The organism is Pseudomonas sp. RL_5y_Pfl2_69 (assembly GCF_963970465.1).
GTDB lineage: Bacteria > Pseudomonadota > Gammaproteobacteria > Pseudomonadales > Pseudomonadaceae > Aquipseudomonas.
Window position 1 is genome coordinate 288357 of the sequence record NZ_CAXAOU010000005.1, and the last position, 57671, is coordinate 346027.

Annotated in this window: 51 protein-coding genes and 1 pseudogene (2 of these 52 cut by a window edge); 26 read left to right on the forward strand and 26 right to left on the reverse strand. The window is 59.1% G+C overall.

Annotation, left to right across the window (positions count from 1 at the left end; all coding sequences use genetic code 11):
• The 15 genes from AACY07_RS11435 to AACY07_RS11505 form a co-directional block, all read left to right on the forward strand.
• Positions 1-127 carry the final stretch of an LpxL/LpxP family acyltransferase gene (locus AACY07_RS11435; protein WP_133076719.1) on the forward strand. Its footprint begins 812 nt before the window's first position, so only the last 127 of its 939 coding nucleotides appear in the window; the start codon falls outside the window, past its left edge; it ends in the stop codon at positions 125-127.
• The gene (locus AACY07_RS11440) at positions 108-1652 is read left to right on the forward strand and encodes an HAL/PAL/TAL family ammonia-lyase (protein ID WP_339474878.1); all 1545 of its coding nucleotides are present in this window, start codon (positions 108-110) and stop codon (positions 1650-1652) included. The genes AACY07_RS11435 and AACY07_RS11440 overlap by 20 nt, the downstream gene beginning before the upstream one ends.
• Positions 1645-2070: an acyl-CoA thioesterase gene (locus AACY07_RS11445; RefSeq protein ID WP_339474880.1), complete on the forward strand. Its 426-nt coding sequence runs from the start codon at positions 1645-1647 to the stop codon at positions 2068-2070. Before AACY07_RS11440 ends, AACY07_RS11445 begins: the two co-directional genes overlap by 8 nt.
• A complete protein-coding gene (locus AACY07_RS11450) occupies positions 2067-2750 on the forward strand; it encodes an outer membrane lipoprotein carrier protein LolA (RefSeq protein WP_339474882.1) in 684 nt (227 codons plus the stop codon). The genes AACY07_RS11445 and AACY07_RS11450 overlap by 4 nt, the downstream gene beginning before the upstream one ends.
• Positions 2740-5052, forward strand: coding sequence for an MMPL family transporter (locus tag AACY07_RS11455; protein WP_339474884.1), 2313 nt, complete (start codon positions 2740-2742; stop codon positions 5050-5052). Before AACY07_RS11450 ends, AACY07_RS11455 begins: the two co-directional genes overlap by 11 nt.
• Positions 5049-6212, forward strand: a complete 1164-nt coding sequence (locus tag AACY07_RS11460) for a sodium:proton antiporter (RefSeq protein ID WP_133076723.1) — start codon at positions 5049-5051, stop codon at positions 6210-6212. The genes AACY07_RS11455 and AACY07_RS11460 overlap by 4 nt, the downstream gene beginning before the upstream one ends.
• A gap of 2 nt (positions 6213-6214) precedes the next feature.
• Positions 6215-7447, forward strand: coding sequence for an NAD(P)/FAD-dependent oxidoreductase (locus AACY07_RS11465; RefSeq protein ID WP_445261373.1), 1233 nt, complete (start codon positions 6215-6217; stop codon positions 7445-7447).
• A complete protein-coding gene (locus tag AACY07_RS11470) occupies positions 7444-8199 on the forward strand; it encodes a class I SAM-dependent methyltransferase (protein ID WP_339474888.1) in 756 nt (251 codons plus the stop codon). The genes AACY07_RS11465 and AACY07_RS11470 overlap by 4 nt, the downstream gene beginning before the upstream one ends.
• A gap of 53 nt (positions 8200-8252) precedes the next feature.
• On the forward strand, positions 8253-8723 hold the full coding sequence (locus tag AACY07_RS11475; RefSeq protein ID WP_339474954.1) for a DUF3261 domain-containing protein: 471 nt from the start codon (positions 8253-8255) through the stop codon (positions 8721-8723).
• Positions 8720-9907, forward strand: a complete 1188-nt coding sequence (locus AACY07_RS11480; RefSeq protein WP_339474890.1) for a beta-ketoacyl-[acyl-carrier-protein] synthase family protein — start codon at positions 8720-8722, stop codon at positions 9905-9907. The genes AACY07_RS11475 and AACY07_RS11480 overlap by 4 nt, the downstream gene beginning before the upstream one ends.
• A complete protein-coding gene (locus tag AACY07_RS11485; protein WP_339474892.1) occupies positions 9904-10371 on the forward strand; it encodes a hotdog family protein in 468 nt (155 codons plus the stop codon). Before AACY07_RS11480 ends, AACY07_RS11485 begins: the two co-directional genes overlap by 4 nt.
• Positions 10364-11092 (forward strand): 3-oxoacyl-ACP reductase FabG, encoded by a 729-nt coding sequence (fabG, locus tag AACY07_RS11490; RefSeq protein WP_133076728.1) that lies wholly within the window; start codon positions 10364-10366, stop codon positions 11090-11092. Before AACY07_RS11485 ends, fabG begins: the two co-directional genes overlap by 8 nt.
• Positions 11092-12318 (forward strand): beta-ketoacyl-ACP synthase, encoded by a 1227-nt coding sequence (locus AACY07_RS11495; RefSeq protein ID WP_339474894.1) that lies wholly within the window; start codon positions 11092-11094, stop codon positions 12316-12318. The genes fabG and AACY07_RS11495 overlap by 1 nt, the downstream gene beginning before the upstream one ends.
• A 19-nt stretch (positions 12319-12337) precedes the next feature.
• Positions 12338-12778, forward strand: a complete 441-nt coding sequence (locus AACY07_RS11500; RefSeq protein ID WP_133076730.1) for a hypothetical protein — start codon at positions 12338-12340, stop codon at positions 12776-12778.
• Between the two features lie 385 nt (positions 12779-13163).
• Positions 13164-13346 (forward strand): DUF6124 family protein, encoded by a 183-nt coding sequence (locus tag AACY07_RS11505; RefSeq protein WP_339474896.1) that lies wholly within the window; start codon positions 13164-13166, stop codon positions 13344-13346.
• Between the two features lie 133 nt (positions 13347-13479).
• On the opposite strand, the gene AACY07_RS11510 is transcribed toward AACY07_RS11505, so the two are convergent.
• Positions 13480-14379: a LysR family transcriptional regulator gene (locus AACY07_RS11510; protein ID WP_339474898.1), complete on the reverse strand. Its 900-nt coding sequence runs from the start codon at positions 14377-14379 to the stop codon at positions 13480-13482.
• Between the two features lie 152 nt (positions 14380-14531).
• Between AACY07_RS11510 and AACY07_RS11515 the strand changes: the two genes are divergently transcribed.
• On the forward strand, positions 14532-15779 hold the full coding sequence (locus tag AACY07_RS11515; RefSeq protein ID WP_442800255.1) for an MFS transporter: 1248 nt from the start codon (positions 14532-14534) through the stop codon (positions 15777-15779).
• Positions 15780-15781: 2 nt separating this feature from the next.
• Here the strand turns inward: AACY07_RS11515 and gspM are convergent, their stop codons facing one another.
• From gspM to pilM, 18 genes and pseudogenes are all read right to left on the reverse strand, one after another.
• Positions 15782-16225, reverse strand: a complete 444-nt coding sequence (gene gspM, locus AACY07_RS11520) for a type II secretion system protein GspM (protein WP_339474900.1) — start codon at positions 16223-16225, stop codon at positions 15782-15784.
• A complete protein-coding gene (locus AACY07_RS11525) occupies positions 16222-16446 on the reverse strand; it encodes a hypothetical protein (RefSeq protein WP_339474901.1) in 225 nt (74 codons plus the stop codon). The genes gspM and AACY07_RS11525 overlap by 4 nt, the downstream gene beginning before the upstream one ends.
• The gene (locus tag AACY07_RS11530) at positions 16437-17669 is read right to left on the reverse strand and encodes a GspE/PulE family protein (protein ID WP_339474903.1); all 1233 of its coding nucleotides are present in this window, start codon (positions 17667-17669) and stop codon (positions 16437-16439) included. The genes AACY07_RS11525 and AACY07_RS11530 overlap by 10 nt, the downstream gene beginning before the upstream one ends.
• On the reverse strand, positions 17666-19591 hold the full coding sequence (gene gspD, locus AACY07_RS11535) for a type II secretion system secretin GspD (RefSeq protein WP_445261374.1): 1926 nt from the start codon (positions 19589-19591) through the stop codon (positions 17666-17668). The genes AACY07_RS11530 and gspD overlap by 4 nt, the downstream gene beginning before the upstream one ends.
• A 9-nt stretch (positions 19592-19600) precedes the next feature.
• Entirely contained in the window at positions 19601-20134 is a 534-nt protein-coding gene (locus AACY07_RS11540) for a type II secretion system protein N (RefSeq protein WP_339474905.1), read from the reverse strand.
• A gap of 56 nt (positions 20135-20190) precedes the next feature.
• The gene (locus tag AACY07_RS11545) at positions 20191-20703 is read right to left on the reverse strand and encodes a cytochrome b (protein ID WP_339474907.1); all 513 of its coding nucleotides are present in this window, start codon (positions 20701-20703) and stop codon (positions 20191-20193) included.
• A 73-nt stretch (positions 20704-20776) separates the two neighbouring features.
• Complete coding sequence (gene gbpA / locus AACY07_RS11550; protein WP_339474909.1) at positions 20777-22249, reverse strand: N-acetylglucosamine-binding protein GbpA; 1473 nt, start codon at positions 22247-22249, stop codon at positions 20777-20779.
• Positions 22250-22638: 389 nt separating this feature from the next.
• Positions 22639-23706, reverse strand: coding sequence for a uroporphyrinogen decarboxylase (gene hemE, locus AACY07_RS11555; protein WP_133076746.1), 1068 nt, complete (start codon positions 23704-23706; stop codon positions 22639-22641).
• 229 nt (positions 23707-23935) lie between these two features.
• A complete protein-coding gene (locus AACY07_RS11560; protein ID WP_133076747.1) occupies positions 23936-25354 on the reverse strand; it encodes an FAD-dependent oxidoreductase in 1419 nt (472 codons plus the stop codon).
• Positions 25355-25387: 33 nt separating this feature from the next.
• The gene (gltB, locus tag AACY07_RS11565; RefSeq protein WP_339474912.1) at positions 25388-29836 is read right to left on the reverse strand and encodes a glutamate synthase large subunit; all 4449 of its coding nucleotides are present in this window, start codon (positions 29834-29836) and stop codon (positions 25388-25390) included.
• 332 nt (positions 29837-30168) lie between these two features.
• The gene (locus tag AACY07_RS11570; RefSeq protein ID WP_339474914.1) at positions 30169-31734 is read right to left on the reverse strand and encodes an AAA family ATPase; all 1566 of its coding nucleotides are present in this window, start codon (positions 31732-31734) and stop codon (positions 30169-30171) included.
• A 10-nt stretch (positions 31735-31744) separates the two neighbouring features.
• On the reverse strand, positions 31745-32845 hold the full coding sequence (gene aroB / locus AACY07_RS11575; protein WP_339474916.1) for a 3-dehydroquinate synthase: 1101 nt from the start codon (positions 32843-32845) through the stop codon (positions 31745-31747).
• Between the two features lie 147 nt (positions 32846-32992).
• On the reverse strand, positions 32993-33511 hold the full coding sequence (aroK, locus tag AACY07_RS11580; protein WP_133076751.1) for a shikimate kinase AroK: 519 nt from the start codon (positions 33509-33511) through the stop codon (positions 32993-32995).
• 4 nt (positions 33512-33515) lie between these two features.
• Positions 33516-34760 (reverse strand): annotated as a pseudogene (locus AACY07_RS11585) (type IV pilus secretin PilQ); the annotation flags it as partial.
• Between the two features lie 118 nt (positions 34761-34878).
• Complete coding sequence (locus AACY07_RS11590; RefSeq protein ID WP_339474918.1) at positions 34879-35406, reverse strand: pilus assembly protein PilP; 528 nt, start codon at positions 35404-35406, stop codon at positions 34879-34881.
• On the reverse strand, positions 35403-36023 hold the full coding sequence (locus AACY07_RS11595) for a type 4a pilus biogenesis protein PilO (RefSeq protein WP_339474920.1): 621 nt from the start codon (positions 36021-36023) through the stop codon (positions 35403-35405). Before AACY07_RS11595 ends, AACY07_RS11590 begins: the two co-directional genes overlap by 4 nt.
• Entirely contained in the window at positions 36023-36589 is a 567-nt protein-coding gene (locus AACY07_RS11600; protein ID WP_339474922.1) for a PilN domain-containing protein, read from the reverse strand. The genes AACY07_RS11595 and AACY07_RS11600 overlap by 1 nt, the downstream gene beginning before the upstream one ends.
• Positions 36589-37551: a type IV pilus biogenesis protein PilM gene (gene pilM, locus AACY07_RS11605; RefSeq protein WP_339474923.1), complete on the reverse strand. Its 963-nt coding sequence runs from the start codon at positions 37549-37551 to the stop codon at positions 36589-36591. The genes AACY07_RS11600 and pilM overlap by 1 nt, the downstream gene beginning before the upstream one ends.
• A 206-nt stretch (positions 37552-37757) precedes the next feature.
• Between pilM and AACY07_RS11610 the strand changes: the two genes are divergently transcribed.
• Positions 37758-40181 carry a penicillin-binding protein 1A gene (locus AACY07_RS11610; protein ID WP_374105707.1) on the forward strand — a complete coding sequence of 808 codons (2424 nt, stop codon included), beginning with the start codon at positions 37758-37760 and terminating at the stop codon, positions 40179-40181.
• 73 nt (positions 40182-40254) lie between these two features.
• On the opposite strand, the gene AACY07_RS11615 is transcribed toward AACY07_RS11610, so the two are convergent.
• The 4 genes from AACY07_RS11615 to rpmE form a co-directional block, all read right to left on the reverse strand.
• Positions 40255-42285, reverse strand: coding sequence for a lipase family protein (locus tag AACY07_RS11615; protein WP_339474925.1), 2031 nt, complete (start codon positions 42283-42285; stop codon positions 40255-40257).
• A 224-nt stretch (positions 42286-42509) separates the two neighbouring features.
• The gene (locus AACY07_RS11620) at positions 42510-43778 is read right to left on the reverse strand and encodes a malic enzyme-like NAD(P)-binding protein (protein ID WP_019825268.1); all 1269 of its coding nucleotides are present in this window, start codon (positions 43776-43778) and stop codon (positions 42510-42512) included.
• 181 nt (positions 43779-43959) lie between these two features.
• A complete protein-coding gene (locus AACY07_RS11625; RefSeq protein WP_339474926.1) occupies positions 43960-44787 on the reverse strand; it encodes a thermonuclease family protein in 828 nt (275 codons plus the stop codon).
• 5 nt (positions 44788-44792) lie between these two features.
• Positions 44793-45044 (reverse strand): 50S ribosomal protein L31, encoded by a 252-nt coding sequence (gene rpmE, locus AACY07_RS11630; RefSeq protein WP_019825265.1) that lies wholly within the window; start codon positions 45042-45044, stop codon positions 44793-44795.
• A 219-nt stretch (positions 45045-45263) separates the two neighbouring features.
• Here rpmE and AACY07_RS11635 point away from each other — a divergent pair, with 219 nt between their 5' ends.
• From AACY07_RS11635 to AACY07_RS11660, 6 genes are all read left to right on the forward strand, one after another.
• Positions 45264-47483 carry a primosomal protein N' gene (locus AACY07_RS11635; protein WP_339474927.1) on the forward strand — a complete coding sequence of 740 codons (2220 nt, stop codon included), beginning with the start codon at positions 45264-45266 and terminating at the stop codon, positions 47481-47483.
• Between the two features lie 165 nt (positions 47484-47648).
• Positions 47649-49385, forward strand: a complete 1737-nt coding sequence (gene argS, locus AACY07_RS11640; RefSeq protein ID WP_326427549.1) for an arginine--tRNA ligase — start codon at positions 47649-47651, stop codon at positions 49383-49385.
• A gap of 1 nt (position 49386) precedes the next feature.
• Entirely contained in the window at positions 49387-50079 is a 693-nt protein-coding gene (locus AACY07_RS11645; protein WP_339474928.1) for an SPOR domain-containing protein, read from the forward strand.
• Positions 50080-50322: 243 nt separating this feature from the next.
• Positions 50323-50853 carry an ATP-dependent protease subunit HslV gene (gene hslV / locus AACY07_RS11650; RefSeq protein WP_003438754.1) on the forward strand — a complete coding sequence of 177 codons (531 nt, stop codon included), beginning with the start codon at positions 50323-50325 and terminating at the stop codon, positions 50851-50853.
• Positions 50854-50921: 68 nt separating this feature from the next.
• Entirely contained in the window at positions 50922-52256 is a 1335-nt protein-coding gene (gene hslU, locus AACY07_RS11655; RefSeq protein ID WP_133076762.1) for an ATP-dependent protease ATPase subunit HslU, read from the forward strand.
• A gap of 140 nt (positions 52257-52396) precedes the next feature.
• Positions 52397-52768 carry a gamma-butyrobetaine hydroxylase-like domain-containing protein gene (locus AACY07_RS11660; protein WP_219262202.1) on the forward strand — a complete coding sequence of 124 codons (372 nt, stop codon included), beginning with the start codon at positions 52397-52399 and terminating at the stop codon, positions 52766-52768.
• A 70-nt stretch (positions 52769-52838) separates the two neighbouring features.
• On the opposite strand, the gene AACY07_RS11665 is transcribed toward AACY07_RS11660, so the two are convergent.
• From AACY07_RS11665 to AACY07_RS11675, 3 genes are all read right to left on the reverse strand, one after another.
• Positions 52839-53576: a phasin family protein gene (locus AACY07_RS11665; RefSeq protein ID WP_339474929.1), complete on the reverse strand. Its 738-nt coding sequence runs from the start codon at positions 53574-53576 to the stop codon at positions 52839-52841.
• A gap of 139 nt (positions 53577-53715) precedes the next feature.
• Entirely contained in the window at positions 53716-54147 is a 432-nt protein-coding gene (locus AACY07_RS11670; protein ID WP_339474930.1) for a hypothetical protein, read from the reverse strand.
• A gap of 239 nt (positions 54148-54386) precedes the next feature.
• Positions 54387-54662, reverse strand: a complete 276-nt coding sequence (locus tag AACY07_RS11675; protein ID WP_339474931.1) for a polyhydroxyalkanoic acid system family protein — start codon at positions 54660-54662, stop codon at positions 54387-54389.
• Between the two features lie 106 nt (positions 54663-54768).
• Between AACY07_RS11675 and ubiE the strand changes: the two genes are divergently transcribed.
• The 3 genes in view from ubiE to ubiB are tightly spaced (each overlapping or abutting the next) and all read left to right on the forward strand, a layout consistent with a single transcriptional unit that may run on beyond the window.
• Entirely contained in the window at positions 54769-55539 is a 771-nt protein-coding gene (gene ubiE / locus AACY07_RS11680; RefSeq protein WP_016783172.1) for a bifunctional demethylmenaquinone methyltransferase/2-methoxy-6-polyprenyl-1,4-benzoquinol methylase UbiE, read from the forward strand.
• Positions 55539-56162 (forward strand): ubiquinone biosynthesis accessory factor UbiJ, encoded by a 624-nt coding sequence (locus tag AACY07_RS11685; protein WP_339474932.1) that lies wholly within the window; start codon positions 55539-55541, stop codon positions 56160-56162. Before ubiE ends, AACY07_RS11685 begins: the two co-directional genes overlap by 1 nt.
• On the forward strand, positions 56159-57671 hold the 5' portion of the coding sequence (ubiB, locus tag AACY07_RS11690; protein ID WP_339474933.1) for a ubiquinone biosynthesis regulatory protein kinase UbiB. The gene runs 92 nt beyond the window's last position; 1513 of the gene's 1605 nt are visible here — the first part of the coding sequence; it begins with the start codon at positions 56159-56161; its stop codon lies off the right edge, out of view. Before AACY07_RS11685 ends, ubiB begins: the two co-directional genes overlap by 4 nt.

Here is a 57671-nt window from a genome sequence, read left to right on the forward strand (position 1 = left end):
CGAGCAGGTGATCGCCCAGTGGGCCACACGCTACGCCGAACGCCTGGGGCACTACTGCCTCGAAGCGCCCCAACAATGGTTCAATTTTTACCCTTTCTGGAAGACCGATGACGACGCATCCGCATGAGCCAGTAACCTTCGGCCAAACCCCGTTGCGCATTGAAGACGTGCTGGCCCTGGCCAATCGTCAGGCGCCGACCCGTCTGCAAGACGACGCCGACTATCGCGAGCGCATTGCCAAGGGCGCACGCTTTCTCGACTCGCTGCTGGACAAGGAAGGCGTCATCTACGGCGTGACCACCGGCTACGGTGATTCGTGCGTGGTGGCGGTGCCGCTGGAGCATGTTGAAGCGCTGCCGCGCCACCTCTACACCTTTCACGGCTGCGGGCTGGGCAAACTGCTCGACGCCCAGGCCACCCGCGCCGTGCTCGCCGCACGCCTGCAGTCGCTGTGCCACGGCGTGTCCGGAGTGCGCATCGAGTTGCTGGAACGTTTGCAGGCTTTTATTGCCCACGACATCCTGCCGCTGATTCCCGAAGAGGGCTCGGTGGGCGCCAGCGGCGATCTAACGCCGTTGTCCTATGTGGCGGCCACGTTGTCGGGCGAACGCGAAGTATTGTTCAAGGGTGAGCGCCGCCTCGCAGCCGACGTGCATCAGGAACTGGGCTGGACACCGCTGGTACTGCGGCCCAAGGAAGCGCTGGCGCTGATGAACGGCACCGCCGTGATGACTGGCCTTGCGTGCCTGGCCTATGCCCGCGCCGACTACCTGCTCAAACTGGCCACGCGCATCACCGCCCTCAACGTGGTGGCGCTGCAAGGCAACCCCGAGCACTTCGACGAGCGCCTGTTCGCCGCCAAACCCCATCCGGGGCAAATGCAGGTGGCGGCCTGGATTCGCCAGGACCTGGCCATCGACGCCCCGACCGCGCCCTTGCATCGCCTGCAAGACCGCTACTCGCTGCGCTGTGCGCCCCACGTGCTGGGGGTGCTGGCTGACAGCCTGAACTGGCTGCGCGGGTTTATCGAAATTGAACTCAACAGCGCCAACGACAACCCGATCATCGACGCTGAAGAAGAGCGCGTGCTGCATGGCGGGCACTTCTACGGCGGTCATATCGCCTTTGCGATGGACAGCCTCAAGACCCTGGTCGCCAACGTCGCCGACCTGCTGGACCGCCAGCTCGCGCTGCTGGTGGACGTGCGTTACAACCACGGTCTGCCGAGCAACCTGTCGGGCGCAACCGCCGAGCGGGCGATGCTCAACCACGGTTTTAAAGCGGTACAGATCGGCACCAGCGCCTGGACCGCCGAAGCCTTGAAAAACACCATGCCGGCCAGCGTGTTCTCGCGCTCCACCGAGTGCCACAACCAGGACAAAGTGAGCATGGGCACCATCGCTGCCCGCGATGCGATCCGCGTGCTTGAACTGACCGAACAGGTCGCTGCTGCCACTTTGCTGGCGGCTAATCAGGGCGTGTGGTTGCGCAGCCGCGCCGAAGACGCCCGCCCGCTGCCACCCGCACTGGCCCAGATGCACGCCGAATTGGCGAAGGACTTCCCGCCGGTGGTCGAAGACCGCGCCCTGGAAGCCGAACTGCGCTTGTGCCTGAGCCGTATTGCACAACAACACTGGAGGCTGCATGCGTAGCAAAGGCGTTTTGCACGTTGATACCGAAGTGCTGGTGCCGTTTTTCGACATCGACACCCTGCACGTGGTGTGGCACGGCCACTACGTCAAATACCTCGAAGTGGCGCGTTGTGCGTTACTCGACCATATCGGCCACAACTACACGCACATGCTCGATGCGGGCTATGCGTGGCCGGTGATCGACATGCAATTGCGCTATGTCCGCGGGGCCACGTTTGGGCAGCGCATCAACGTGCGCGCCAACCTGGTGGAGTGGGAGAACCGCCTGAAGGTCAATTACCTGATTACCGACCTGGCCACAGGCGAGCGGCTGACCCGGGCCGTTACGGTGCAAGTGGCGGTCGAGATCGCCAGCAAGGAGATGCAACTGGTGTCACCCAAGTGCTTCACCGACGCGGTCGCGAGGGTGCTGCCATGAGCGCGATCATCTGTGGGAGCGGGCTTGCTCGCGATTGCATCACCGCGGTGTGGCAGACGCTGCGCAGCGCCTGCATCGCGAGCAAGCCCGCTCCCACATTGGTGTGCGCGCTGTTGCTCGGATTCACTCCTCTGGCCCACGCCTTCGACCTGCAACAACTCAGCGAACAACTGGCCAAACCCCAGGTGATCCACGGTGATTTCATCCAGGAAAAACACCTGCGCGCCCTGCCCAAGCCGCTGACCAGCACCGGTACCTTTGTGCTGGCCAAGGATCACGGCCTGCTTTGGCAATTGAAAACCCCGCTGCAACAGGATTACCGCATCACGTCCCAAGGCATCGCCCGGCGCGACGGCACGCGCTGGCAAATGCTGCCTGGCAAAAGCGCAGGCGCCGAGCAAAACCGCTTGTTCCTCGCCGTGCTGCAAGGCGACAGCAGTGGCCTGCAACGGGACTTCGACCTGCAACTGCAAGGCGAACCCGCCCACTGGACGCTGACCCTGACCCCACGCTCACTGCTGCTCAAGCAAGTGTTCAAGCAGATCAACATCGGCGGCGGCGAACTGGTGCAACGTATCGAACTGCAAGAAACCCAAGGCGACAGCACGCTGCTTAAAATGCACAACAGCGTCAGCAACCAACCCTTGAGTGACACGGAGCAGCACGATTTTGCGCAATGAACGCTGGTTGCCCCGTGGCTTCATGATCCTGCTGGTGGCGGTGCTTGCACTCGCCGGCTGGCAATGGCGCCACGGCGCACCGCTGTCGGCCAACCTGATGGAACTGGTGCCAGGGGATTCACCGGATGCGCTGGAGCTGAGCGCAGAACAACGCATGCAGGAACCCCTGAACCGCGAAATGCTGGTGCTGGTGGGCAGTAGCGATCGCCAGCAAGCCATCGCCTCGGCTGAGCAATTGGGCCAGCAGTGGCAAGCCAGCGACCTGTTTGAAAAGGTGCAATGGAGCCTGCAGGCCGACCTCCCGGCGCTGCGTGATCAACTGCTGCGCGGCCGATTGGCAATGCTGTCTGCAGCCGACCGCACGCAACTGATCGAACACCCCGACGCCTTTATCCAGCAACGGGTACAAGCCCTGTTCGATCCCTTCACCGGGTTCAGCCTGGTGCCGAGCCAGGACGACTGGCTGGGCCTCACCGGGCGTATCCAGAACAGCCAGCCGCAGCGCGGTGCAGTGCAACTCGATATAGGCAGCGCAGCGCTGGTCGCCGAGGCCGACGGCAAACACTGGGTGCTGCTGCGCGCCCGTACCCAAGGCAATGCGTTTGACATGAAACTGCCACTGCGGGTTGCCGAGCTGCTTGAGCACAGCCGTCAGCAGGTCGCACCCCACGATGTGCAACTGCTCGCTGCCAGTGGCCTGCTCTACGCGGCTAGCGGGCAACAGCAAGCCACCCGCGAAATCACCTGGGTCGGCGGTGGAGCCACCGTCGGAATTCTGCTGTTGTTACTGCTCGCGTTCCGGCGCTGGCGGGTGCTGCTGGCGTTTGTGCCCGTGCTGGTCGGCATGCTGTTTGGCGCCGTGGCCTGCGTCGCGTTCTTTGGCAGCATGCACGTGATGACGCTGGTACTGGGCTCCAGCCTGATCGGGGTGGCGGTGGATTACCCGCTGCATTACCTGTCCAAAAGCTGGAGCCTGAAACCCTGGCGCAGCTGGCCCGCCTTGCGCCTGACATTGCCCGGTTTAAGCCTGAGCCTGGCGACCAGTTGCATTGGTTATCTGGCACTGGCCTTCACCCCGTTCCCGGCGCTGACCCAAATCGCCATCTTCTCCGCCGCAGGCCTGGTCGGTGCATACTTGAGCGCCGTATGCCTGCTGCCCGCGCTGCTCAAAGGCGTGGAACTGCGCCCTGCGCAATGGCCCCTGCGTATTGCGCAATCGCTGCTCGACATGCGCGAAGCCTTGCTCAAACGCATCCCCACGCCAGCCTTGCTGGTTTTACTGCTGGGGTTTTGCGCGGCCGGTTTGTGGCAACTGACCACCAAGAACGACATTCGCCAATGGGTCGGCGCCCCCCCGCAATTGATGGCCGAGGCACAGGCCATTGCCCGGATTACCGGCTACCAGCCCACCAGCCAGTTTTTCCTGGTGCGGGCCGACAACGAGCAGCAATTGCTTGAGCGCCAAACCGCCCTTGGCGAGCGTCTCGATCAGTTGGTGCACATGGGCAAGTTGCAGGGCTACCTGGCGCTGAACCAATTGGTCAGCCTGCCCGACGAGCAACAGCAATTGCGCAGTGCGCTGTCTCAGCTGGCGCAACATTGGCAGCCGCTGCTGGAGCTGGGCGTAGCTGAAACCGCTCTGCAGGCCGAGGTTGCGCAATTGCAGGCCTTGCCCGAGCAACATATCGATGACGCGTTGAGCGGCCCGCTGGCCGAACCCTGGCGCGCACTCTGGCTAGGCAAGAATGCCGAAGGCGTTGCAGCCATGGTCAGCCTGCAAGGGTTGAGCAGTGCCAGTTTGCTGCGGGTGCAAGCGCAAGACCTGCCGGGCGTACAACTGGTCGACCGCCTGGGCGACTTGAATAACGTATTCGCCGCAACGCAAATCAGCGCCGCCGAATTGAAGCTGCTGTCCTGTGCCTTGATCGTATTGCTGCTGATCGCTCCGTTCGGTTTTGGCGGTGCACTGCGCATCGTCGCACTGCCGCTGCTGGCCGCGCTGTGCAGCCTGGCAAGCCTGGGCTGGCTGGGTCAGCCGTTGACGCTGTTCAGCCTCTTCGGCCTGCTGCTGGTGACAGCGATCAGCGTCGATTACGCGATTCTGATGCGCGAGCAAATCGGCGGCGCCGCCGTCAGCCTGCTCGGCACCTTGCTGGCGGCATTGACCACATGGCTGTCGTTCGGCCTGCTGGCCGTGTCGAGCACACCTGCCGTCAGCAACTTCGGCTTGTCGGTCAGCCTGGGGCTGGCGTTCAGTTTTATCCTGGCGCCCTGGGCGGGCAGACAGGAGCACAGCCAATGATGACAGCCCTGTTCTGGCTGCTGGCCCTGGCCCTGTTTGCCTTGGCCACCCGCGTGGGCCGTCATTTTGGCGTGATTCCGATTGTCAGCCAGTTATTGCTGGCGTCCATCGTCCTGCCGCTGTTGATGCTGTTCTGGATCGAACCGCACTGGCAGCTTGACGGCGCCCAACTGGTCGCACCGGTCTGGCTAAAAAGCCTGTACAGCCTGAGTTTTGCCCTGTTGCTGGGCACCATTTTGAGCGACGTGATTGATCTGCGCCTTGATCGCCAGAGTGTAAAGATCGCCCTGCCCAGCTTTGCCGTGCCCTTCGCCTGCGGGCTGGCCTGCGCCGTCTGGCTGCTGCCTGAACAACCCTGGTTGAGTTCACTGGCGGTGGGCCTGGTGTTTGCCATCACCGCGATCCCGGTGTTGTACCTGTACTTGCGCCACATCGATTACCCACCCGCCGCCACTCGGCGCCTGGTGCAAAGCGCGATCCTTATCGACCTCACATGCTGGACCCTGTTTGGCCTGGCCCAGGGCAGCCTGGACCTGAGCAGTTTGCTGCTGCCCCTGGCCGGTGCCCTGCTGCCGCTGCTGTTGCGCGCCCTGCGCATCCGTCAGCCGTTGTGTTACAGCCTGAGCTTTTTTGCCTTGCTGGTGGTGGCCGAACATTACCGCCTCAATGCCCTTATTTTCGGCGTCGGCTATTTGATCTGCATGGCGTGGCTCAAGGTGAAGCTGGTCATGCCGTTAAACGCTGTATGGCTGGAACGCTTGCAGACCACGTTGGCGATCCCGCTGATCCTCACGTTCGGCATTGTGCAAATCAATGTTCACAGCGCCCTGAGCGACATCAGCCTGCTGCAGCTGACCGCACTATTGCTGCTGCCGATGGTCAGTAAGCTGCTGGGTAACTGGCTCGGGGTGAGCTGGGCCACGCCGTCGTTTGCCGGGGCCAGCAAATGGCGTGAAAGCCTGTTACTGAACATTCGCGGATTGAGCGAAATCGTCTTCCTCAACCTGCTGCTGCAACAACAACTCATCAGCCCCGCGCTGTACTTTGCGCTGATGTTGATGAGCCTGATCGCTACGCTGTTACCGGCGTTGGCGGGCATGAGTAAACCCCCTTTGAAGTCTGCCGTAGTACCCGGCAAGGAGCGCCTGTGTCAGGAATAGAAATGGAACGTCGTCAGGTTGTCGTGATTGGCGCAGGGCCGTCCGGCGCCATCGCTTCAGCCTTGCTCAAACGCAAGGGCCACGATGTGTTGATCATCGAGCGCCAACACTTCCCGCGCTTTTCCATTGGTGAAAGTCTGCTGTCGCACTGCATCGACTTCATCGAAGAAGCGGGCATGCTGGAAGCGGTACAAGCGGCCGGTTTCCAGCTCAAAAACGGCGCCGCCTTCGCCTGGGGCGAGCACTACAGCGCCTTCGATTTTGGTGACACGTTCAGCAACGGCAAACCCACCACCTTTCAGGTGCAACGCGCCGATTTCGACAAGTTGCTGGCCGATCAGGCCGCCTTGCAGGGTGTTGAAATCCGCTACGGCCAGACCGTGATCGCCACCGATGTTGAACGGGCCAGACCGTTGCTGGACATTGAGCGCGAAGACGGCAGCCGCTATCAGGTCGAAACCGACTTTATCCTCGACGCCAGCGGCTATGGCCGCGTGCTCCCGCGCTTGCTCGATCTTGAAGCGCCGTCGAATTTCCCGGTGCGCCAGGCCGTATTTACCCACGTTGAAGACCGCATTGATTGCGACGGCTTTGATCGCAACAAAATCCTCGTGACCACCCATCCGACCCAGCGCGATATCTGGTTCTGGAGCATTCCGTTCAGCAATGGCCGCTGCTCGGTGGGCGTGGTCGCGGCAGCTGAACATTTTACTGGGCGCAGCGAAAACCTCGACGAGTGCCTGCGCAGCTTCATCGACGAGACCCCTAGCCTGCAACGCGTGCTGGCCAATGCTGTGTGGGACACTGCGGCGCGCACCATCGGCGGCTACTCGGCCAACGTCAAAACCCTGCACGGCCCGGGTTTTGCGCTACTGGGCAATGCCGCCGAGTTCCTCGATCCGGTGTTCTCTTCGGGCGTGACCATTGCCATGCGCTCGGCCAGCATGGCCGCTGGCGTACTGCACCGTCAGTTGCAAGGCGAGGCCGTGGATTGGCAAGCCGAGTTTGCCGAACCGCTCAAGCGCGGGGTCGACACCTTCCGCTGCTACGTCGAAGGCTGGTACGCCGGCACTTTCCAGGACGTGATCTTCCACCCTGACAGCTCGCCACAGATCCGCCGCATGATCAGCTCGATCCTGGCGGGCTATGCCTGGGATGAAAACAACCCGTTTGTCAGCGAACCCAAGCGCCGTTTGCGCATGCTGTCGGACATTTGCGCTACGGAGTCGCCATGAAACCTCTGAGCGATACCTACGTTGAAGAAACCCGTCTGGGCTTCTGGTTTTTGCGCAGCCACACCTGGCAGCACCATGTGCTGCGGGTGGCCATCAATGACCTGCGCAGCCTGTTCAGTGAAGAACTGCCAAGCGCGCCGGTGATTCTCGATGCCGGCTGCGGCCAGGGAAAATCGTTCCAGTATCTGCATAAAACCTTCACCCCCACGCGTCTGGTTGGCCTGGATGCCGATCCGCTGAGCCTGCAATTGAGCGCAGAAGAAGCCCGGCGTCAGGGTATCGACATCGAACTGATCGGCAGCGACTGCGCCGAACTTGACGTGCAGGATGCCAGTGTCGACATCCTGTTCTGCCACCAGACCTTCCACCATCTGGTGCAGCAGGACCGGGCACTGGCCGAGTTTTACCGGGTGCTCAAACCGGGGGGGTACTTGCTGTTTGCCGAGTCCACCGAAGCCTACATCGACACCTGGGTGATCCGCTGGTTGTTCCGCCACCCCATGCATGTGCAGAAAAGCGCGGAGCAATACCTGGACATGATCCGTGATCAGGGTTTTGAATTCGGTCCGCAAAACGTCTCATACCCCTACCTGTGGTGGAGCCGCTCCAAGGATTTCGGCCTGCTGGAGCGCTTGGGCGTGCTCAAGCCAAAACCGGTAGGGCAACGGGAGGAAACCCTGGTCAACGTGGTGGCGCGCAAGCCCCAATCCCCTGTGGGAGCGGATTTACTCGCGACAGGATCGCTGCGGTGAATCCGTTGAACCGAGATGCCTGCATCGCGAGCAAGCCCGCTCCCACACGGATAATGTTTGTGTGGCTGTTGATGTGCATGCTGCTCAGTAGCTGCACCAGCTTGCCGCTGCCCAGGCATACCCCAACCCTGGCCTTGCCCATGCAGTTGCATATCCAGCGTGAACACGCCGATGAGCGTCAGGACTGGTTACTGGTGATTCAGCAGGAAAATGCCGGGCTGCGCTGGTCGTTGATGGACCCGCTGGGCATTCCTCTGGCACGTCAATTGTTGCAGGACGGCACCTGGCACGCCGATGGTCTGTTGCCGCCCAATCCCGAAGCCCGCGAGCTGTTCGCGGCGTTATTGTTTGCACTGACACCTGCGGCTGAATTGTCGGTTAATTATCCACAGGCAACCGCTGAACCTGATCGGCGCTTCATGGAACAGCGCTGGCAAGTGCAGTACCAGCAACCCCGGTTATTTCGTATCGATATGAAGGGCGATCTGCACTACCGGATCAGCCCGCTGGAGGCCGCCCCATGACTGCTTACCTCAATGCCCTGGGCGTGGTCTGTTCGCTGGGTCGCGGCACCGATGAAGTCGCGCGCAAGCTGTTTGCCGGTGACTGCTCCGGCATGCAGCATCAAAGCGGCTGGGTGCCCGAGCGCTCAATCACCCTCGGCGCGGTCAGTGGCGAGCTGCCTGCAATTGCGGCTGAACTCAGCCCGCAACGCAGTCGCAACAATCAGTTGCTGCTCGACGCTGCGTTGCAGATCAAAGACGACATCGAACAGGCGATCCAGACGTTCGGCCGCGAGCGCATTGCCGTTGTGCTGGGCACCAGCACCTCGGGCATCGATGAAGCCAGCCGTGGCATTGCCCACTACCTGCAACATCAACAGTTCCCCGGCGATTACGACTATCAGCAGCAAGAGCTGAGCGCACCGGCCACGTTTCTGGCCGACTGGCTGAACATCAACGGGCCGACCTATGTGATTTCTACCGCCTGCACCTCCAGCGCCCGCGCCCTGATGAGTGCCCAGCGACTGCTGGACATGAACCTGTGCGACGTGGTGCTGTGCGGCGGTGTCGACACGCTGTGCAAACTCACGCTCAACGGCTTTTCATCGCTGGAAGCCGTGTCGGATGAACGCTGCAACCCCTTTTCGGTGAACCGCCACGGCATCAATATCGGGGAAGCGGCGGTGCTGTTTGTGATGAGCAAGCAACCCGCGGGCACTCACTCCATCGCCCTGCTCGGCGCGGGCGCCAGCAGTGATGCGCACCATATTTCCGCCCCTGAACCCTCCGGGCGCGGCGCAGCTCAAGCCATGCACAAGGCCCTGGGTCGTGCGGGTTTGCAGCCCGCGCACATCGGCTATCTGAACCTGCATGGCACCGCCACCCTGCACAACGACGCGATGGAAAGCCACGCCGTGACACAGGTCTTCCCCCAAGGCGTGCCGTGCTCTTCGACCAAACCCATGACCGGCCACACCCTGGGTGCGGCAGGGGCACTGGAGGCCGCCTTTTGCTGGCTGAGCCTGACCCACGGCGATGCCCTGCCCCCGCACGTCTGGGACGGTCAACCCGACCCGGTGCTGCCTGCGCTGAACTGGGTAACGCCCGGCCAGACCCTGGCCCCGGCGCCACAACGCTGCCTGATGAGCAACTCGTTTGCCTTCGGCGGCAATAACGTCAGCCTTATTATCGGAGACGCCCCATGATTGATTGGCCGCTCGCCGAACTGCTGCCCCACGCTGGCGACATGATCCTCATCGATCAGGTGCTGGCGTTTGATGAAGAGCAGATTCAAACCTGTCTCACCGTGAACGCAGGCGGTTTGTTCAACCGCGAAGACGGCAGCCTCCCCGCGTGGATGGGCGTTGAGCTGATGGCGCAAAGCGTCGCGGCCTACGCCGGTTGCCACGCCCGCCTGCAAGGCCGTCCCGTGGCGCTGGGCTTTTTGCTCGGCACCCGCAAATTTGAATGCAACGTCGAACACTTTCCCCTCGGTGCCCAACTGCACATCCACGCGCTGCGCTCGCTGGAAGACGACAACGGCATGGGCGTGTTCGAGTGTCACCTCACCGGCCCCGGCATCCGTGCCAGCGCCCGCCTGAACGTGTTCCGTCCGCCCCAGGCTGAAAACTACCTTGCTCAAGCATCCCAGGAGACCCGCCATGACTGAGTCTATTTTGGTCACAGGCTCCAGCCGTGGCATCGGCCGCGCCATTGCCCTGCGTCTGGCCCAAGCCGGTTTTGACCTGGTGCTGCATTGCCGCAGTGGCCGCAGTGAAGCCGACGCCGTCATGGCTGAAGTCCAGGCATTGGGCCGCAGCGCACGGGTGCTGCAATTCGACGTGTCGGATCGCGCCCAATGCAAAGCCATGCTCGAAGCCGATGTTGAAACCCACGGTGCCTATTACGGCGTCGTGCTCAACGCCGGGCTGACCCGCGACGGGGCGTTCCCGGCCCTGAGCGAAGACGATTGGGACGTCGTGATGCGCACCAACCTCGACGGTTTCTACAACGTGCTGCACCCGGTCATGATGCCCATGATCCGTCGCCGTGCTGCCGGACGCATCGTCTGCATCACTTCGGTATCGGGCCTGATCGGCAATCGCGGCCAGGTCAACTACAGCGCCTCCAAGGCGGGCTTGATCGGCGCCGCCAAGGCCCTGGCCATTGAACTGGGCAAACGCAAAATCACCGTCAACTGCGTTGCGCCGGGGTTGATCGACACCGCCATGCTCGACGAAAACGTACCGGTAGAAGACCTGATGAAAATGATCCCCGCCCAACGCATGGGCACCCCGGAAGAAGTCGCCGGGGCGGTTAACTTTTTGATGTCGGCCGAAGCGGGTTACATCACCCGTCAGGTGCTGGCCGTCAATGGAGGCTTGTGCTGATGAAGCGCGTTGTCGTCACCGGCATGGCCGGTATCACCTCCCTGGGCAGTGACTGGGCCAGCATCGAAGCCAACTGTGCGGCCGGGCGCAGTGGCATTCGGCGCATGGACGAGTGGGACCGCTTCACCGAACTCAACACGCGGCTGGCCGGGCCGATTGATGACTTTGCGGTGCCCGCGCACTGGACCCGCAAACAATTGCGCAGCATGGGCCGCGTCTCGCGCCTGGCCGTTGGCGCAGCGGAGATGGCCTTGCAGGATGCCGGCTTGCTGGGCAACCCGATCATTCGTGACGGGCGCATGGGCGTGGCCTGCGGCTCGTCCACCGGCAGCACCGATGAGATCAAGGCATTCGGCAATATGCTGCTCAACTCCGTGGCGGACGGCCTCAATGCCAACAGCTACGTGCGCATGATGCCGCATACCACGGCGGCCAATATCAGCATCTTCTTTGGCCTGACCGGGCGCCTGATCCCCACTTCCAGCGCGTGCACCAGCGGCAGCCAGGGCATCGGTTACGCCTACGAGGCCATCAAGTTCGGCCGTTTGCCCCTGATGCTCGCGGGCGGTGCAGAAGAACTGTGCCCCACCGAAGCCATGGTGTTTGACGCCCTCTACGCCACCAGCCTGAAAAACGACGCGCCGCACACCAGCCCGCGTCCTTATGACAAGGACCGTGACGGCCTGGTCATCGGCGAAGGCGGCGGCATGCTGGTGCTTGAAGAGCTGGAACACGCACTGGCCCGTGGCGCGCATATCCATGCTGAAATCGTCGGATTTGGCAGCAACGCCGACGGCCAGCACACCACCCGCCCGGAAGTCAGCACCATGCGCCGGGCGATGGAGCTGGCACTGGAAGATGCGGGCATTGGCGCGCAGGCCATCGGCTACGTAAACGGCCACGGCACCGCCACCGAGCAAGGCGATATTGCCGAGACCCTGGCCACCCGCGAGCTGTTCGGCACACACATGCCCATCAGCTCCCAGAAAAGCTATCTGGGCCACACCCTGGGCGCCTGTGGCGCGCTGGAATCGTGGTTCAGCATCGAAATGATGAACAGCGACCGCTACCTGCCCACGCTCAACCTGGATGAAGTCGATCCCCGTTGCGGCGAACTGGACTACCTGCGCGACGAATTGCGCGTCATGCACAACGATTACGTGATGAACAACAACTTTGCCTTTGGCGGGGTCAACACCTCGTTGATCTTCCGTCGCTGGGTTTAACACCTCTGGAGCCAATGGAATGCCTTACTTGCTGCGTATTACCCTGATAGCCCTTGCCCTGCTGGGCACCGTGTCCTGCACCAGCAAACCCATTCAGAACCCGGACCGCACCTTGCATGCCTCGATCCACAGCGACCGTGCGCAAATGCAGCAAGCCATCGTCAAAGCCTTGGTCGGGCGTGGCTGGACGGTGCAAAAAATCACCCCCCAGCAGGTGCAGGCGCAGATCACCGTGCGCGAGCAATACCACGCTGAAATCGACATTCCGTACAGCGCCGACCATTACCGTATCCAGTATCGCGACAGCAGCGGCCTGGACTACAAGGACGGCAAGATCCACAAGAACTACATCCGCTGGGTGCGCCTGCTGGACCGCGATATCGTGCGCGACCTCAAGGACAACCAGAATGAACGCACGGCCAAACAGCTGTCTGAAGCGGCGCTGGTAAAACCGTTGTAAGCATCAGAAATGACAAAGGCGCCTTTCGGCGCCTTGTTTACAAACAAACTGCTGTTATCGCCAGCGCACAATAAATGCTCCATTGATGACCCTGCGCGAGAGCGATCCCTTTCCTTCGCAGGACTATTCCTAGACAATTCCTGGGCCTTGCGCCTGTCTCTTTCGATGGCTAGCCTGCGGTTCGTCACTCCTCATGGGTGACCGGACGTGCAAGTCCGATTGATACGGCAATGCAACGCCAGCCCGGTTTATGGCGGCTGTGCGTGGGAGACTTTCGAGTCTGCCGAGTTCCGTATCCTCGGTCTTGCACACCCGCGCACAGCTGCCACCCTCTTTGTGTGCAAGCAAATGGTGAAAGCTCCCAATCTATACGGAAGACCTCACCATGACTCACACACACGATCACGAACAAACCCTCGAACACACTGAAGAGCTGCTGCGTTGCGCCATTGCCACGGCCTATGCGTCGGCCGATAACCTGCAAGGCCTCAACCGCGATGTGGCGCTGGCAGTGGCGCATCTGATTCATCAGGTCAAAGCGTCTGTGGATAAGTTGATGGCCCGCTAGGCACGACCTGAATATGGATTTGCTCGCGGACAAGCCCGGGCCTGAACACAGTTCTCTGTGGGAGCGGGCTTGCTCGCGATTGGATCGATACGGTTTGCCTGAAAAGCCGCAGTGCCTGAATCGAGGGCAAGCCCTAAACCCTGGCCACCGTTTTACGGGTCAGTAAATCCGCGAACGCTTTCGCCATCGGTGAGTTGCTGCCCTTGCGCTGCACCAGCCACACCGCCGTGTTGGCATCCGGATCAAGCAGCGGCCGATAGACCACGCCCTTGATGCGCATGTGCTGGAACGACGCCGGCAACACCGACACCCCCAGCCCCGCCGACACCAGCCCGATGATGGTCATGGCTTCACCCGCTTCCTGTGAAAAGTGCGGGCTGAAACCCGCCTGGCGCGCCAGGCTCAATAACTGCGCATACAAACCGCTGCCATAACTGCGCGGGAAGAACACAAAAGGCTCATCCGCCAACGCCGCCAACTGCAAGCCATGGTCACTGCCTTCAGCCAAGGGGTGATCGGCGCGGATCACCGCCACCAGCGGCTCACGAAACAACTCCACGGCACTTAACGAATCAGGCAACGCCAACGGGCGCATGATGCCGACTTCAATGGTCTCATCCACCAACCCCTCGGCCACCTCGCGGCTGCTCATTTCCTTGAGGTTCAGGTGCACCGCCGGGAATGCCTGGCGGAACGCAAAAATGGCCTGGGGAATGCTGGAATTGAACGGTGCCGAGGAGGTAAAACCAATCTTCAATTCGCCCAGTTCACCCAGCTGCGCGCGACGGGCCACATCGGCCGCCTTGTCGACCTGGGCCAGCACCAGTCGCGCCTCTTCCAGAAACAATCGCCCGGCTTCACTGAGCTCAACCCGACGGTTGGTGCGATCAAACAAACGCGCCCCCAGTTCCTGCTCCAGCGCCTGTATTTGCTGGCTCAGGGGCGGTTGCGAGATACCCAGCAACTGCGCCGCCCGGCCGAAGTGCAGCTCTTCGGCGACGGCGATGAAGTAGCGCAAATGGCGCAATTCCATACAAGCTCCATTGAGTCGTTAAACCTATCAAACAGGTCGAACAATATATTGGAAAGAATCGTTAGCTGCCTATATTCTTTCGTCATTGCCGCTCGGCTTTACCGCAATTTGAGGTCCCCGTGAAAACTGCTGCTGCACCGCTCGCCCACGAAATCCCGCCGTCCGTGCTGGATGATGTTGTCTCCCAACTCAATGATGTGTTTATCGAGAAAGGCACGCCGATGTTTATGCGCACGGTGCTGGCGCTGTTCTCGGGGGGCTTTGCGACTTTTGCGCTGCTGTATTGCGTGCAACCGATGATGCCGGTGCTGTCCCATGAGTACGGGATCAATGCGGCACAAAGCAGTCTGATCCTGTCGGTCGCCACGGCGATGCTGGCCATTGGTCTGCTGATTACCGGGCCCATTTCCGACGCCTTTGGGCGCAAACCGGTGATGGTATTTGCGCTGTTTTCTGCCGCAGCCTTTACCTTGCTCAGCGCCATGATGCCGACCTGGGAAGGCGTGCTGATCACCCGGGCGCTGGTGGGTTTGTCGCTCAGCGGTCTGGCAGCCGTGGCGATGACTTACTTGAGTGAAGAAATTCACCCGCAGCACATCGGTTTGGCCATGGGTTTGTACATTGGCGGTAACGCCATTGGCGGGATGAGCGGGCGGTTGATCAGTGGCGTGTTGATCGACTTTGTGAGCTGGCACACCGCGATGCTGGTCATCGGCGGCCTGGCCCTGGCCGCCGCGATGATCTTTGTGAAGATCCTGCCCGAGTCGCGCAACTTCCGCCCCCGTGCCATGAACCCGCGCAGCCTGCTGGACGGGTTCACCATGCATTTTCGCGATGCGGGCCTGCCGTGGCTGTTTCTCGAAGCCTTCTTGCTGATGGGCAGCTTTGTGACGTTGTTCAACTACATCGGCTATCGCCTGCTGGCTGACCCTTACAACATGAATCAGGCGCTGGTGGGTTTGCTGTCCATTGTCTATCTGTCGGGCATCTACAGCTCGGCGCAAATTGGCGCGCTGGCCGACAAGCTGGGCCGCCGCCGTGTGCTCTGGGCCGTGATTGTGCTGATGCTGGCCGGGATCGCACTGACCCTGCTCGAACCCATCGCGTTTGTGATTATCGGCATGCTGATGTTCACGTTCGGCTTTTTCGGTGCGCATTCGGTGGCCAGCAGCTGGATCGGCCGCCGGGCCATCAAAGCCAAGGGGCAGGCATCGTCGCTGTACCTGTTCAGCTACTACGCCGGGTCGAGCGTCGCCGGGACCCTGGGTGGCGTGTTCTGGCATCTCGCAGGCTGGAACGGTATTGGCGCGTTTATCGTCGGCATGTTGCTGATTGCGCTGCTGGTGTCGCTGCATCTGGCCCGATTGCCGGTGCTGCCGGGCAATACCCGCCTCCTGTAGCGTCAGTTGTTAATCTGCAGCCGGGCCTGGAGGCTGCTCTCGCGCTTCTCCAGGCTCAGACTTTCGAAGCGGGCGCCCTGTTGTTCGATGCGGTTGAGCCAGCCCAGCACCGCAACCGCATCCCCGCTCAGGGTGATGCGTACAACACCGGCGTCCAGTTCGAACTGCTCGACATTCAACCCCGAACTCGCAGCACTTTCGCTCAAGCGCGCGGCCAACGGCTGACCAGAATCCTGCGCGGCTGACGCTGGCCTGGCCCGCTGGACTTCATCCGCGAGTGCCACGTTTTTAAGGTGCAGCCCTTGAGCCGCCACCAACCTCTGCTGGGCCGGCAACCAAAGCCCATAGGCACAGAATACAACCAGCAAAAACACCGCCAGCCCGCCACACAGTTGACGATCTCGACGCGACAAGTGCTGCCAGCGCTCACGCAGATGGGGTTTCATATAACGTCCTTCAGGGTGAGTAATGCCTGCACCCGGCTGCCCTGCTGGCTGGCAGTGCCCAGGATGACGGGCAGTGCGTTCTGCACACCCCGCGTGCGCAGGTATTCAAGCTCGGCGAAGCTGGCGGCGGTGATAGTGAGTATCCAGCCGACATCCGTGCGCCATTCCATCTGTTGCACTTCAACACTGCTGGCACCTATCACCTGTTCAGTCAGTTGCACCAGCCGCGCCATATGACCACTGTGCGGGGCAGCCGCTTGTTGTTGCAGTGCCCTGAGTTGCGCGGACAGGTCAGGGTACGCAGCAGGCGCTGGGCCAATACCCCGACCAGGGACGAGGCCAGCAAGTAGGCGTCGACCCCCATGTCCACCAGCCGGGTCACTGCGCCAATGGCGCTGTTGGTGTGCAGGGTCGACAGCACAAGGTGCCCGGTCAACGACGCCTGGACGGCGATTTCTGCGGTTTCGCGGTCGCGGATTTCACCCACCATGACCACATCCGGGTCCTGGCGCAAAATCGCCCGCAAGCCACGGGCGAACGTCATGTCGGCCTTGGTGTTGACCGGCGTTTGGCCGATGCCCGGCAGGTGATATTCCACCGGGTCTTCGACCGTCAGAATATTGCGGTTGGGGTGGTTGAGATGGCTGAGTGCGGCATACAGGCTGGTGGTTTTGCCCGAGCCCGTGGGGCCGGTCACCAAAAAGATCCCGTGGGGACGCGACAGAATCTGCTCAAACCGGTTCAGGGTGGCGGCGGGCATACCCAGGCATTTGAGATCCAGGCGCCCGGCCTGCTTGTCGAGTAAACGCATCACCACGCGCTCGCCGTGGGCCGAGGGCAAGGTCGAAACCCGCACATCCACTTCATGCCCGGCCAGGCGCAGGCTAATGCGGCCATCCTGGGGCACGCGCTTTTCAGCAATATCCAGCCGGGCCATGACCTTGATCCGTGACACCAGCAAGTTGGCCAGTTCGCGCTTGGGCCTGAGGACTTCGCGCAGTTGACCGTCGATACGCATGCGCACCGACAGGTAATGCTCGAAGGTTTCAAGGTGTACGTCCGAGGCTTTCTCGCGCATGGCTTCGCGCAACAAGGCGTTGATCAGCCGAATGATCGGGGCATCATTTTCTTGCTCCAGCAGGTCGGCGGTCTGGGGCACTTGTTCGGCCAGGCTCATGAGGTCAAGGTCGTCGTCCAGCCCCTGGGCCACCTGCTCGGCGGCACTGTGGCCGGCGCTGTAGCTGTTGGCCAGGCGCTCGCCGAATTGCGCATCCGCGATCACCTGCACGGTCACTTCATGCCCTGCCCAGCGCCGCACTTCGGCCAGTGCGTTCAAGGGCGTGTCTGCTCGAACCAACAGGATCGGCGGCATTGAAGAGGCGTCCAGCAGCACCCCGAAACGTCGGGCGAAGCTGAATGGCAAACGGGCGGGTATCAGAGTCATGGGCGCTGGGATTTGGGCTGACGCAGATCCACCGCCGATGGATCTTGCAGCCTGGCGTCGAACATTTGATTCGCTTTGCTGGGCAACAACCGAGCGTTTTTGTCTTTGCCAGCGGGCTGGCTCAGGTTGCGCAAGGTGTTGTAGCGGGCTTCGCTGATCTCAAGCAGGTCCTGTTTGCTGCGCACAATGGTCGGGCGCAAAAACACCATCAGGTTGGTTTTGGTGTGGGTATCCTTGTTCCAGCGAAACAACGCACCCAGATACGGAATGCTGCGCAGCAATGGCACGCCACTCACTTGGGTGCGCACACTGTCTTTGATCAACCCGCCAATCACGATGATTTCGCCGTCTTCAGCCAGGATGGTGCTTTTTAAAGCGCGCTTGTTGGTGATCAAATCGGTCGAGTCGATGCCTTGCAACGAAGGCGCAATCTCGGAGTTTTCCTGGGCGACCTCCAGGCGCAGCGAACTGCCATCGTTGATGTGGGGTTTGATCTTGAGGCTGATGCCGATGTCCTGGCGGGTCACTGTGGTAAAGGGGTTGTTGGAATTATCGCCAGAGCCCGTGTAGGAGCCGGTTTTGAACGGTACGTTTTGCCCCACCAGAATTTCGGCTTCCTGGTTATCCAGCGTCAGCAGGCTGGGCGTGGACAGCACATTGTTGTTGGTATCGCTGGCCAGGGCCGAGATCAGCGCATTGAAACGATCGCCGCCCACTTGCAACACGCCTCCTTCAGGCAGTTTCGCATTGCTCGCGGACAAGGCACCGATCTGAATGTTGGTGCCGGGAAAGCTGATCCCGCCCGTGGCACCACCGGTGTTCACTCCCCATTGCACGCCAAGGGTTTCAACAATATCCCCGGAAATTTCAACAATGGCGGCGTGGATCAACACCTGTGAGCGAGGCTGATCGAGTTGGCGCACGATGCTTTCAAGGGTCCTGACCTGCGCGGGATCAGCCATCAGCACCAAGGCGTTCTGGCTTTGATCGGCCGCCACCATCACCTCGCGAGACGACGCTTTTTGGCTGGCACCGGCCAGGGCGGTCTCTTGCTTCATGCCTTGACCCACGGCCAGCAGCACCTCGGCCAACAGCTTGGCATCACTGTGACGCAGACGAATGACCCGCGAGTTTTCTTGCTGGGCGTTGGCCGGTGTGTCCAGCGAACGGGCCAGCGCGCTTAAACGCTTGCGCATGGCTTCACTGCCCAAAATCACCAGACGATTGGCCGACATGTCTGCAATCACCTGGCTGCTCGCGCCCGTGGCTTTTTTATCCAGTGACTGCTCCATGACCTTGGCGATGTCACTGGCCAGCCCATGTTTAAGCTCGACCACGGAATGGCCATAACGGGTACCGGCATCCAGCTGACGCACGATATCGGCAATACGCCGGGTATTGGCTACGGTGTCGGTGATGACCAGCGCATTGGTCGAGGCCGAAGGCCCCACGTAGCCATTGTTCGACACCAGAGGCCGCAACAGGCCTGCCAGGTCGGCGGCAACGCTGGCATTGAGTTCGATCACACGGGTCACAAATGCCTGGGCCGGGGCAGACCGGGTATCCGTATTACCTGCCTGGGCCTTGGCCTCGGCTACTGGAATGATCAATAAACGATCACCTTGATCGATGACGGAGAACCCCTGCGCATCCAGCACTGCGTAGAACAACCGGCGCACGCCTTCACGATCCAGTTCCTGCTCGGAGATCACCGTGATCCGCCCCTGCACCCGAGGATCGAGCACCACGGTCGTGCCCAGTACCGCAGACATTTCCTGCACCACATCACGCAGCTCGGCATCCTTCATTGCCAACTTCCAGTACTGCCCGGCGGCAGTGGCCGAAGTGTGAAACAGCAGTGCGCAGGACATGACCCCGCACGCCAAAAATTGGCCGATGCTTAACGTATTGAATGGGGTCATGGCATTTCTCTATGGTTGGCCAACAAGGGGCCGCAGATGGACTGAAGTGGCTAGCGGATCGGCGCTGCCGGTAGCTGATGCAGGTAACACATGCCGACTGGCGGGCTTGAGCGCGAGCCGCTCTTCACGACCATTTCGCCACAGCACTACATGGCCAACCTCGACACGACGCAGAACGCTGCCACCGGGTAAAAGATCACCCACCGAGTAGAAGCGGCTGCCTTGTGCGCCAGCCAACAGCGCTTGAGACGGGCCTTGAGTCGATACAAAACTGGCCCGCAACTGCAAGGCTTCCGCGCTCGGCACCCAGGCAGCCTGGGTGTTCAGGCCCATCACCGTGGCAATGGCTTGGGCTTTAAAAGGCTGGGCCGCAGGCACAACCGGCGCACTGACAGGAGCAAACTCGCGGGCCGGGCCCAAGGCGTCGCGATACTGCAGTTCTTGCCATGCCAGATAACTGCCATAGACCAAAGGCAATACCAGCAGCCCCCCGCTCATTGCAGATGCCCCATAACGGCTAATCACGCGCTTAAAACTGTTCAAGACCGCCTCACCTGGGTGCCTTTGCAGTCCCGCCAGGCCCTGCAGTTAATTGTGCGTCACGAAAACATGCGTTTGATGATGGGTCGGCCTGCACAGTGGTGCTTGATCACCGCAGCCACATGCACACTCACCAACAAGACCAATACTGCGCAGGCTTGTGTATGAATAAGGGCAAATAATTCATGCAATTGGCTGTTTTCCATGGGCGCTGGGAAACTCACACTATTAAAAAAACTGATCGGTACGTCCATCATCAAAACACCTGAAATCAGAACCGTTACAACCGTCAGATACAGCAGGGTATGGATAAAAAAAGCCAGCCACGGCGCAAGATTATTAACGTCCACTGTAGCCGGACAACCTCGACCAAACGACACACAAAGCCTGAGTATAAAAACGGGTGTCAGCAGCAGCCCTAACGAAACATTAATGTCGCTAATAACTTGCTTATAACTGACAGCCTCAGCGATAAGCCCTATATAAAAACCCGACATCATCAACCAAATAATCAACACTGCAGAGAACCCATGGAGCACTTTCTGCAATGTCGAGTAGTTAATAGTCTTCATCGAAGCTTATTCCCTGATCTTTCCAGCAAACCGGGCTGTTCATGATTAACAGCCCGGTGTTGTTCAGGACTGCTTACTTCTCAGTCCATGCCATGTTCCAGTGCGAGCCGGTACCCGGTTCAAACTGAGTGGCTGTAGGCGAGTACTGTGCGCAGTAACCCGAAGCAGGCCAAGGCTTGCACTCGTATACCTGGCCGTTTTTGGGCTGCAACACAGTGGTACCTGCCTTGTAAGCCTTGAAACCTTCAGGGTAGATGGCATCGTACTGCTGACCGCCACCTTCGCCGGTCAGGGTCAGGGTTTTCAACTCCTGGAAGTTTTCACGACCATCTGCACTGCTGGCAATCAGCTTCAAGGCGTGAGCACCCGGGGCGCTGCTGACGTCTACGATCAACGGTGCAGTGGTCGCGTTCACGTTTTGCTTGGTGTAGCCCACTTGTTTGTTGGCTTCGTTGTAGACCGTCGCTTCAACCGTCAGGTTTTTGTTGGTCATCAGGGTCAAGCCAATAGCGGCTTTGCCTTTGTCCAATACGTACTCGGCGGCAACGTCATGCACGTGCATGTAGGCGGCCGGGTCTGGAACCATCTGGGTCAGCAACTGGTAGTTGGTGACACCGCTTTGGGCCTTGGCGTAGAAGGTATTGGCACCTTTGATTGGCTCAATGACGCCTTCTTCGTTGCGAATACCGGCACGTACCGACTTGTTGCTCGCGTTCACGGTTTGCGCCAACTTGTAGGACCAGTTTTCTGGCAAGCCTTCTGTTACGGAGTCGATGCCGATCGAGAAGCTGTATTCGGCACTTTCCGCACTGCCGGTAAAGGCTCGAGCCTTGACGGTGTCGCCTGGCAGCAATGAGTGAGTCGGCGTCAACGCCCCGACTTTGGTCCAGCCATCAGGCGCTGCCCCTTCAGCGGTGATATTGACATCCACCACGTCGTAGAAAGCTGCCGCAGTGTCGTCTACTGTCCATGCTCCCAAAATCACGTGCTGACCCGTGCGGTCTGCCGGAATCACACAGGCGTGTTTTTTGGCTGCCGGGCCATTGCCGCCCGCTGCGCCATCGATGGGTACGCCACCGCCGCCTTCAACGCTGCAAAACGGGGTCGTATCAAAGTCATCGCGGGTGAGGGGCCGATTAGGGTTCCAATCGGTTTTGGTGATGAAGTATTCCCACTTGGTACTTTTATGGGCAGCGGTGTAGAACCAGCTGAATTCAATGTTGCGGTCCTTGATTTCGCTCAGATGCCAGCGGGTTGCAGACTGGGCATCCAGAGCCGAGAACATGGCATTGCCACCGCTCGGGATCTTGCCATCGGCAGGTCCAAAGGCAGGGAAGCCTTTAGGGGCTTCACCCACTGTTTGCGGCTCATATTCAGCTGGACCACAGTTGGTATTCAGGGCCAAGCGACAGGCATACGCGCGTGACGGTGGCTCGTTCATATAACCATGTGCAACCGCCTGTTGCGACGCGAACAGAGAAGCCAGTAGAGTCAGCGAAGATGCACACCCCATCAAAGCCCCAGACTTAGATAGTGCAAATTTCATATAAGAGTTCCTTAGTTTTTATTAGGCAGCCGTTACGACTGCTATTTTTGGCACTGCATATTCGAACAACGCACGCAACATCACAGAAAACGATGACCCTTAAGTCATGACTTCAACAAAGAAACATATAGACATATTTAACCCCCACCAAAAGCGACAATCCTTTGGTGAACATGCCGCCCCAAGTAATATTTTTTACTAAAACAAATAAAGCAATAGCGCTCGGATTTTACGGAGGCGTATAGATATGTATGTAGGAAACTTCCTGCAAAGATGTAGGAATATGAATTAGTTATTCAATAGCCATTGTCATAGTCACAACCCATAACTGATGTAAATATCAGCCAAAAAAAACCCCGGCATTCGCCAGGGTTTTTTAAAAATCGAGCTTACTCGTGATACTGCCCCGAGAACTCGTGCACCGCGCTGATGAAAGCACCGGCGTGCTCCGGCTTCACTTCCGGGGTGATGCCGTGACCCAGGTTGAATACATGGCCCGAACCCTTGCCGTAGCTGGCCAGGATGCGTTTGACCTCGGTGCGGATTGCTTCCGGGTTTGCGTACAGCACGGTCGGGTCCATGTTGCCTTGCAGCGCAACCTTGTTGCCCACTCGCTTGCGGGCTTCGCCCAGGTCGCAGGTCCAGTCCAGACCCAGCGCATCGGCGCCAGCATCGGCAATGCTTTCCAGCCACAGACCGCCGTTCTTGGTGAACAGGATGACCGGCACTTTGCGGCCTTCGTGCTCGCGGATCAGGCCGCTGACGATTTTGCGCATATAGGCCAGGGAGAACTCCTGGTACGCCGCAGACGACAGGTTGCCGCCCCAGGTATCGAAGATCTGCACCGCTTGCGCACCGGCCAGGATCTGCCCGTTGAGGTAAGAAGTGACCGACTGCGCCAGTTTGTCGAGCAGCAAGTGCATGGCTTGCGGGGTGTCGTAGAGCATGGCCTTGGTTTTACGGAAGTCCTTGGAGGAGCCGCCTTCAACCATGTAGGTAGCCAAAGTCCACGGGCTGCCGGAGAAGCCGATCAGGGGCACGCGACCATTCAGTTCCTTGCGGATGGTGCTGACGGCGTTCATCACGTAGCCGAGATCTTTTTGCGGGTCGGGAATCGGCAACGCTTCGATGTCGGCCAGGGTGCTGACGACTTTTTTGAAGCGGGGACCTTCGCCGGTCTCGAAGTACAGGCCCTGGCCCATCGCATCGGGGATGGTCAGGATGTCGGAGAACAGGATGGCCGCATCCAGCTGCGGGAAACGGTCCAGAGGCTGCATGGTGACTTCACACGCGAATTCGGCGTTCTTGCACAGGCTCATGAAGTCGCCGGCCTTGGCGCGGCTGGCACGGTACTCCGGCAGGTAGCGACCGGCCTGACGCATCATCCAGACAGGCGTTACGTCTACGGGTTGCTTGAGCAAAGCGCGAAGGAAACGGTCATTCTTGAGAACAGTCATGTCAGCATCCGGAAAAAAAGTGGGGGCATTTTCTCAGAGACGGACGCAAAAGGCACGGCAAGTGCCGTGCCTTTTATCTATCGGGGCGATTTGTCGCGGTTTAACGTCTTATTTGGCAACACCGCGAAACAACTGTGGGAGCGAGCTTGCTCGCGATACAGACAACTCGATTGATCAGCAGACCGAGTTGATCCCATCGCGGGCAAGCCCGCTCCCACAGGGGATCGGGTTACACGCCCAGGTAATCCATGATCCCTTCAGCCGCAGTACGGCCTTCGAAGATCGCGGTCACGACCAGGTCCGAGCCGCGCACCATGTCGCCACCGGCAAAAATCTTCGGGTGGCTGGTCTGGTGCTTGAATTTCGACTGCTCGGGCGCAATCACACGGCCCTGGCTGTCGGTCTGGATGTCAAACTGCTCGAACCATGACGCCGGGCTTGGGCGGAAACCAAAGGCGATGATCACGGCGTCTGCCGGAATGATCTCTTCAGAACCCGGGATCGGCTCAGGGCTGCGTCGGCCACGGGCATCCGGCTCGCCGAGACGGGTCTCGACCACCTTCACGCCTTCAACCTTGCCTTCACCAACAATGGCAATCGGCTGACGGTTGTAAAGGAACTTCACGCCTTCTTCCTTGGCGTTCTTCACTTCTTTACGGGAGCCGGGCATGTTGGCTTCGTCACGACGATACGCACAGGTCACCGATTTGGCGCCCTGGCGAATCGAAGTACGGTTGCAGTCCATGGCCGTGTCGCCGCCACCCAGTACCACAATCTTTTTGCCTTTCATGTCGACGAAATCTTCCGGCGACTTTTCAAAGCCCAGGTTGCGGTTGACGTTGGCGATCAGGAAGTCGAGTGCATCGTGCACGCCTGGCAGGTCTTCACCGGCAAAACCACCTTTCATGTAGGTGTAGGTGCCCATGCCCATGAAGACGGCGTCGTACTCGGCCAGCAGCTGTTCCATGCTGATGTCCTTGCCGATTTCGGTATTGAGGCGGAACTCGATACCCATGCCGGTGAACACTTCGCGACGGTGGCTCAGTACGGTTTTTTCCAGCTTGAACTCCGGGATACCGAAGGTCAGCAGACCGCCGATTTCCGGGTTCTTGTCGAAGACCACCGGGGTCACGCCACCACGTACCAGCACGTCGGCACAGCCCAGGCCCGCAGGGCCCGCGCCGATAATGGCCACACGCTTGCCGGTCGGGACGACCTTGGACATGTCCGGGCGCCAGCCCATGGCGAACGCGGTGTCGGTGATGTACTTCTCCACCGAACCGATGGTCACCGCGCCAAAACCGTCGTTGAGGGTGCAGGCACCCTCGCACAGGCGGTCTTGCGGGCACACCCGGCCACAGACTTCGGGCAGGGTGTTGGTCTGGTGCGACAGTTCGGCGGCGGCGAGGATGTTGCCCTCGGCCACCAGCTTCAGCCAGTTGGGAATGAAGTTATGCACAGGGCATTTCCATTCACAGTACGGGTTGCCGCAACCCAGGCAGCGGTGGGCCTGCTCGGCCGACTGCTGGGGTTTGAAGGGTTCGTAGATTTCCACGAACTCTTTTTTGCGTTGACGTAACAGTTTCTTCTTCGGATCTTTGCGCCCGACATCGATGAACTGGAAGTCGTTACTCAGACGTTCAGCCATGGTTAAAACCTCATCAAACTTTTCAGGCGCATATCACTGCGGGTTGGCACGGATGCTGGAAAGCAACGATTTCAAGCTGGCAGCCTTGGGCTTGACCATCCAGAAACGACGCAGGTAATCATCGAGGTTTTCCGAGAGGTTGCGACCCCACTCGCTGTTGGTTTCCTCAACGTATTCGTCCAGCACGTGTTGCAGGTGATTGCGGTAGGCCTCCATCGCTTCACCACTGATCCGCTGGATTTCCACCAGCTCGTGGTTAACCTTGTCGACGAAGGTGTTGTCCTGATCCAGCACGTAGGCGAAACCGCCGGTCATGCCCGAGCCGAAGTTGTAACCGGTTTTGCCCAGTACGCAGACGAAACCGCCGGTCATGTATTCGCAGCAGTGATCGCCCGTGCCTTCAACCACGGTGTGAGCACCGGAGTTACGCACTGCAAAACGCTCGCCCGCCGTACCCGCAGCAAACAGCTTGCCGCCGGTTGCGCCATACAGGCAAGTGTTGCCGACAATGGCGCTGTCCTGGGTTTTGTAGATGCTGCCTGCAGGCGGCACTATCACCAGCTTGCCGCCGGTCATGCCTTTGCCCACGTAGTCGTTGGCATCGCCTTGCAGGTACATGTGCAAACCACCGGCATTCCACACACCAAAGCTCTGACCTGCAGTGCCTTTGAAGCGGAAGGTGATCGGCGCTTTGGCCATGCCCTGGTTGCCGTGGGCACGGGCAATTTCACCCGAGATACGGGCACCGATCGAACGGTCGCAGTTGCAGATGTCGAGGTCGAACTCGGCACCGCTCATGTCGTTGATCGCTGAAGTGGCCAGTTCGACCATCTTCTCGGCCAGCAGGCCTTTGTCGAACGGAGGGTTGCGGTCGACCTGGCAGAACTGGGGTTTGTCCGCCGGGATGTGATCGCTGCCCAACAGAGGAGTCAGGTCCAGGTTGTGCTGCTTGGCGGTCTCGCCCTGCAGGATTTCCAGCAGGTCGGTACGGCCGATCAGCTCTTCGAGGGTGCGCACACCCAGCTTGGCCAGCCACTCGCGGGTTTCTTCGGCCACGTAGGTGAAGAAGTTGACCACCATGTCGACAGTGCCGATGTAGTGATTTTTACGCAGCGATTCGTTTTGGGTCGCAACGCCGGTGGCGCAGTTGTTGAGGTGGCAAATACGCAGGTATTTGCAGCCCAGTGCGATCATCGGTGCAGTACCGAAGCCAAAACTCTCAGCGCCCAGGATCGCAGCCTTGATCACGTCCAGACCGGTTTTCAGGCCGCCATCGGTTTGTACCCGCACTTTGCCGCGCAGGTCGTTGCCGCGCAGGGTCTGGTGGGTTTCAGCCAGGCCCAGCTCCCACGGAGCGCCCGCGTACTTGATGGAGGTCAGCGGTGATGCACCGGTGCCGCCGTCATAGCCGGAGATGGTGATCAGGTCGGCATAGGCCTTGGCCACGCCTGCGGCGATGGTGCCTACGCCTGCTTCTGCTACCAGCTTCACCGATACCAGCGCTTTCGGATTGACTTGTTTCAAGTCAAAGATCAACTGCGACAAATCTTCGATGGAATAGATGTCGTGGTGCGGCGGTGGCGAAATCAGGGTGACGCCCGGTACGGCGTAGCGCAGTTTGGCGATCAGGCCGTTGACCTTGCCGCCCGGCAGTTGCCCGCCCTCGCCCGGTTTGGCGCCTTGGGCAACCTTGATTTGCAGCACTTCGGCGTTGACCAGGTATTCCGGGGTCACGCCGAAACGGCCAGTGGCCACTTGCTTGATTTTGGAGCTTTTGATGGTGCCGTAACGTGCCGGGTCTTCGCCGCCTTCACCGGAGTTGGAGCGAGCGCCCAAACGGTTCATGGCTTCAGCCAGGGCTTCGTGGGCCTCTGGTGACAGGGCGCCCAGCGAGATACCGGCCGAGTCGAAACGCTTGAGAATCGAGTCCAGCGGTTCGATGTCGTCGATGGCCAGCGGCGTGTCGAGGGTCTTGACCTGGAACAGGTCGCGGATCATCGACACCGGACGCTTGTCGACCAGCGCGGTGTATTCCTTGAACTTGCTGTAGTCACCCTGCTGCACAGCGGCTTGCAGGGTAGCGACCACGTCCGGGTTGTAGGCGTGGTATTCGCCACCGTGCACGTACTTGAGCAGACCGCCTTGCTGGATCGGCTTGCGCGCACTCCAGGCCTCGGCTGCCAGCAGCTTTTGCTCGGCTTCAAGGTCGACGAAGCGTGCGCCCTTGATGCGGCTTGGCACGCCACGGAAGCTCAGGTCGCAGATTTCTTCGGACAGGCCGATGGCTTCAAACAACTGCGCACCGCGGTACGAAGCAATGGTCGAGATACCCATCTTCGACAGGATTTTAAGCAAGCCTTTGGTGATGCCCTTACGGTAGTTCTTGAACACCTCATAGAGGTCGCCCAGCACTTCACCGGTACGGATCAAGTCACCCAGCACTTCGTAAGCCAGGAACGGATAGACCGCCGAAGCACCGAAGCCGATCAGCACCGCAAAGTGATGCGGGTCACGGGCAGTAGCGGTTTCAACCAGGATGTTGCTGTCGCAGCGCAGGCCTTTTTCGGTCAAGCGGTGATGCACGGCGCCCACAGCCAACGAGGCGTGAACCGGCAACTTGCCCGGTGCGATATGACGGTCACTCAGAACGATCTGGGTACGACCGGCACGCGCGGCTTCTTCGGCCTGATCGGCGATATTGCGCACGGCCGCTTCAAGACCCACGCTCTCGTCGTAGTTGAGGTCGATGATCTGACGCTCAAAGCCCGGCAGGTCGAGGTTCATCAGCGAACGCCATTTGGCAGGCGAGATCACGGGCGAACTAAGGATCACACGGGAAGCGTGCTCCGGGGATTCCTGGAAGATGTTGCGCTCGGCACCGAGGCAGATTTCCAGCGACATGACGATGGCTTCACGCAGCGGGTCGATCGGCGGGTTAGTCACCTGCGCGAACTGCTGGCGGAAGTAGTCGTACGGCGTGCGAACACGCTGGGACAGCACGGCCATTGGCGTGTCGTCACCCATCGAGCCTACGGCTTCGTAGCCTTGCTCGCCCAACGGACGCAGCACCTGGTCGCGCTCTTCGAACGTCACCTGGTACATCTTCATGTATTGCTTGAGCTGATCAACGTCGTAAAACGCCGAACCGTGGTCGTTGTCTTCCATGGTCGCCTGAATGCGCAGGGCATTCTTGCGCAGCCACTGTTTGTAAGGGTGGCGCGACTTCAAGCGGTTGTCGATAGAGTCGGTGTCCAGCACCTGACCGGTTTCGGTGTCTACGGCCAGGATCTGGCCCGGACCGACACGGCCTTTGGCGATCACGTCTTCTGGCTTGTAGTCCCACACGCCGATTTCAGAAGCGATGGTGATATAGCCGTTGGTGGTGGTCACCCAGCGCGCAGGGCGCAGACCGTTGCGGTCGAGCAGGCAGACAGCATAACGACCGTCGGTCATCACTACGCCAGCCGGACCGTCCCACGGTTCCATGTGCATGGAGTTGTACTCATAGAACGCCCGCAGGTCGGGGTCCATGGTTTCAACGTTCTGCCACGCCGGTGGAATCAGCATGCGCACGCCACGGAACAGATCGATACCGCCGGTGACCATCAGCTCCAGCATGTTGTCCATGCTCGAGGAGTCAGAACCCACGCGGTTAACCAGCGGGCCGAGCTCGTCGAGGTCGCCGATCAGGTCGTTGGCGAACTTGGTGCGACGGGCCTGCGCCCAGTTACGGTTGCCGGTGATGGTGTTGATCTCGCCGTTGTGGGCGAGAAAGCGGAATGGCTGGGCCAGCGGCCATTTCGGCAGGGTGTTGGTGGAGAAACGCTGGTGGAACACGCAGATGGCGGTTTGCAGGCGTTCATCGCTCAGGTCTGGATAGAAGGCGGTGAGGTCCGCCGGCATCATCAGGCCTTTATAAATGATGGTCTTGTGGGAAAAGCTGCAGATGTAGTGATCGGTGTCAGCGGCGTTGCTCACCGATGAACGGCGACGGGCGCTGAACAGTTTGATCGCCATGTCCTGATCGCTCAGGTTTTCGCCAGCGATGAACACTTGCTCGATCTGCGGCAAACGTTCCAATGCCAGACGGCCCAGAACGCTGGTATCGATCGGCACCTTGCGCCAGCCCACCAATTGCAGGCCCGCCGCGAGGATTTCGCGGTTCATGTTGTTGCGGGCCGCTTCAGCCTTGATCGGGTCCTGGTTGAAAAACACCATGCCGACGGCGTATTGCTTGGGCAAATCTGCGCCGAACTGTTCTTTGGCGGTTGCACGCAAGAACAGGTCAGGCTTTTGAATCAGCAGGCCACAACCGTCACCGGTCTTGCCATCTGCGTTGATCCCACCGCGGTGGGTCATGCAGGTCAGGGCTTCAATGGCGGTTTGCAGAAGGGTATGACTAGGCTCGCCCTGCATATGGGCAATCAGGCCGAAACCACAGTTATCCTTGAATTCATCGGGGTGGTACAGACCTGCTTTCATAGACACTTTCTCACCAGGCTGCCCCAAAAAGGGGCAAATTTCTTTTAATTCAACCACTTGCTCCCCGCGCTGAACGTACGCCAGCTTGGCAGGGGCAAAAGGGTGGTCATTCTACACACCGTCACATAGGCCCACAAATTTAACGGCGATTAACCGTAAGTTCGTGTCGCATTTATGAAAGGTTTAAAGCGATTGCTCGTGCTAGTCAAAACATTTTTGATGTCGACTGCTGCGCGGCGCAGACACCACAAGGCACACGGCTTGATAAGCCCGTATGCACAAGCAGGAATTTGATGTGCTAGAACGGCGACCTGGGTAAGGTCGCCGGATCATCAGCGAGCTGTAGCCAGCTCTTTTTGAACGCTGGCGACAGTGCGAGGCCAAGGTTTACCAGCCTGTGTCTTCGCTGGCAAGTTCTTGATTGCCGCGGTGGCTGCGGCATGGCTTGGGAAATTGCCGTAGGTGACGACGTACAGCGGCTTGCCGTTCAAGGACTTCTTGAAATAGCGAGCATCGCCGCCCAGTTCTTTAGCGACATTTTGCGCAGACGCTTCAGAGCTGGTGCCGACGATCTGCACCACATAGTTGTTGGCAGGCTGGCTGGAGTACCAACTGCCGCCCGGTGCGGCCTTGGCAACAACGACCGGCTTCTCGACTGGCTTGACCACCGGCTTGGCTGCCGGGGCTGGGGCCGGAGCAGGCTTGGCGACAGGGGCAGGCGCTGGCTTGGCCGTAGCCACGGTTAGTGCCGGAGTCGCCACTGGCGCAGGGCCCGATGGCACGCCAACCGGTGGCGCCGTGGTGGTGACGGTTGGCGGCGAAGCTACACCGCCGTCGACCGCAGGCACACCGCCATCGTCGCCCTCAGGCATATCACCGGCCGCTTCGGCCAACGGGCCACGCATCACCGGTTGGGATTGCCCCACCAGCGGCAATGGCATCGGCTGCGAAGAGCCAGCGAAATCAACGGACGGCTTGGCACCGCCATTTGGAGCGGCCTGCCCCAGTTGTGTTTGTTCGGCACCCGGCGCGACTGGCGCCTTGCCACGGCCAGGAATCAATACAGCAGCAGCGACAGCCACTACCACTACTGCACCAATGGCCAATACGTGTTTCTTCGGCATCTTGAACCCCATACTTGGACGCTTGACCGCTGAGCGGCTGGCAATCATGGCTTCGATCATTGCATCGCGGGCGACCTGGTTGATAGTGCCAGGCCAGCCTTCGGAGCTCTCGTGTATATCTGAGATCTGCTGAGCGCTAAAGAGTTCGATTCCCGCCCCAGCACCTTCGAGGCGCTGAGCCAGATACTCACGGGTTTCATCGAGGGTATACGGCTGCAATTCGATGACATGAAAACGTTCTTCATCCGGGCTCAACTGCTCCAGCCCGGCAATCATCGACGGCTCACCGAACAGGAACACATGCGGACGGCCTTCCGGCGCTCCCGCAGCCAGCGCCAGCAATGCTTCCAGTGCCGACTCGTCCAGCTGCTCGGCGTCATCGACCAACAAGTAGACTTCTTGTCCGGTCAGTGCCAATTGCACGACTTGCGCCAGAATGGAGCCGACATCAGGGCGTGCAACATTCAGGGTCTGTGCCACCTGGTGCAGAATGCCAGCCGCATCGCCAGCACCCCGCGCAGAAACCACAACACTCTGCACAGACTGTTTGTTGGTGCTCGCGACCAGCGCCTGGCGCAGCAAGGTTTTACCGCTGCCCTCAGGCCCGGTAACCACCAGCAACAACTGGCTGTAGCGGGCAAGGTGATGCAACTGCCCCAGCACCGGCTTGCGCTGGGCAGGGAAAAACTTGAAGCCCGGCACCCGTGGCGCAAAAGGGTCGTGGTTGAGCTGGAAGTGACCGAGGAACGCCTCGTCGGCATGCAAACTAGTCATCGGGATCTTATTAACCTTTAAGCTGAGCCAGCGCGCGGTAATCCGCACCCAGCGTGGCTTGGAGAACCTCTTGTGGATAATCGTCAGTCACTGTGGCCTCGCCCAGACGACGCAACAGCACCAGCCGCATGCGGCCGTCGATCACTTTCTTGTCAACCGCCATGTGCTGCATGAAGTCGGCTGGCGTCATTTCGCCGGGCGGCACTACTGGCAAACCGGCGCGCTGAAAAATTCGAATGCCGCGATCACGCTCTGCATGGCTGATCCAGCCCAGGCGGGCGGACATTTCCAGAGCCATTACGGTGCCAGCGGCTACCGCTTCACCATGTAACCATACGCCGTAGCCCATATGGGTTTCTATGGCATGGCCAAAGGTGTGACCTAGGTTGAGGGTGGCACGTACCCCCGTTTCGCGTTCATCGGCACCCACCACTTCAGCCTTGGCGGCGCACGAACGCTGGATCGCAGCGGTCAGGGCGACCTGATCCAGCGCACGCAACGCGTCCATGTTGTCCTCAAGCCAGGTCAGGAACGGCTCATCGCAAATCAGGCCGTACTTGATGACTTCTGCCAGCCCTGCAGACAATTCGCGGGCCGGGAGAGTGTTGAGGGTCTGGGTGTCGATCAGCACCAGATTGGGCTGATAAAAAGCACCGATCATGTTCTTGCCCAGCGGGTGGTTGATCCCGGTTTTGCCGCCCACCGACGAATCGACTTGGGACAGCAAGGTGGTCGGCACCTGGATGAAATCAACACCGCGCTGGTAACAGGCAGCGGCAAAACCCGCCATGTCACCCACCACGCCGCCGCCCAGGGCGATCACCGTGGTGCGCCGATCGTGGCGAGCCGTGAGCAGGCCGCTGAAAATCAGCTGCAGGGTTTCCCAGTTTTTGAATGATTCGCCATCGGGCAGGACAATCGGCACTACCGAATACTGCGCGAGGCTGCGCGTCAGGCGCTCAAGATAGAGGGGGGCGACCGTTGTATTGGTCACAATGGCCACTTGGCGACCCGCGATATGGGGGGCCAGCAACTGCGGCTGATCCAACAAACCTTCGCCAATATGAATCGGGTAGCTACGCTCGCCTAGATCAACCTTCAGTGTCTGCATGAATCCCCGCGTTGAAACAGGTCACCGGCGACCTGCTTCGCAATTATCAAGTGATGGTCGCCTCTTTTCTGACACGACCCGATAGCCTTTGCTGGCGCCGAGGATAGCGCATTTCGTACCGCACTTTAATGGTCCAGCACAGCGGTCTTACCGAGGAGCAAGCTGCGCCAGTCGCTCGAGAATATCCAGAACCACCATGCGAGGCGGCCGCTCATCGGTTTCGACCACCAGATCAGCGATTTCCCTATAGAGGGGATCGCGAATGGCCAGCAAGTCGCGCAGGATTTTTTCCGGGTTTGCGTTGCGTAGCAAAGGCCGATTACGGTCACGTGAGGTACGCGCAACCTGCTGCTCGATGGAAGCATGCAAGTAAACCACTCGTCCGCCATTGCGCAACGCCTGGCGGTTTTCCGCACGCATGACTGCACCACCACCGGTCGCCAGCACGATGCCATTTTCATGACACAGTTCGACAATCATGGCCGTTTCACGGTCGCGAAAGCCGGGCTCACCTTCTTTGTCGAAGATCCACGGGATATTGGCACCCGTGCGCACTTCAATTTCCTTATCGGAATCTTTGAACGGCAGGTGCAACTCTTTGGCCAGCAAACGTCCGATGGTGCTTTTTCCAGCCCCCATTGGCCCAACAAGAATCAAATTTCTCACAGAATCAATGACTCACAGCAATCGCCTGGTTGTTCATGATACGCGGAGTCAGGAACACCAGCAGTTCGGATTTTTTTTCCAGGACAACGTCTCTACGGAAAAGTCGGCCAACATACGGCAGATCTCCTAAAAATGGCACTTTATCTACTACTTTGCTCTGAGTATTTGAGAACACTCCCCCAATCACGATGGTTTCACCGTCCTTGACCAGCACCTTGGCCCGGACCTCATTCTTCTTGATTGGCGGCACATCATGGACCCGGTTCATGTAATCGGGCTCGTCCTTGGTTACGACGACCTCCATGATGACGCTGTTGTCAGGGGTTATTTGCGGTGTCACCTCCAGGGACAACGAGGCCTCCTTGAACGATACCGATGTGGCACCGCTTGAGCTGGACTCTTGATAGGGAATTTCGGTGCCCTTGAGGATTTTGGCGGTTTCCTTGTCGGAGGTAACTACTTTGGGCTGAGAGATGATTTCACCGTTGCCGGTTTTTTCCATGGCTGCCAGCTCCAGGTCCAACAACACATTGTTGGTGATAAAGGCGATGCCCAGCCCTGAGGTATTACCCGAAACACCCAGGTCCACAAAGGGCGCACTCAGACCGCCGGGCACTGCCCCTGATGCAGGCGCGCGGGTAATACCGCCCGCACTCCAGTGGCCTTCGTTGCGCAGGGTGCCACCCCAGCGAACCCCCAGGCTTTTCTCATAGTCCACACCCGCCTCAACAATTCGGGCTTCGATCATCACCTGACGTACCGGCACATCCAGCTGAGCCACGAGGCGGCGCAACTCCTCCAGCCGCTCACCAGACTCAAAGGCAATGATGTTATTGGTGCGCTCATCCACGGCGATGGTGCCCTGCCCGTCAACGTCGGGCTGAGCACCGGTCACTGACTGGAACAATTTGGCAATATCTGCAGCCTTGGCGTAATTGACCTGCACCAGCTCTCTACGCAAAGGCGCAAGGCGGGCCAGTTGATTGCGGGCCTCAAGCTCATGACGCTCGCGAGCCGCGATGTCTTCAGAGGGCGCGATCAACAGCACATTACCCTCAAGGCGCTTGCCCAGGTCCTTGCTTTTAAGCACCAGGTCCAGCGCCTGATCCCACGGTACGTCCTGCAGGTTCAGGGTAATGCTGCCCTGCACGGCGTCGCTGACCACCACATTGAACCCCGTGAAATCTGCCAGTAGCTGAAGCACTGCGCGCACTTCGACCTCCTGAAAGTTCAGGGACATTGTGTCGCCGACATACGAAGGGGGGGGTGACTGTGGCCTGGGCAGCCGCCAGCGTTGACTGCGAATTCAGCGCACTCCATAGCGCCAGTACGCAGACCGGTAAAATCCTTTTCATGGTGTTTATCCGTTAAGAGTGTTGCTTTAAAGGGATCGTCAGGGACCTTTCCAACCAGCCGCCCCGACCATCGGAAATCACTTCAAACACTTCAACCTGGGCCACGTCCACCGAAGCAATCTGGCCATTGTGGCGCCCCAGGTAATCACCGACTTTCAAACGATGGATGACACCGTTGAGCCGTAGCAATGCGTTGGTTTCCAGATCATTGGACAGCGTCCCGACCATCTCGAATTGCTCAAGATCGAAGCCTTCCAGAAACTGACGTGCCCGGTCACCGTCAAGCTCGTCACCGACGAGGCTGACCTGCCAGTTGCCAGCCCCGCGCCCGGGCACGGCCTGAAAAGGATTGCGCAGCGTCAACGCGTCATACGTGAACACGTGCGCTGGATTGATTTCGGGAAGCGGCTCAATGGCCTCACCCGGGTGCACCTGAGCGGTCTGCAAATACCTTTGCAGCTCAACATTACTCAGCGGGCCATCGCATCCCGCCAGGGTCGCCAGCAATCCAGCGCCAAACAGTCGAAAACAGACACTCATGGGATCAGTCCTTGATCGTGGGTGCGGTAGGCCCTGGCCAGCAGCGTCATGCGTAACTGACCGCTACCTGAGCTGTTGAGCGGCGCAAGTGCGAAATCATGAAGGGTGACTATGCGTGGCAGGCTCGCCATGGCGCTGACGAAGAGCCCCAACTCGTGGTACCCACCGGCGAGAGTCATCTGCAGGGGCAGCTCGGCATAGAACGGCTGAAGGACTTCGGGTAACCACTGAATATGCTCGACCACCAGGCCGTTGAGGTGGCTCAGTCGTGAAATCTCATCCAGTAAACCGGGCACTTGCGCCTGGGCAGGGAGTTGTTCGAGCAACACGCCAAAGGCGGCTTCCAGCCCTTGCATTTGCTTCAAGTAGGCATCCAGGTTCGCAACCTGGGCAACCCTGGATTCAAATTCGGTCTTAAGTCTGGCTTGAGCTTCATGCTGCAGCTGCAACCGGCCAAACGAGGGCTGCAACAGCAACGGATACCCCAGCGCCAGGATCATGCCCAACCACGCCAGCGCCACGAGGTTTTGGCGTTTTGGCGACCAGACTCCCGGATGCCCGAGGTCCAGCTCCCGAAGGTCAAAACTGCGCAGGCTGTGTAGCCACTGCGCAGCCATCACAACGCCCCCGCAGCGGGTGTATGCCGGGCCTCGCGCACCGTCAGTTGAAACTGACGTTCTGGCCCGCCGACATGGGCAGGATCGGCCTTGACGTCATTGAGCTCGGGCGTTTCCAGCCAGTGTGAAGCATCCAGATTGCGCATCAATTGCGCGACGAGATTGTTGGACTGGGCAACTCCCGTAATGACAATTGTGCCCTCGGTCATTTTCACGTCAGTGAAATGGACGCCTTCGGGCAAGCTGCGCGCCAATTGCTCCAGAATAATCCCGCTGCTCGATCGGCTGCTCTGCAGCGCCCCGATTGTTTGCATACGCTCAAGCAATTGCTCGCGGCGTACTTTCAACTGATCGATTTGTTCCGCACGGCCGTCCAGCTGGAACGTGGCACTGCGGATCAAGTCATTGCGCTCCAACTGCTGCTCTACCAGATTGTCGATAAACTGATCAGCAGCAAACAACCCGGCCACTGTTCCCACCGACAGGACTGCCAGCACCATCAAAAACCGCTTGCGCCGCTTTTCACGCAACAAAGCTCGCCAGGGCAACAAATTGATTCTCGCCATTAATCAAACCCCCTCAAGGCCAGACCGCAGGCAGTCAACAACACAGGAGCATCGCAGAGCAAGGCCTCAGGTGCGAGCCCAGGCTCAAGGTTCATGGTCAAAAAGGGGTTGGCGGCGCGTGTCGGCCTACCGAGCCGGGATTCAATCCACTGACTCAGCCCCGGAGTCGTTGCCGCCTCGCCAGCCAATATGATCATGTCGATCGTGCCTTCAACGCCGGACTGAAAAAACAGCTCCAGCCCGCGCTCCAGATGCCCGGACACCCTGTTTTCGAATCCGTGCGCCTCTGTGTCTCCGTGCTCAGGGAGCAACTCGCGGTAGTAAACAACCTGCCCCTGGTACACAACGCTCAACAGCGCTGCATGGGTTGCAAGGTCGAGCACTGCCACTGCACCTTGCAGCGCCATGCCCGCTGTCATTGCCTCAACCCCGCACGCCAGGGCATGGGCCTGGACAGCAACCACCCGGGGGCTCAGGCCGGCGCCGGTCAAGACCGAACGATGCCACTCAAGAACCTCTTGGCGACACGCCGCCATCTGCACGCGGACCCGTCCGGGATGGGTCGATGAAACGTCTTGAACCTCGAAATCAAGCGCCACGTCATCCAGTGCATAAGGAATGTATTGCTCCGCTTCCAGTCGTACATGAAGTTCAAGCTCGACTTCATTCAAACCCGCCTCGATCTCCAGGGTTTTGCAGATGACTTGCCCATCAGGCATCCCGACAATCGCATCACGGGTCACAACGGCAGCTTTTTCCAGCGCCCTGAGGAGCACTTGAACGACACTTTTGGACTCGGCGCCGGTCTGAAGTTCCGTAAGCCCGGCTGGCAACGGTTCTATGGCATAGCCCTGGAGCTTGAGCCGGCCCTTGGAGCGGCTCAGTTCGACGATTTTGATTGATTGCTGGCTGATATCAACGCCGAGACAGCGTTGGCGTGTTCTGGGAAGAAATCCGGGCACTTTTGTTTTCCCTAATGCAATCCGTAACTTACGGAGGGTAAAAAATGAGATCCGTTCAAAACCTGTTCTGACATGCGGCTCATGACGCCCATGAGCGAAAAATGCTTATAATGCCGGGCGTTTTTTTCCGTATCGTCGACCCGGCGCAGCTGCGCACTACCCTGACGTGCAAACCCATTTCTTAATCTGGAAATCCAAAAGCCTTGATTCGTCTGCTGAAGTTTTTCGGGTGGTCTTTCGTTGCTGTGTTCTGCGGGCTGTTGCTCGTGTTGAGCGGCGCGTTTCTCTATCTTAGTCCTGGCTTGCCGTCCGTAGAGTCGTTGAGAAGCATCCAGTTGCAGATTCCTTTGCGGGTCTACACCAGCGACGGAAAGTTGATCGCAGAGTTTGGCGAAATGCGCCGCTCTCCAATCAAGTTCGCCGACATTCCCCCCAATTTCATCAATGCCCTGCTCTCTGCAGAAGATGACAACTTCGCCAATCATTACGGGGTTGATCCCAGTAGCCTGATGCGTGCCGCTACCCAACTGGTAAAAAGCGGACACATACAATCAGGTGGCAGCACCATCACCATGCAGGTGGCGAAGAACTATTTCCTGTCCAGCGAGCGCAGCTTTTCGCGCAAAACCAACGAGATCCTGCTGGCACTGGAAATCGAACGCGAACTGACCAAGGACGAAATCCTTGAGCTATATGTGAACAAGATTTACCTGGGCAACCGCGCTTACGGCATCGAAGCCGCTGCGCAGGTTTACTACGGCAAGTCGATCCGCGACCTGAGCCTGGCGCAGATGGCCATGATTGCCGGCCTGCCCAAGGCCCCTTCGCGCTTTAATCCACTGGCCAATTCGGTACGCAGCAAAGAGCGCCGCGACTGGATCCTGGGCCGCATGTACAAGCTGGGCAAGATTGATCAGGCCAGCTACGAAGCTGCTGTCGCAGAGCCCGTAAACGCCAGCTACCACGTGCCAACCCCGGAAGTGAGCGCGCCTTACATCGCTGAAATGGCCCGGGCCGAAATGGTCGGACGCTATGGTAGCGAGGCTTACACCGAAGGTTTCCGCGTCACAACAACGGTGCCAAGCGACCTTCAGGAGCTCGCCAACACGGCAGTTCACGAAGGTCTGATTGCCTATGACCAGCGCCACGGCTATCGAGGCCCCGAGTCGCGCCTGCCGGGCAAGACCCTGGCCGTCTGGACTCAAGAGCTGGCCAAGCAACGGGCAATCAGCGGCCTGGAGCCTGCAATCGTGACCCAGGTCGACAAGGACGGCCTGCAAGTGCTGACCCGCACCGGCGAAGTTCACGTTTCCTGGAACACCATGAAATGGGCACGCAAGTTCCTCAATACCAACAGCATGGGCCCAATGCCCAAGCAGCCTTCGGATGTCGCTCAGGTCGGCGACCTGATTCGCGTGCAGCCGCAGACCGATGGCAGCTACAAGTTCAGCCAGGTGCCCACCGTACAAGGTGCGCTGGTATCCCTGGACCCGAACAACGGCGCTATCCGCTCACTGGTGGGAGGCTTTGCCTTCGAGCAGAGCAACTACAACCGTGCGATGCAAGCCAAACGCCAGCCAGGTTCAAGCTTCAAGCCTTTCATTTACAGCGCCGCGCTGGATAACGGCTACACCGCCGCCACTCTGGTGAACGATGCACCGATCGTGTTTGTAGACGAGTACCTGGACAAGGTCTGGCGTCCAAAGAACGACACCAACACTTTCCTTGGCCCGATTCGCGTGCGAGAGGCCCTGTACAAATCTCGCAACCTGGTCTCGATCCGCTTGCTGCAAAGCCTGGGTGTCGACCGCACCGTCGACTACATCAGCAAGTTTGGCTTCAACAAGCAGGACCTGCCGCGCAACCTGTCGCTGGCCTTGGGTACTGCAACCCTGACGCCTATGGAGATCGCTACCGGCTGGAGCACGTTCGCCAACGGTGGTTACAAAATCACGCCGTATCTGATCGACAAGATCGAAAGCCGCAACGCCGAGACCCTGTTCGTGGCCAACCCGCCAAGCGTGCCCAAAGCCGCAGGCAAGGATGTGCCGCCAGAAGCTGCAGCGCTGACCATCGACACCATCAATGCAGCACCCGGGCTGCCTACCGTCGAGACGCAAGCGGTGGCCGAACGCATTGTTGACGGCCGCACCACTTACATCCTCACCAGCATGCTGCAGGACGTGATCAAGCTCGGTACTGGTCGCCGCGCCCTGGCGCTGGGACGCACCGACCTGGCGGGTAAAACCGGTACGACCAACGAGTCCAAGGATGCATGGTTCTCAGGCTACAACGCCGATTACGTGACCACCGTATGGACCGGCTTTGACCAACCTGAAAGCCTCGGCCGTCGGGAATATGGTGGCACCGTAGCCCTGCCGATCTGGATGACCTACATGGGTGGCGCGCTCAAGGGCAAGCCGGCTCATACGTTGCCTGAACCCGAAGGCATCCTCAGCTTGCGGATTGACCCGTTAAGTGGCCGTATCGCTTCCCCTGGAACGCCAGGCGCCTACTTTGAGCTGTTCAAGAGCGAAGATACGCCGCCGACCAACAGCGAACTGGGCAACAGCGTAGCGCCTGGCAGCCCGCTGCCGGCAGATGATGGGGCTCCAATCGATCTCTTCTGACCAAGAGAGCGGCGAGCGCTTAGCTACAAGTTCCAGGTGAAGAGCGGTTGTTCACTTGTAGCTTGTAGCTTGCTCAAGCGAGCATGTACTTCAAGGGACCAGTCCCGTCGAGCATCTCAGCTACCGGCGCCATGGCCAGCTGATCGATACGGGTACTTTCGGCGTGTGCCTCCCAGCGCGCCAGGCTTTCGGCCAGGACATCGCAGTGCTGCGCGAACCCTCCATATACATCTCTGCTGCTGGGCACCCCGAACCTCAACTGGTATAGCCCCTCGCGGGTTTTCTGGACGTTGCCCATCTCGCGCATCAACAGATTCATGACTCGTACCTGCTGTTCAAATACACCGTCGGCCCGCGTCATTACCTCACGGTAGTGAGCACGCAGTTGTTGGGCGACGTGTTCAAGTGCCTGATCCACAAACAGCACTTCACGCTCCGTCACCAGCGAGCAATGGGCATTCAGCGCTTGCTGGCTTCGACGCAGAACCGCCCAACTGCTCGGAATGTAACTGTCGACCATGAACTGCTGGCCAACGTCGACCCGTTGCTTGAGCAGCCCATCGGCTTCTGGCGCGCCACTTTTTTGCTCAAGCACCGCGTGGCTCACAGCATGCTGGGTGACGGTATCGCTCAACGGCCCCCACATCACATGCGACACCTGCCCCTGACCAAACTCCACCGGCATGAAGTGACGCAAGGTTCCGTGATGCTGATAAGGCTCCCCAAGCAATTGGCTCAGGCCTGCCACAAACACCCCAAAACCTGCAGGTACATTCGTAAAGCTGAGCACCGAACCTGCGCGATAAGCCGATAACGGGCTGTTCATCCAGCTTCCAGGGACACTGGGGATCGGATCGTGATGATTGACCATGCGCTGATGCACCAGCCCACTGGCTGCATTGACGAAGGCCCCATCTGCTGCACGAGGGGCTCCATAGGTGTAGAGCTGCACGTCGCAAGCCCGGCGCAAACGCAGCATCTGCGCAAGGATCAAACCAATTGCCCCTCCCTGGCTGTGACCACAGACCAGTACTTTTTGCCCGGCATGGAATTTATCCAGATACGCATCAACAAGCTCAAACGCCTGCCGTGCAGCTGCGTAAAAGCCGCCATGCACCTTGCCCTCGCCTTCTTCAAACGGCACTTGAGGGGCATCGGCATCCTGCAAGAGGTCGGACCAGGAGCAGGCGCCTCGAACAGCAATCAAAATGACTTTGTCGTTATGGGTCACAAAGGTTTGTGCGCTTGTACCTTTTGATCCAAAACGAATATCACCGCGAAAATGCACAGTGGCCGGGGTCTGCTGATCCGCCCCGCCAAGAGGGTTATTGACCGGATACAGCACAGGGTCAAAAGGTACAATTTCCAGTCGCCTGGAGTACGCCACCTCTTCATACAGCGGGTAATAGGACTTGGCTTGCTCCGGGCTGACCTGCCAGTCCCCCATGCTCAACTCCGCACAGGGCGTGGTCACTCGCGACTTGCCCGTGGCGTGCTCGAAAGGACAATTGCTCAGCGTGGCCATCAATGCCAACTGGTAAAGGTTCAGCGCGCAAAACTGCGAATCGGTAGACAGCAACGGGCACAAGGCTCGCAAGGGCCGAACTTCCAGCAAGGCATGACGACCGACAGCCAGGGATACCCCAAGTGGGCCGCGCTCAAGGGGGTGGTGACAATCGACCATAGGCGGCAAGTGCGAAACATGCTCGACAAGGTGTCGGACTTCAACCTGGAAGTAATCGGTACAGGCATCGATAGGTAGCGGCTTATGCTGCGTGCGGGCGCCGTTTTTATTGAGGTATCGGGTGTGCTCGGCCCTGACCTGAAGTTCGGTAATCTTGAGGGGGTAATGCTTGCGATCGATTAGCCGCGAATACACATCGTTGCGACCGCTGTATAGCTGCCTGAACGTGATGGCAACTGGCTCTACAAGATGATTGCCAACCTCACCGCCTCCAGTGGCATCCAGATGGCCGCTGTGCTTCTTTCCTTCCCTGTCTACGAGTTCATAGGCCAACCCTGCATAGGGCTCGCCTGCGCCTCGCTCGTCAATCAATTGAAAACTGGTCCTGCTATTACGCTTCTGACGTGAGGGCGTGAACATCCGTGATTCCTATAGGCACAGAGGGCAAACTTCAGAAAAAAGCACCCTTAAAATAAAGGAGTGACGCTAACGGATGATCGCGGGACTTTATGTAAGAAAGATCCTATTTTTTATGTGGAATAATCCCGTATTCCTACGAGTTGGTTAAATAATCCCACCCTGCAAAAACTAAAAAGCCCCGACGCTTTGCAACGCCGGGGCTTGAGTTGACACGCTACACGGGTTTAGCCGTTGAAGACGTCATCAACGCTTTTGAGCGGGTAGTTCTTCGGGTATGGCAGGGTTGCAACACCGGTCTCGATAGCCGCTTTGGCAACTGCGTCGGAGATCAGGGTGATCAGGCGCACGTCCATTGGTTTCGGGATGATGTACTCACGACCGAATTCCAGCTTGATGCCGCCGTAGGCGTCACACACTTCTTGTGGCACTGGCAGTTTGGCCAATTCACGAAGCGCATTGGCCGCTGCGATTTTCATTTCTTCGTTGATGCGCTTGGCGCGAACGTCCAGAGCACCACGGAAGATGAACGGGAAGCCCAGTACGTTGTTGACCTGGTTCGGGTAGTCCGAACGACCGGTGGCCATGATCACGTCGTCACGGGTGGCGTGAGCCAGTTCCGGCGAGATTTCCGGATCAGGGTTCGAGCACGCGAACACGATCGGGTTAGGTGCCATGCGCAGCAAGTCTTCAGCGCTCAGCAGGTTCGGACCCGACAGGCCAACGAACACGTCTGCGCCGTTCATGGCGTCAGCCAGGGTGCGCTTCTCGGTTGCGTGGGCGAATACCGCCTTGTACTGGTTCAGATCGTCACGGCCGGAGTGGATCACACCGGTGCGGTCGATCATGTAGATGTTTTCGATGGTTGCACCCATGCTCACCAGCAACTTCATGCAGGAGATGGCTGCTGCACCGGCGCCCAGGCAAACGATCTTGGCGTCAGACAGGGTCTTGCCAGCGATTTCCAGGGCGTTGATCATGCCGGCCGCGGTCACGATAGCGGTGCCGTGCTGGTCATCGTGGAATACAGGAATATCGCACTGCTCGATCAGAGCACGTTCGATCTCAAAGCACTCAGGTGCCTTGATGTCTTCGAGGTTGATGCCGCCGAAGGTGATGGAGATGCGTTTTACGGTGTCGATGAAAGCCTGTGGGCTCTCGGAGTCAACTTCGATATCGAATACATCGATACCGGCAAAGCGCTTGAACAACACGCCTTTGCCTTCCATAACAGGCTTGGAGGCCAATGGGCCGAGGTTACCCAAGCCCAGAATAGCGGTGCCATCGGAAATCACGGCTACCAGGTTGCCTTTGCCAGTGTATTTGTAGGCAAGTTCAGGGTCGCGGGCGATTTCGCGTACTGGTTCGGCTACACCCGGGCTGTAAGCCAGCGCTAGATCGCGGGCTGTAGCGGTAGGTTTGGTGAGCTCGACACTCAGTTTCCCTGGACGGGGCTGGGCATGGTATTCGAGAGCGGCGGTTTTCAAATCAGACATGTGGGCATTCCGCTTTTTTGCTGTTGGACAGACGAATCGCCGAGCATACGCGTGTCGCAAAGTCCCGACAAGACTGACCAGTCAGCAGTGTCAAGGGCTTTGCCTTACGACTTTGGCCCAAGAGCCGCGCCCCATAAGGGCTAGAGTGTTCACAATCTATATTAAAAATTGTCTACAATTTTTAATGCGCTGCCACTTTCAGCATCCCCGGATGAGTCAAAGACAACATCCAGCGCGCCTGCCCTTCCTTTAACCCGCCTCGACGCGAACGATCCAGCACCCAGCCTCTGGCCTCGACCTGTGTACCTTGCAGGCCAGCAAGGGTTTTCTGATCGAAATTGGCCAACTGATTGGGTGCAATATGCAGCACCAAACCACCCTGCATATCGATCCAAAGCCCCCCACGATTGCGCTGCACCTTGTCGACCTTGCCGCCCACCAGAGCAAAGCCTGAACGGCTGATTTGCTGCGGCGCCAGCACCGGCGATTGCCGCCAAAGCCCCAGGCCTGCTGCCCGGGCACTGCGCTCAGCCGCTTGCTGACAATCGAGCAGTGCGACATTGGGCGCTATCGCCACCTGATACCCCAGGCCATCTGCCAGCAGCTGGGCTTCAAGATTGCTGCCATCAGCACCAAACACATGGGCCAGGGTACGACCATAACGGTCCTGGGCCTGCGTACCCGCCAACAGCCCGACCCGGCCATCGCTGCGCGCAACCAGCGCTTGCAGGCGTTTGTGGGCTGCGTCAGCAAAAGGCTCGGCGGACTGGCCTTTTTTACCTGTTTCCGGAGCATTGATACCGATCATGCGCACGCTGCGACCATCCTTCAGACGCAAGGTGTCGCCGTCGGACACGCGCTCTACCAACGCGTAGGAAACAGCGCCAGGGGCCGGGCAAAGCGTCGCAGCCCAAGCGCCGGAAAACCAAATCGCAGGCATAAAAAAGGCGCCCGCAAGGGACGCCTTTTTCAATAACCTGACCAGACCCGAAAGGCTGCTCAAGGTCATCAGCCTTACTCGGCTGCTTTTTCTGCTTCTGCTGCTGGAGCTGCTGCTTTAGCGCCGAAAGCACCAAAACGAGTCTTGAAGCGATCAACACGACCGCCAATGTCCAGAGTCTTCTGCTTACCGGTGTAGAACGGGTGGCACTCGTTGCATACGTCAGTGCCCAGTGGCTTGCACAGGTTCGAACGAGTTTCGAACTTGTTGCCGCAGCTGCAAGTTACCAGGATTGTTTCGTACGCTGGATGGATATCGGCTTTCATGGGGTATTCCTCGGGCTAGCGTGCCGCCACTCAACACCATTGTTGAATACCGCACGTAAAATTAGGGCGCCGATAATACCAGACCTTTGCATTGACGCAAGCGGCCAAGCATGCTCCATCAAAAATCATTCATCTTTCAGCACCTGGCCTTTTAGTCCCGCAGGGCTTTGTCTGCTAGGCTCCGGGCCATCTTTGCCGTTCATCACTTGAGAGCCCCGCGTGCCCGACGCCATTTTGCGCCTTGCCCTGCCTTCCCCCCTGCGCCGACTGTTTGATTACCGGGCGCCTGCTGGCGTGCTGCGCAGTCAACTCCAGCCGGGCATGCGCCTGCGGGTGCCGTTTGGGCGACGCGAGATGATCGGCATCCTGGTCGAAGTGGCCGATCACAGCGAAGTCCCGGCCGACAAGCTCAAACCGGCGATTGCCCTGCTCGACGCCGTGCCGCCGCTGCCGGCTTCCTTATTTAAGCTGTGCCTGTGGACGTCCCAGTATTACCAGCACAGCCTGGGCGACACCCTGAGCTGGGCGCTGCCGGTTTTGCTGCGCCAGGGCGAACTGGCCGAGACTCGCCAGGAGCGTTTCTGGCAGATAGCCCCCGGCGCCCGGATGGACGATCCGCGCATCGCCCGCGCACCGCGCCAGCGTGAAGCACTGGCCACGCTTGCCCAACACCCCCACGGCGTGGCGCATCAACTATTGAGCAAGCTGATGCTGAGCAAAGACAGCCTCGACCTGCTGCTGGCCAAAGAACTGGTGACCGTTGAAGTGCGCCGGCACGCACCCAGCGAGCGTCACGAACATTGGCTGGCCCAGCCCGAGCTACCGCTCAACAGCGAGCAACGGGCGGCCTACGAAGCGATTCGCGCAGGTTTTGACCACTTCCATGCCTTCTTGCTGGCCGGAGTGACCGGCAGCGGCAAGACCGAAGTGTATTTGCAGTTGATCCGCGAGACCCTGCAGGCGGGCAAGCAGGCACTGGTGTTGATCCCCGAAATCAACCTTGGTCCGCAAACCCTGGCCCGTTTCGAGCAACGCTTCAATGCGCGCATCGCCCTGGTGCATTCGGCGGTCAACGACCGTGAGCGCCTTGAAAGCTGGCTGGCGGCACGGGATGGCGAGGCCGACATTATTATTGGCACTCGTTCTGCGCTGTTCACCCCGATGAAAAACCCCGGGCTGATCATCATCGACGAAGAGCATGACGGCTCTTATAAACAGCAGGAAGGTTTGCGCTATCACGCCCGAGACCTGGCGCTGGTTCGAGCTCGGCAGGAAAACATCCCCATCGTGCTGGGCTCCGCGACACCTTCTCTTGAAAGCCTGCACAACGCCTACACCGGTCGTTATGGCCTGCTGCGGTTGAATGAGCGCGCTGGCGGGGCCAAACAACCGCGCTTCCTGCGTCTTGATGTGAAAAGCCGCCCGCTGGACAGCGGGATATCCGGCCCGATGCAACAAGCCATCGGTCAGACTCTCGCTGCCGGCCAACAAGTCCTGGTGTTTCTGAACCGCCGCGGCTTTGCCCCCACTCTGTTATGCCATGACTGCGGCTGGATGTCGGAGTGCCAACGCTGCGATGCGCGCATGACCGTTCATCAGCGCTCCGGCGAACTGCGCTGCCACCACTGCGGCTACGTCGAGCGCGTTCCACGCAATTGCCCGCAATGCGGCAAGGTTGATTTACGCCCGGTAGGCGCAGGGACTGAGCGCGCTGAAGAGCGGCTGGGGATTTTGTTCCCCGACTACCCCGTGCTGCGGGTCGATCGCGACAGCACCTCGCGCAAAGACGCGATGAACCAGTTGTTTGCCACCATTCAAAAGGGTCAACCGTGCATTTTGATCGGCACGCAAATGCTCGCAAAAGGCCATCACTTCCCACGGGTGACGCTGGTCTCGATTCTGGATGCCGATGGCGGCCTGTTCTCCGGTGATTTTCGCGCCAGCGAGCGCATGGCCCAACTTATCGTTCAAGTCGCAGGCCGTGCGGGCCGCGCCGAAGAGCCGGGCAAGGTGATCATCCAGACCCATCTGGCCGACCATCCGCTGTTGATCCAGCTCACTGAGCAGGGCTATTTTGCCTTTGCCGAACAGGCTTTGAGCGAGCGTCGGGCTGCGGGGCTGCCACCTTTCGCGCATTTGGCGCTGCTGCGTGCCGAAGCCCATAAACCCGGACAGGCGGAAGGTTTTCTGGATGAGGCCTGCACCGAGGCTGAACGCCTGCTGGCCGAATTGAACCTGGGCGGCATCGAACTGCTCGGCCCGGTGCCCGCACCGATGGAACGCCGCGCGGGGCGCTACCGCGCCCAGTTGTTACTGCAAGCCAACGCCAGGGGGCCGCTGCATCGATTGCTGAGCCAATGGCTGCTGGCCCTTGAACAAATGCCCAGCGGTCGCCAGGTTCGCTGGTCGCTGGATGTGGATCCGGTAGACCTTTATTAAGTCACCTCATGACACCCGCACCCACCGTTTTGCAGTAATAACCGAACACCGCAGATCCATAACCCGCCTGCTATGGTTGGCAAGGCCGACCCGGCAACGGATAATGCCCAGTTTTTCCACCTGCGCACTGAAGCGCTACCGCGCTTGCGGTCGAAAGAGAAGACCATGAAAGACACCATTCGCCAGCTGATTCAACAAGCCCTAGCTCAACTCGTCACAGAAGGTGTGTTGCCTGAAGGCCTGACGCCAGCGATTCAGGTGGAAAACGCCCGTGACAAAACCCACGGCGACTTCGCCAGCAATATCGCCATGATGCTGGCCAAGCCTGCGGGCATGAAGCCCCGTGATCTGGCTGAAAAAATCATCGCCGCACTGCCGGCCGATGAGCAAATCAGCAAGACCGAAATTGCAGGCCCCGGCTTCCTGAACTTCTTCCAGAACACCCAGGCCCTGGCTTCGCGCCTGGACGCAGCCCTGGCCGATCCAAAAATCGGCGTGCGCAAAGCCACTCCAGCCATGCGCACCGTGGTCGACATGTCGGCGCCCAACCTGGCCAAAGAGATGCACGTGGGCCACTTGCGCTCCACCATCATTGGCGACGGCGTGGCCCGCGTGCTGGAGTTCCTGGGCGACGACGTGATTCGTCAAAACCACGTAGGCGACTGGGGCACCCAGTTCGGCATGCTGATGGCCTACCTGGAAGAAAACCCGATCACCAGCGACGAGCTGAGCGACCTGGAGAACTTCTACCGCGCCGCCAAGAAACGTTTTGACGAGTCGCCGGAATTTGCCGATCGCGCCCGTAGCCTGGTGGTCAAACTCCAAGCCGGCGATCCGGACTGCCTGGCGCTGTGGACCAAGTTCAAGGACATCTCGCTGTCGCACTGCCAGAAAATCTACGAGCAGTTGAACGTAAAATTGACCATGGCCGACGTGATGGGCGAAAGCGCCTACAACGACGACCTGATCAACGTGGTGAACGACCTCAAGGCCAAAGGCATGCTGGTCGAGAGCAATGGCGCCCAGTGCGTATTCCTCGACGAGTTCAAAAATGCCGACGGCGAGCCCCTGCCGGTCATCATCGTCAAAGCAGACGGTGGCTATCTGTACGCGACTACCGACCTGGCAGCCATCCGCTATCGCAGCGGCGTATTGAAAGCTGATCGCGCCCTGTACTTCGTCGACCAGCGTCAGGCCCTGCACTTCCAGCAAGTGTTTGCCGTAGCCCGCAAGGCCGGTTTCATCACCCATCCGATGGAAATGGAGCACATGGGCTTCGGCACCATGAACGGCGCTGATGGCCGTCCATTCAAGACCCGTGATGGCGGTACGGTCAAACTGATCGACCTGCTCAACGAAGCCAAAGAGCGCGCCTACACGCTGGTCAAAGAGAAAAACCCGGAGCTGGCGGAAGACGAACTGCGCGCCATCGCCAAAGTTGTCGGGATTGGCGCCGTGAAATACGCGGACCTGTCCAAGCACCGCACCAGTGACTACAGCTTCAACTTCGACCTGATGTTGAACTTTGAAGGCAATACCGCACCTTACCTGCTGTATGCCTACACCCGTGTCGCGGGCGTATTCCGCAAGCTGGGCAAGGGCTTCGAAGAGGTGCAGGGTCAGATCGTGCTTGAAGCTGCGCAAGAGCATGAACTGGCAGCCAAGCTGGCACAGTTCGGTGAAGTGCTGAACAACGTTGCTGAAAAAGGCACCCCGCACACCCTCTGCACCTACCTGTACGAAGTAGCCGGGCTGTTCTCCAGCTTCTACGAGAACTGCCCGATCCTGAGCGCAGAAAACGAAGCGCAAAAACAAAGCCGCTTGCGCCTGGCTGCTCTAGCGGGCCGTACCCTAAAGCAAGGCCTGGAACTGCTGGGTCTGGAAACTCTGGAGCGCATGTAAGTTGGCCGCCAAGAAAAAACCTGCACCCAAGCGCGGCGCCAGTCGGTACCAGGCACCGGCTAAAAAGCCGATTCCGGGCTGGCTATGGATGGCCATCGGCCTGACCGTTGGCGCATTTATCGTGTTTTTGATGAAACTTGAGCCCGACCAGGGCGACGACGTCAAACGGGTCAAGCAAGAGCAGGTCAAAGCCACGAAAGCGGCGGAAGCCAACAAGACAGCGCCTAGCCCGACCCAGCCGGCCAAACCCAAGTACGACTTCTACACCCTGCTGCCCGAGTCTGAAGTGATCGTGCCGCCAGAAGCCGTACCCGAGAAGACTCTGCCAACGCCGCAAACCGCGCCGCTGGCACCAGTCACGCCGGCTGAAGCTGCAAAAATCGACACCGCCCGCGCCCAGGCAGCCCTGAGCGGTATTACACCGCCTCCTGCGCCGCCTGTCGTAAAAGCGGCGCCGGTCACCAAGTTCTTCCTGCAAGCGGGCTCGTTCCGCAAACAGGCCGATGCTGAAAAGGTACGGGCGCAAATCATCCTGCTGGGCCAGACCGCTACGGTTGAAGCCGGTACGGTAAAAGACGAAACCTGGTACCGGGTGCTCGTCGGTCCGTTCAGCAACCGCGATCAATTGACCGTGGCCCAAAAGCAATTGGCGGGCGGCGGATTCAACAACTTGCTACTGCAACAACGACGCTGACAGCAACCGCTCCCACGGGGTTCCACTACACCCTGTGGGAGCGGGCTTGCTCGCGATGCAGGCGACCCGGAGTGTCAGGGTAATCGCGGTGATGCCATCGCGAGCAAGCCCGCTCCCACACCACCCGCGCAAAATTCTGCCCCCCCGCTCATCCCCATTCCCTCCCCGCTGTTGAAAAATCCGCGACAACCCCCATATGTATTTCCATCAGGCATTTTCGCCCCGCTGCGTGGAGACTCTCCCTTGACCACCATCGTTTCAGTACGCCGCCACGGCAAAGTCGTCATGGCTGGCGACGGCCAGGTTTCTCTTGGCAATACCGTGATGAAAGGCAACGCGAAAAAAGTCCGCCGTCTCTATCACGGCCAGGTAATCGCCGGTTTCGCCGGTGCCACCGCAGATGCATTCACTCTGTTCGAACGTTTTGAAGGCCAACTTGAAAAGCATCAAGGCCATCTGGTTCGCGCCGCTGTCGAGTTGGCCAAAGAATGGCGTACCGACCGCTCGCTGAGCCGCCTGGAAGCCATGTTGGCAGTTGCCAACAAGGACGCATCCCTGATCATCACCGGTAACGGTGACGTGGTTGAGCCCGAAGACGGCTTGATCGCAATGGGTTCGGGCGGTGCATTTGCCCAGGCTGCAGCCCGCGCCCTGCTGATGAAAACCGATCTGTCGGCCCGCGAAATCGCTGAAACAGCACTCGGCATTGCTGGCGACATCTGCGTGTTCACCAACCACAACATCACTATTGAGGAGCAGGACCTCGCTGAATAAGACGCCTGCCGGGCTGGAGTGCCAGCCCGTTTGTGAACCTTACTTTAGCTAGAGGAACGCCAACTACCATGTCCATGACTCCCCGCGAAATCGTCCACGAACTCAATCGCCACATCATCGGCCAGGACGACGCCAAGCGCGCCGTAGCCATCGCGCTGCGTAACCGCTGGCGCCGGATGCAACTGCCTGAAGAACTGCGCGTTGAAGTGACGCCAAAAAACATTCTGATGATCGGCCCTACCGGTGTCGGTAAAACCGAGATCGCCCGTCGTCTGGCCAAATTGGCCAACGCACCGTTCATCAAGGTTGAAGCCACCAAGTTCACCGAAGTTGGCTATGTAGGCCGTGACGTCGAGTCGATCATCCGTGATCTGGCTGACGCTGCAATCAAGTTGCTGCGCGAACAGGAAATCGTGAAGGTTCGCCACCGCGCCGAAGACGCCGCCGAAGAGCGCATCCTCGACGCCCTGCTGCCTCCTGCCCGCACATTCGGCGAAGAAGCCGCCGTACCGCAGGATTCCAACACTCGCCAACTGTTCCGCAAGCGTCTGCGTGAAGGCCAGTTGGACGACAAGGAAATCGAAATCGAAGTCGCCGATGCCGTCGGCGTGGACATCTCCGCGCCGCCTGGCATGGAAGAAATGACCAACCAGCTGCAAAGCCTGTTTGCCAACATGGGCAAAGGCAAGCGCAAGAGCCGCAAGCTGAAAGTCAAAGAAGCACTGAAAATGGTGCGTGACGAAGAAGCCGGTCGCCTGGTTAACGACGAAGAACTCAAGGCCAAGGCCCTGGAAGCGGTCGAGCAGCACGGCATCGTGTTTATCGATGAAATCGACAAAGTTGCCAAACGCGGTAATGTCGGTGGCGCCGATGTATCCCGCGAAGGCGTGCAGCGCGACCTGCTGCCGCTGATCGAAGGTTGCACCGTCAATACCAAGCTGGGCATGGTCAAAACCGACCACATCCTGTTTATCGCCTCCGGCGCGTTCCACCTGAGCAAACCAAGCGATCTGGTGCCAGAGCTGCAAGGTCGCCTGCCGATCCGCGTTGAACTCAAGGCCCTGTCGCCACAAGATTTCGAGCGCATCCTCAGCGAGCCACACGCATCCCTGACCGAGCAATACCGCGAACTGCTGAAAACCGAAGGCCTGAACATCGAGTTCCTGCCTGAAGGTATCAAGCGCCTGGCCGAAATTGCCTGGCAAGTGAACGAAAAAACCGAAAACATCGGTGCTCGTCGTCTGCACACACTGCTTGAGCGCTTGCTCGAAGAGGTGTCTTTCAGCGCCGGTGATATTGCCAGCGCACAGAAAGACGAGCCTATTCGCATCGACGCCGACTACGTGAACAGCCACCTGGGCGAACTGGCCGAGAACGAAGACCTCTCGCGCTACATCTTGTAAACCGAACACCTGTAGCCGCTGCTGCAGGCTGCGATAAGGCGAAGGCCTTCAACGATCTACGGATCTTGCGCCAACTGCATTGGCGATCGCAGCCTGCGCCAGCGGCTACAGTGTTTGTGCAATGACCTAAGGTTATGACCATGATCCCCAGCGCCATCAACCTGCACAAAGCCTCCAAAACCCTCACGCTTAAATACCCGTCCGGCGAGCAATACCACTTGCCTGCCGAATTTTTGCGCGTGCACTCCCCGTCCGCCGAAGTTCAGGGCCACGGCAATCCGATTCTGCAATTTGGCAAAATTAATGTCGGTTTGAGCAAGATCGAGCCTGCAGGCCAGTACGCGCTGAAACTGACCTTCGATGACGGACACGACAGCGGGTTGTTTACCTGGGAATACCTCTATCAGCTCGGCGTACGCCAGCAAGAGCTATGGGCTGACTATCTGCAAGAGCTGGAAAAAGCCGGCAAGTCCCGCGACCCGTCGGTGTCAGTCGTAAAGCTGATGCTTTGATCCTGTTGCACATCTCTCTGTAGCAGCTGCGTTACTACGCCAGCTGCTACAGGGTGTTATGTGCCAGCAATCAAGCAGATGTTGTGGGTGTAGTTGCCGTTGCCTCAACCGCAGGTGTTTTGGGAGCCGCGGCGGGCTTTTTGGCAGCAGGCTTTTTCGCGGCGGGCTTGGCTGTTGCGGCTTTGGCAGGTGCAGGTTTGCTGGCCGCCGCAGGTGCCTTGGCCGCAGGTTTGGCTACCGCTTTGGCAGTGGGCTTGGTGGCAGGCTTGGCAGCCGCTTTTACCGCTGGTTTAGCCGTCGACTTTGCAACCGCCGGTTTTGTCGCAGCTTTAACTGCAGGCTTTGCCGGTGCAGGCTTGCTCGCAGCCGGGGCCTTGGTGGCCGTGACTTTGGCAGCGGCCGCAGTCAGCTTCTCTATATGCTTGGTCAGCGTCTCGACCTTGGCATGCAGCACTTTGACTTCTTCACGGCTGGGTACACCCAATCGAGTGATGGCACTGTTAAGACGCTTATCGAAAGCCTCTTCGAACTCGCTCCATTTCTCCAGTGCCAAATCTTTAACATCTTCAACCCGAGAACGGGCAGATGACGTCGAGGCCTTTACACCCTCGGCGACTTTGTGACCCGCGTCCTTGGCCAGCTTTTCGGCTTTTTCGCCATCCTTGACCAAGGTGTCAAACAGCTTGCTGCCATCGGTATCAATCTTCGAGTACACACCCAAACCCGCCAGCCAGATTTTGCGTGAGTACTCTTCAACCTTGCCAACCCATGAATGACTTTCTTTTGCAGTCGGTTTTTTAGCAGCCATCGTGTTCCCCTTAATGTTAAGTCGCGACGTCAGTGAGCAAGATCGTCGAATCATCAAGATGAACAAAGGTGCTCACCTGCATCAGGTTTAGACGCTAAACAGCCTTGTTTCAAGGTGAGCACCACTGTTTAGTGGCCCATTAACCGAGTTCTATGTCACCCGGCTGGGTTTCAGACAAGTCAATTTTAAGCAGCGCTTCATCGATGTCAGGAAATTCGACTTCTTTCACTGTTCCAAGCGGATTTAGCAGCGTGCCCGGTATTTGTTCTGAATCAGCGAACTCTTTTTTCATTAGATCGCCCATCTCGGCTTCTACGGCATAGGCTTGAGCCAACGCTTCCTCTGCGCCAAACACATACACAAAGAACTGAACCAGCCCGGGGCTGACCGTCACAAAACCCATTCGTTGCAAACACGTCGCTTGCAATACATAGCGTTCACCCTCCCCACCCGCAACAACTTGATAACCTCGCGAAGATGCAAAGGACTGCGCAACACGCCTGACCCTGTCTGCCATTACGGCATCGGGCAGCGTTGTTTTATAAGTAATGGAACACACGTGATAAGTCATACACGATTACCTTTGTTGTTTATGTTTAAAAACAACACTAGGTAAAAATCCATTTAAATCCAAAACACCATAACTAACCCAGAATATAAAAAAACCTTTCATATCAACTGGAAAAAATATTCACTTATACGAAGTCAACTATTACAGCGCTTTAATTAGAACATTCTCACAGTAAAAATTCTGGTAGCTGCATAAGCCAGCTCCACCCGCCGATGATCACGACGGGCAGGCGGTTACGATCACGACAGGGCTTTGTCCAGCGACCGTTCTATTTCTGACTGAATCATGCCGCTCATCGCTGACATCAGCAGCCCAAGCTCCACATCGACCTTGACGTTGGTTTCGCTGATTTGCAGGGTGCCGTTCACGCCGGAGCGTTTCAACTTTACGGTGTCACCGGCCCAGGTAGGGGTCAGGCCATACTGGCTGGCCAGTTTCTCGACCAGAGGCTGGGCTTTCTCACGTGCGGCCTCAAGGCCCAGGCTGTGGGTACGTTCAACGCTGATACGCGCCATGGCGTCGCTCCTGTTAAATAAAGCCGCCACTATACATTCACCCTCGCCAAGACAAAGCCGGCCACCGGGATTAGAATGGCCAGCATTCTCTTTTGGTGACAGCGATATGACTGATCAGCGCAAAGGCAGCGATGCCGAACCCACCACTCACTTCGGCTTCAAAAACGTACCGGAAAGCCAAAAGGCCGAAAAAGTCGCCGAGGTTTTCCACTCTGTAGCCGGCAAATATGACCTGATGAACGACGTTCTGTCAGGCGGCATGCACCGTCTGTGGAAGCGCTTTACCATCGAATTGTCCGGCGTTCGCCCTGGCAACAAGGTGCTGGACATCGCCGGTGGCACCGGTGACCTGGCCCGCAAGTTTTCCCACCTGGTAGGTCCGACCGGCCAAGTGGTACTGGCCGACATCAACGCCTCCATGCTCAAGGTCGGCCGCGACCGCCTGCTGGACAAGGGCGTAGCCGGCAATATCGAGTTCGTTCAGGCCGACGCTGAAAAGCTGCCGTTCCCGGACAACTACTTCGATTGCGTGACGATCGCCTTCGGCCTGCGCAACGTGACCCACAAGGAAGACGCCCTGCGCTCCATGCTGCGCGTACTCAAGCCGGGCGGCCGCCTGTTGGTGCTGGAGTTCTCCAAGCCGACCAACGCACTGATGTCCAAGGTCTATGACACTTACTCGTTCGCCTTCATGCCGATGGTGGGCAAGCTGATCCTCAACGACCCGGACAGCTATCGCTACCTGGCCGAATCGATCCGCATGCACCCGGATCAGGAAACCCTGAAGTCAATGATGGTCGAGGCCGGTTTTGACCGCGTGACGTATCACAACATGACTTCCGGCATCGTTGCCCTGCATCGCGGCATCAAGCCCTGATGTTGCTGCGCGGCCTTCTCGCCAGCGTCGAACTCGGCGTCAACCGCATAGTGCGGCTGGACAGCACGGCCCTGGCGCGCTTGCGCCCCTTGACCGGCAAGTTGATTGCCGTCGAGTGTGCGAGCCCCTCGCTGAACCTGTTCATTCTGCCCAGCGATGAAGGCCTGCTGCTGGCTACCCAATGGGCGGCCGACCCCGACTGCACCCTGCGCGCTCCCGCCTCCAGCCTGCTGCGCCTTGCCTTGAGCAAGGACAAAAGCACCATCCTGCACAGCCCTGAAGTCGAGCTGGAAGGCGACAGCGCGGTGCTGATGGAACTGGCAGCGGTGCTGCAAGACCTGGAGCTGGATTGGGAGTACGAACTCTCGAACTGGATCGGGCCGGTGGCCACGGCATTGATCGGAGGGCATGTGCGCAGCCGCGCCAACTGGTATCAGCAAGGCTTCGCCAGCCTCAATCAGAACCTGGCCGAATACCTGAGCGAAGAAGCCCGTACCTTGGTCGGCGAACGTGAGGCGCAAGCGCGCTTTGACGAACTCGACCAAATCAAACTCGACCTGGATCGCCTGGAGGCACGCGTTGAGCGCCTCTCCCGATCCCTCAATTCCAGCGATAACGCATGAAGCTGCTTGCCATACGCCGTTTGTTTCGTATCCAGCGCGTCGTCATTCGCTACCGACTGGATGACCTGCTGTTCGCCCTGCCGTTGCCGTGGTGGATGCTGTCCCTGCGCTACGCGCTGCCGTGGCGCTGGTTCCCGCGCAAAAAGCTGGAGCTGAGCCGCGGCGCGGCGCTGCGCCTGGCCCTGCAGGATCTGGGACCGATTTTCATCAAGTTCGGCCAGATCCTTTCTACCCGTCGCGACCTGCTGCCCGCCGACATCGCCGATGAGTTGATGTTGCTGCAAGATCGCGTGCCGCCGTTTGACCCGCAGTTGGCCGTCAAGCTGATCGAAGAGCAACTGGGCGCCAGGATCAGCGAGGTGTTCAGTCGCTTCGACATCCAGCCGTTGGCCTCGGCCTCGGTGGCCCAGGTGCACTCGGCCAAGCTCAAGACCGGCGAAGAAGTGGTGGTCAAGGTTGTGCGCCCGGGCCTCAAGCCGATCATCGGTTCCGACCTCGCCTGGCTGTTCATCCTGGCCCGCACGGCCGAGCGCCTGAGCGCTGATGCCCGCCTGCTGCACCCGGTGGACGTGGTGACGGACTACGAGAAAACCATTTACGACGAACTCGACCTGTTGCGCGAAGCGGCCAACGCCAGCCAGCTCAAGCGCAACTTCGAAGGCTCGCCCCTGATGTACGTCCCGCAGATCTACTGGGACTGGTGCCGCCCGAAAGTGCTGGTGATGGAGCGTATCTACGGGATTCAGGTCACAGACCTCGAAGCACTGGCAGATCAGCGCACCGACATGAAGATGCTGGCCGAGCGCGGGGTTGAAATCTTCTTCACCCAGGTGTTCCGCGACAGTTTCTTCCACGCCGACATGCACCCCGGCAACATTTTTGTCAGCACCGTTAACCCCTGGGCCCCGCAATACATCGCCATCGACTGCGGCATCGTCGGCAGCCTGACCCCCGAGGATCAGGACTATCTGGCGCGTAACCTGTTTGCCTTTTTCAAGCGCGACTACCGCCGTGTGGCGCAGTTGCACATTGATTCTGGCTGGGTACCGGCCCACACCAAACTCAACGAGTTTGAAGCGGCCATCCGCACCGTGTGCGAACCGATCTTTGAAAAACCGCTCAAGGAAATATCCTTTGGCCAGGTGCTGATGCGCCTGTTCCAGACGGCTCGACGCTTCAATATGGAAGTCCAGCCGCAGTTGGTGTTGCTGCAAAAAACCCTGCTCAATATCGAAGGCCTGGGGCGCCAGCTGTACCCCGACCTCGATCTGTGGAGCACCGCCCAGCCGTTCCTCGAGCGCTGGATGCGTGAGCGCGTGAGCCCCAAGACCCTGCTGCGCAACCTGCACAGCCAGGTCGAGCAAATCCCGCACCTGGTCGGCATGACCCGCGACCTGCTGGAACGCATGTCGCAACCACACGCCAACAACCCGCCATTGATCGTTCGCGAGTCTCGCGACGGCTGGTTCCTGCGCCTGATCGGTGCCGGGCACTTGGCAGCTGGCGCAT

Excerpts from the sequence above, each read along its gene's own strand:
- AACY07_RS11440 (WP_339474878.1), top strand. The coding sequence starts at position 108 with ATGACGACGCATCCGCATGAGCCAGTAACCTTCGGCCAAACCCCGTTG.
- AACY07_RS11445 (WP_339474880.1), top strand. The coding sequence starts at position 1,645 with ATGCGTAGCAAAGGCGTTTTGCACGTTGATACCGAAGTGCTGGTGCCG.
- AACY07_RS11450 (WP_339474882.1), top strand. The coding sequence starts at position 2,067 with ATGAGCGCGATCATCTGTGGGAGCGGGCTTGCTCGCGATTGCATCACC.
- AACY07_RS11460 (WP_133076723.1), top strand. The coding sequence starts at position 5,049 with ATGATGACAGCCCTGTTCTGGCTGCTGGCCCTGGCCCTGTTTGCCTTG.
- AACY07_RS11465 (WP_445261373.1), top strand. The coding sequence starts at position 6,215 with ATGGAACGTCGTCAGGTTGTCGTGATTGGCGCAGGGCCGTCCGGCGCC.
- AACY07_RS11470 (WP_339474888.1), top strand. The coding sequence starts at position 7,444 with ATGAAACCTCTGAGCGATACCTACGTTGAAGAAACCCGTCTGGGCTTC.
- AACY07_RS11475 (WP_339474954.1), top strand. The coding sequence starts at position 8,253 with ATGTTTGTGTGGCTGTTGATGTGCATGCTGCTCAGTAGCTGCACCAGC.
- AACY07_RS11480 (WP_339474890.1), top strand. The coding sequence starts at position 8,720 with ATGACTGCTTACCTCAATGCCCTGGGCGTGGTCTGTTCGCTGGGTCGC.
- AACY07_RS11485 (WP_339474892.1), top strand. The coding sequence starts at position 9,904 with ATGATTGATTGGCCGCTCGCCGAACTGCTGCCCCACGCTGGCGACATG.
- fabG (WP_133076728.1), top strand. The coding sequence starts at position 10,364 with ATGACTGAGTCTATTTTGGTCACAGGCTCCAGCCGTGGCATCGGCCGC.
- AACY07_RS11495 (WP_339474894.1), top strand. The coding sequence starts at position 11,092 with ATGAAGCGCGTTGTCGTCACCGGCATGGCCGGTATCACCTCCCTGGGC.
- AACY07_RS11500 (WP_133076730.1), top strand. The coding sequence starts at position 12,338 with ATGCCTTACTTGCTGCGTATTACCCTGATAGCCCTTGCCCTGCTGGGC.
- AACY07_RS11505 (WP_339474896.1), top strand. The coding sequence starts at position 13,164 with ATGACTCACACACACGATCACGAACAAACCCTCGAACACACTGAAGAG.
- AACY07_RS11510 (WP_339474898.1), bottom strand. The coding sequence starts at position 14,379 with ATGGAATTGCGCCATTTGCGCTACTTCATCGCCGTCGCCGAAGAGCTG.
- gspM (WP_339474900.1), bottom strand. The coding sequence starts at position 16,225 with ATGAAACCCCATCTGCGTGAGCGCTGGCAGCACTTGTCGCGTCGAGAT.
- AACY07_RS11530 (WP_339474903.1), bottom strand. The coding sequence starts at position 17,669 with ATGACTCTGATACCCGCCCGTTTGCCATTCAGCTTCGCCCGACGTTTC.
- gspD (WP_445261374.1), bottom strand. The coding sequence starts at position 19,591 with ATGACCCCATTCAATACGTTAAGCATCGGCCAATTTTTGGCGTGCGGG.
- AACY07_RS11545 (WP_339474907.1), bottom strand. The coding sequence starts at position 20,703 with ATGAAGACTATTAACTACTCGACATTGCAGAAAGTGCTCCATGGGTTC.
- gbpA (WP_339474909.1), bottom strand. The coding sequence starts at position 22,249 with ATGAAATTTGCACTATCTAAGTCTGGGGCTTTGATGGGGTGTGCATCT.
- hemE (WP_133076746.1), bottom strand. The coding sequence starts at position 23,706 with ATGACTGTTCTCAAGAATGACCGTTTCCTTCGCGCTTTGCTCAAGCAA.
- AACY07_RS11560 (WP_133076747.1), bottom strand. The coding sequence starts at position 25,354 with ATGGCTGAACGTCTGAGTAACGACTTCCAGTTCATCGATGTCGGGCGC.
- gltB (WP_339474912.1), bottom strand. The coding sequence starts at position 29,836 with ATGAAAGCAGGTCTGTACCACCCCGATGAATTCAAGGATAACTGTGGT.
- AACY07_RS11570 (WP_339474914.1), bottom strand. The coding sequence starts at position 31,734 with ATGACTAGTTTGCATGCCGACGAGGCGTTCCTCGGTCACTTCCAGCTC.
- aroB (WP_339474916.1), bottom strand. The coding sequence starts at position 32,845 with ATGCAGACACTGAAGGTTGATCTAGGCGAGCGTAGCTACCCGATTCAT.
- AACY07_RS11590 (WP_339474918.1), bottom strand. The coding sequence starts at position 35,406 with ATGAGTGTCTGTTTTCGACTGTTTGGCGCTGGATTGCTGGCGACCCTG.
- AACY07_RS11595 (WP_339474920.1), bottom strand. The coding sequence starts at position 36,023 with ATGGCTGCGCAGTGGCTACACAGCCTGCGCAGTTTTGACCTTCGGGAG.
- AACY07_RS11600 (WP_339474922.1), bottom strand. The coding sequence starts at position 36,589 with ATGGCGAGAATCAATTTGTTGCCCTGGCGAGCTTTGTTGCGTGAAAAG.
- AACY07_RS11615 (WP_339474925.1), bottom strand. The coding sequence starts at position 42,285 with ATGTTCACGCCCTCACGTCAGAAGCGTAATAGCAGGACCAGTTTTCAA.
- AACY07_RS11620 (WP_019825268.1), bottom strand. The coding sequence starts at position 43,778 with ATGTCTGATTTGAAAACCGCCGCTCTCGAATACCATGCCCAGCCCCGT.
- AACY07_RS11625 (WP_339474926.1), bottom strand. The coding sequence starts at position 44,787 with ATGACCTTGAGCAGCCTTTCGGGTCTGGTCAGGTTATTGAAAAAGGCG.
- rpmE (WP_019825265.1), bottom strand. The coding sequence starts at position 45,044 with ATGAAAGCCGATATCCATCCAGCGTACGAAACAATCCTGGTAACTTGC.
- argS (WP_326427549.1), top strand. The coding sequence starts at position 47,649 with ATGAAAGACACCATTCGCCAGCTGATTCAACAAGCCCTAGCTCAACTC.
- hslU (WP_133076762.1), top strand. The coding sequence starts at position 50,922 with ATGTCCATGACTCCCCGCGAAATCGTCCACGAACTCAATCGCCACATC.
- AACY07_RS11660 (WP_219262202.1), top strand. The coding sequence starts at position 52,397 with ATGATCCCCAGCGCCATCAACCTGCACAAAGCCTCCAAAACCCTCACG.
- AACY07_RS11665 (WP_339474929.1), bottom strand. The coding sequence starts at position 53,576 with ATGGCTGCTAAAAAACCGACTGCAAAAGAAAGTCATTCATGGGTTGGC.
- AACY07_RS11670 (WP_339474930.1), bottom strand. The coding sequence starts at position 54,147 with ATGACTTATCACGTGTGTTCCATTACTTATAAAACAACGCTGCCCGAT.
- AACY07_RS11675 (WP_339474931.1), bottom strand. The coding sequence starts at position 54,662 with ATGGCGCGTATCAGCGTTGAACGTACCCACAGCCTGGGCCTTGAGGCC.
- ubiE (WP_016783172.1), top strand. The coding sequence starts at position 54,769 with ATGACTGATCAGCGCAAAGGCAGCGATGCCGAACCCACCACTCACTTC.
- AACY07_RS11685 (WP_339474932.1), top strand. The coding sequence starts at position 55,539 with ATGTTGCTGCGCGGCCTTCTCGCCAGCGTCGAACTCGGCGTCAACCGC.